Raw genomic sequence first — 57,671 nt, forward strand, 5'->3', positions numbered from 1 at the left:
GACCGCGGGCCAGTCGCCCGGTTCCGCACGGCGCGGGAGTCTGACGTCGGTCCGCCAGAAGAAGCCCTGGCAGAGCAACAGCCACAGCCAGGCGGCGAGGGAAGCGGCGGCGGTCCAGGCGAAGGCGCTCACCCGCGCAGTGTCCCCCACACCGGCGGCCGTCGACGGCTCATCGTCTATCGTGGCCGGGTGAAGATCGCGCTCATCGACTCCGGAATCGGCCTGCTCGCGGCCACCGCCGCGGTACGGCGCCTGCGCCCCGACGCCGATCTCGTGCTCTCCCTCGACCCCGACGGCATGCCCTACGGACCGCGCACGCCCGAGGACGTCACCCGGCGCTCGCTGGCCATCGCCGAGGCCGCCGCCGCGCACGACCCGGCCGCGCTGATCATCGGCTGCAACACCGCGACCGTGCACGCCCTGCCCGCCCTGCGCGCCCGCCTCGAACCCGGTCTGCCGGTCATCGGCACCGTCCCCGCGATCAAGCCCGCCGCGTCCGGCGGCGGCCCCTTCGCCATCTGGGCCACCCCCGCCACCACGGGCAGCCCCTACCAGCGCGGCCTCATCGAGGAGTTCGCCGCCGGGGTCCCCGTCACCGAGGTGCCCTGCCACGGGCTCGCCGAGGCCGTGGAGCACGCCGACGAGGCCGCGATCGACGCCGCCGTCGCCGCCGCCGCCGCGCTCACCCCCGACGACGTCACCACCGTCGTCCTGGGCTGCACCCACTACGAACTCGTCGCCGAACGCATCCGCGCCGCCGTCCAGCGCCCCGGCCGCCCGCCGCTCGCGCTGCACGGCTCCGCCGGAGCCGTCGCCGCGCAGGCGCTGCGCCGCATCGGCGAACAGCCCGCTCCGCAGGCCCCGGCCGCGGGCGGACTCACGGTCCTGCTGAGCGGACGCGAGGGCACCCTGCCCGCGACCGCCCTCGCCTACGAGGAGGGCCGGCTCCTCCCGGCCGCCACTCCCGCGCGCTGACCCCGCCCCGGGGACACCCGGCCGGTCCAGTCGCTCTTCGCCACCCGGTACCCCCGAGGCGAAACCTGAGTAATCTCATATGCATGAGGGAGCACTCCCACGGCGGGACGACGCCGCCTTCCGACGTCTGGACCGGGCGCGCCACCAACCGGGTCCAGTGGCTGCTGGCGCTCGTCGGCTTCGCCTGCCTGGCCCTCGGGATCGAACTGGCCGTGGACTCGGCGTGGACGTCCGGCATCGCGCCGCTCGCCATGGCCGTCGTCGGCTGCATCGCCGCCGGGCTGCTCGTGCTCTTCGGCACCCTCGCGTTCGTGCACGTCGCCCTGAAGGTCGACCGGGAGTCCCTGGAGGTGCGCTGCGGCCACATGGGCCTGCCGCGCCGCCGCATCCCGCTCTCCCAGGTGCTCGGCGCCGAGGTCGACCCGAACGTGACGCCGCGCCACTGGGGCGGCTGGGGCTACCGCTGGCGGCCCGAGAAGGGCACCGCCGTCGTCGTACGCCGTGGTGAGGGCGTACGGCTGAGCCTGTGGGACGGGCACACGTTCACGATCACCGTGGACGACGCCGAGGCGGCCGTCCGGATCATCCGGGACCGGCTGCGCACGGGCACGGGCACGCCGGGTTCGGCGCACTGAGCCATCCCTCCCGCGGCTGCTAGGCGGTGTCCGCCAGCGGGCGTGCCGTGGCCAGGCCGGCCAGCAGCCCGGCGCCCACCGACACCGTCGTGAAGCTGAGCGCGTTGCCCACCGCCGCGATCGCCGCCAGCGCGGTCAGGGCGGCGCCCGCGGTCAGCACGACCGGGGTCGGGCGCGGGGAGCGCCACAGGGTGTAGAGCAACCAGCCGAAGGCCGCCGCGAGCAGGACCAGTCCGACGATCCCCTGCTCGGCGGCCTGCTGGAGCGGCGCCGAGTGCGGCTTCCCGTCCGAGAGCAGGGTGCGGGCCGCCGTCGCGCTCGCCTCGCCGAACCGGCCGGGGCCCACGCCGAGCGCCGCGTCCTGGCGTGCGAGGGCCAGGGCGTCCTGCCACAGCTCGACGCGGTGCGGGGTCAGCTGGCCCGCGAGGGAGGCGGTGAGTCCCTCGGGGAGTGTGTCCGCGGCGACCGCCCAGGTGCCCGCGGTCACCGCCGTCGCCGCGAGGACCAGCCCGGCCAGCCCCGCTCCGCGACGGCGGCGCATACGGCCCGCGGCGAGCGAGCACAGCAGGACCCCGGCACAGGTGACGAACCCGGTCGTCGACCCCACGACGGCCGCGGTCGCGACGATCCCGGCCGCCAGCGCGCCCAGGACCACGCGCGGCGAGGGCGACCGCGCCGCCCAGGCGGCACAGCAGGCGGCGCCCGTGGCGAGGGTCAGCACGGCCGCCGTCGCACCGGCGTGACCGAGCGGCGTGATGATCTCGGGCCCGGAGGAGAGGTGCGGCACGGCCACCACCAGGGCGAGCCCCGTCAGCGCCGCCGCGCCGAGCGCCGCCACCGGCAGCAGGGCGCCGCAGATCCGGCCCGCCGCGTATCCGGCGGCCACCGCGAGGACCGCCAGCAGCACGCCCTCCGGCCGGCCGTCGTGCACGGCGGCCGTCACCAGCGACCAGGCCGCGCAGGCCCCGAGCACGGCCACCCCCACCGCGTCGGAGACGTTTCGTCTGCCGTCGCCGTCCTGCGCCGGACCGGCCGCAGACGTCATCCCCGTCGATCCCACCCGTCCCCCCGAACCGGTCCCCGACCTGTGCCGCACCCTCCGCCGCGACCGCCTGACCGGGCACGGCGCGAAGGCTCCGGCACACCGTAACGGCTGATGGGCGTTTTGTGGACGCGTCGCGCAGGACGGATGCGCCACAGGTGGGCGCCCGGGAAGGACGGGGCCCTGCCGCGGGTCCGTACCGCCCCGCGGACCGCGCTGTCGGCGTCCAGGTCACCCGCCGTACACTCCCGGAGTGACCGTCACCGCAACATCCGTGGACGAGCCGGACCAGGCCCAGGAGCCCGCGTCCGCCTCGCGCGGAGCACGTCTCCTGCGCCTCGTCCCGGCCCTCGCCGCCGCGCTCTCCGGAGTGCTCCTCTACGTCAGCTTCCCGCCGCGCACCCTGTGGTGGCTCGCCCTGCCGGCCTTCGCCGTTCTCGGCTGGGCGCTGCGGGGCCGGAGCTGGAAGGCGGGACTCGGTCTCGGCTACCTCTTCGGCCTCGGCTTCCTGCTGCCGCTGCTGGTGTGGACGGGCGTCGAGGTCGGTCCCGGGCCGTGGATCGCGCTGGTGGTCATCGAGGCGGTCTTCGTCGCGCTGGTCGGGGCGGGCATCGCCACCGTCTCCCGGCTGCCCGGCGCACCGGTGTGGTCCGCCGCGCTGTGGATCGCCGGTGAGGCGGCACGCGCGCGCGTGCCGTTCGAGGGCTTCCCCTGGGGCAAGATCGCCTTCGGCCAGGCCGACGGGGTCTTCCTGCCCCTCGCGGCCGTCGGCGGCACACCGGTGCTCGGTTTCGCGGTCGTCCTGTGCGGCTTCGGTCTCTTCGAAGCGGTCCGGCTCGGCGTCGAGCGGCGCCGCACCGGGCAGCTGCGGCGCCCGGCAGCCGTCGTCGCCCTGCTGAGCGTGGCCGTCCCCGTGGCGGGCGCCCTCGCCGCCCGCACCCTGGTGAGCGACGAGGCCGAGAACGGCACCGTGACCGTCGCCGTCATCCAGGGCAACGTGCCGCGCGCGGGGCTGGACTTCAACGCCCAGCGGCGGGCCGTGCTCGACTACCACGCGCGCGAGACCGAGCGGCTGGCCGCGAAGGTCAAGGCCGGCAAGGTGGCCAAGCCCGACTTCGTGCTGTGGCCCGAGAACTCCTCCGACGTCGACCCGTTCGCCGAGGCCGACGCGGCGGCCGTCATCGAGAAGGCCGCCACGGCGATCGGGGTGCCGATCTCGGTCGGCGGGGTCGTCGAACGGGACGGCAAGCTCTACAACGAGCAGATCCTCTGGGACCCGGTCAAGGGACCCGTCGACACCTACGACAAGCGCCAGATCCAGCCGTTCGGCGAGTACCTCCCGCTGCGCTCCCTCATCGGGGCGATCAACAGCGAATGGACGTCGATGGTCCACCAGGACTTCAGCCGGGGCACCGAACCGGGCGTCTTCACCATGGCCGGGGCCAAGGTCGGCCTGGTCACCTGCTACGAGGCCGCCTTCGACTGGGCCGTGCGCTCCGAGGTCACCGACGGCGCCCAGCTCATCTCCGTGCCCAGCAACAACGCCACCTTCGACCGCAGCGAGATGACCTACCAGCAGCTCGCCATGTCCCGGGTGCGGGCCGTCGAGCACAGCCGGACCGTGACCGTGCCGGTCACCAGCGGGGTCAGCGCGATCATCATGCCGGACGGCCGGATCACCCAGAAGACCGGCATGTTCGTCGCCGACTCCCTCGTCCAGAAGGTGCCGCTGCGCTCCTCCGAGACACCCGCCACCCGGCTCGGCATCCTGCCGGAGATCGCCCTGGTGCTGGTCGCCGCGGGCGGACTGGGCTGGGCGGTCGGCTCGGCGGTACGCAACAGGCGGGCGGGCTCGGCCGGTTAGGGTCGAGGTCATGGCTACTCCCGAGTTCATCAGCGCCCTCCGTGAAACCGCCGGACACCAGCGGCTGTGGCTGCCCGGCGTCACCGCCCTCGTCTTCGACGACGAGGGCAGAGTGCTGCTGAACCGGCGCACCGACACCGGCCGGTGGTCGGTGATCGGCGGCATCCCCGAGCCCGGCGAGCAGCCCGCCGCCTGCGCCGTGCGCGAGGTGTACGAGGAGACGGCCGTGCGGTGCGTGGCCGAGCGGATCGTCCTCGTGCAGGCCCTGGAGCCGGTCACCTATCCCAACGGCGACGTCTGCCAGTACATGGACACCACCGTCCGGTGCCGTGCCGTCGGCGGGGAGGCCAAAGTCAACGACGACGAGTCGCTGGACGTGGCGTGGTTCGCGGTGGACGCGCTGCCGGAGCTGAACGACTTCGGGCTGTTCCGGATCAAGCAGGCGCTGACCGAGACACCCACGTGGTTCGACCCCACGGGAAACCTCTGAAGTATGGGTTGCGACCACATGGGGTGAGGTGAGGGCGCTGCCTAGGGTCATGCCATGACAGCAGCCCGCCCCCTCCCGGCCCCCCACGCCCCCGCGCTCGACCTCGCCGGCCGCACCGCTCTCGTCACCGGTGCCGCCGGCGGCATCGGCCGCGCCTGCGCGCTGCGGCTCGCCGCCGCCGGTGCCGAGGTCAGGGCGGTCGACCGGGACGCGGCCGGCCTGGCGGAACTGGCCGCGGGCGCGACGGGCCTCGCGGGCACCGTGGAACCCCACGTCCTGGACCTCACCGACCTGGACGCCGCCGAGTCGGCCGCCGCCGGGACCGACGTCCTCGTCAACAACGCCGGACTCCAACTGGTCCGGCCCATCGAGCAGTTCCCGCCCGACGTCTTCCACACCGTGCTCACCGTGATGCTGGAGGCCCCGTTCCGCCTGATCAGGGGCGCGCTCCCGCACATGTACGGCCAGGGCTGGGGCCGGATCGTCAACGTGTCCTCGGTGCACGGGCTGCGTGCCTCCGCCTACAAGTCCGCCTACGTCGCCGCCAAGCACGGGCTGGAAGGGCTGTCCAAGACGGCCGCGCTGGAGGGCGCGCCCCACGGCGTCACCTCGAACTGCGTGAACCCCGCCTATGTGCGCACCCCCCTCGTCGAGAAGCAGCTCAGGGACCAGGCACGGGCGCACGACATCCCCGAGGAGCGGGTCCTGGCCGAGGTGCTGCTCCAGGACAGCGCGGTCAAGCGGCTCATCGAACCGGAGGAGGTCGCCGAGGCCGTCGCCTATCTGTGCGGCCCGCAGGCGTCCTTCGTCACCGGCACCTCGCTCGTCCTCGACGGCGGCTGGACCGCCCACTGAACCGCCCCGCACCGCCCTGCACGGCCCACCGCCCCGCGGTCCTGTCGCCGCTCGTCGCGGGGGCGGGCCCTGGCTCGTGGGGTCTCCGGGCCCGGGGTGTCGTCCTCGCCGGTCGCGGGGCCGGGCCCGGAGTTGTCCACAGGGCTGACGGGACCGGCGCGCGATGAGTGATCCTGTGGGCATGTCCCGCGATCACGCGCAGTCCACCGAACGCCCCACCGGCAGCGCCGAGGCCCCCTTCCTCGACCTGCTGGCCAGGGGCGCCTCGGCCGACGCCTACGAGCAGCCGGTGCTGATCGCCCGCGCCGAGGGACGGTCGGCCGAGCGGATCGCCGCGCTCGAACAGGCCAAGGCGGTCGCCCTGCGCGTCCGCTCGGAGCTGGAGGGGCGCCGCCGCCGCGAGGCCGAGCTGTCCGCGCTGTTCGAGACGGCACACGACCTGGCGGGCCTGCGCGACCTCGACGCCGTGCTGCGGGCGATCGTCCAGCGCGCACGGTCCCTCCTCGGCACGGACATCGCCTACCTCAGCCTGAACGACCCGGCCAGGGGCGACACCTACATGCGGGTCACCGAGGGCTCGGTCGCCGCCCGCTTCCAGCAGCTCCGCCTCGGCATGGGCGAGGGCCTCGGCGGCCTCGTTGCCCAGACGGCCCGCCCCTACGTCACCGACGACTACTTCCGCGACGAGCGCTTCCAGCACACCCGGACCATCGACGCGGGCGTGCGCGACGAGGGCCTCGTCGCCATCCTCGGCGTGCCCCTGACCCTGGGCGACCACGTCATCGGGGTCCTCTTCGCCGCCGACCGGCGCGCCCGCGTCTTCGAACGCGAGCAGATCGCCCTCCTCGGTTCCTTCGCCGCCCTGGCCGCCGCCGCCATCGACACCGCCAACCTGCTCACCGAGACCCGCTCGGCCCTCGCCGGACTGGAGCGGGCCAACGAGATCATCCGCGACCGCAGCGGGGTCATCGAACGGGCCTCCGAGATCCACGACCGGCTCGCCGAACTCGTCCTGCGCGGCGGTGGGGTCCACGACGTGGCGGCGGCCGTCACTGAGGTCCTCGACGGCACCGTCGAGTTCCTGGAGGCCCCCGCCGCCCCCGCCGGGGCACTGGAGGCCTCCCGAGCCGAGGGCCGCGCGGTCCGCCACGGCGACGGCTGGATCGCGGTGGTGGCCGCGGGCGGCGAACTGCTCGGCGCCCTCGTCCTGCACGGCCACCCCGGCCTCGACCCCGTCGACCAGCGCACCCTGGAACGCGCCGCGATGGTCACCTCGCTGCTCCTGCTCGCCCGACGCTCCGCCGCCGAGGCCGAACAGCGTGTGCGCGGCGAGCTGCTGGACGACCTGCTCGACGCCCGCGACCGCGACCCACGCCTGCTGCGCGAGCGCGCCGCCCGGCTGCGTGCCGATCTCGACGCCACCCACGTCGTCCTCGCCGCCCGCCTGGAGGCCACCGCGCGCGACGCCGAGCAGGAGGCGGACGCCCGCAGACGCCTGTGGTCCGCCGCGTCCCACCTCGCCGCCACCCGGCACGGCCTGGCCGCCGCCCGCGACGGCGGCACCGTCCTGCTGCTGCCCCTGGAACCCGGCGACACCGCCACCGCCCTGGCCCGGCGCACCGCGGGCCACCTCGGCACCGCCGTCCACGAGGCCGTCACCGTCGGCGCCTCCGCCCCGGTGCGGGACCTCACCGCCCGCCCGGACACCGTGGCCGCCGCCTACGAGGAGGGCCGTCGCTGCCTCGACGCGCTCCGGCTCCTCGGGCGCTCCGGGGACGGCGCCGCCGCGGAGGACTTCGGGTTCCTGGGCCTGCTCCTCGCAGGTGACCGGGACATCCGGGGCTTCGTCGACCGCACCATCGGCCAGGTCGTCACCTACGACGACCGGCGCGGTACGGATCTGCTGCGCACCCTCGACGCCTACTTCGCCTGCGGCATGAGCCCCGCCCGCACCAAGGACGCCCTGCACGTCCATGTGAACACCGTCGCCCAGCGCCTGGAACGCGTCGGCCGTCTCCTCGGCGCCGACTGGCAGAGCCCCGCCCGCACCCTGGAGATCCAACTCGCCCTGCGCCTGCACAAGTTGGCGGCACAGACCTGACCCCCGCACGCGCGAGGCGTACGGGGGCCGGAACCATGTGGCTCAGACGGTGCGGGCGTCCGCGGCCGTCGCCCTCGTCCGTTCCGCCGTGCCGGCGTCGCCGGAGCCGACGGAGGTGAGATCCCGTTCGCGCGTCTCCTTCGCGACGCCCACGGCGATCAGGGTCAGCACGACCGCGCCGATGACGTACAGCGCGATCGGGGTCGAGCTGTCGTGCTCGGCCAGCAGCGCCGTCGCGATGAGCGGCGCGGGCGCACCCGCCGCCACCGAGGCGAACTGGGCGCCGATGGACGCCCCGGAGTAGCGCATCCGGGTCGCGAACATCTCCGCGAAGAAGGCCGCCTGGGGCGCGTACATGGCCCCGTGCAGGACCAGGCCGACGGTGACGGCGAGGACCAGGTTGCCGAAGCCCGCCGTGTCGACGAGGGAGAAGAACGGGAACATCCACAGACCCACGCCCGCGGCGCCCAGCAGATAGACGGGACGCCGCCCGATCCGGTCCGACAGCGCGCCCCACAGCGGGATCACCGCGAAGTGCACGGCCGAGCCGATCAGCACCGCGTTCAGCGCCGTCTGCTGGGAGACACCGGCCGAGGTCGTGGCGTAGACGAGGATGAACGCCGTGATGACGTAGTAGCTGATGTTCTCCGCCATGCGCGCGCCCATCGCCACCAGCACATCGCGCCAGTGGTGCCGCAGGACCGCGACGACCGGGAGCTTCTCCGCGGCGTCCGCGGACGCCTTGCGGGACTCGGCGCGGGCCAACGCCTGCCGGAACACGGGGGATTCGTCGACAGAGAGACGAATCCACAAGCCGACGACCACCAGGACTCCGGAGAGCAGGAACGGTATGCGCCAGCCCCAGCTGGTGAACGCGGCGTCCGAGAGGGTCGCGGTGAGCAGCGAGAGCACACCGGTGGCGAGCAACTGCCCGGCGGGCGCCCCGGTCTGCGGCCAGGACGCCCAGAAGCCGCGCCGCCGCGCGTCCCCGTGCTCGGACACCAGCAGCACCGCCCCGCCCCACTCGCCGCCGAGCGCGAACCCCTGGACGAGGCGCAGCACGGTCAGCAGGACGGGCGCCGCACTGCCCACGGTCGCGTGGGTGGGCAGCAGTCCGATCGCGAACGTCGCCCCGCCCATCAGCAGCAGGCTCAGCACCAGCAGCTTCTTGCGGCCCAGCCGGTCGCCGTAGTGCCCGAACACCAGGGCGCCGATGGGCCGGGCGGCGAACCCGACCGCGTACGTCAGGAACGACAGCAGCGTGCCGACGAGCGGGTCGGAGTCCGGGAAGAACAGCTTGTTGAAGACGAGGGCGGCGGCGGATCCGTAGAGGAAGAAGTCGTACCACTCGATCGTCGTGCCGATGAGGCTGGCGGCGACGACGCGCTTCAGGTTGCCCGGGGTCGCGGGTGCGGGTGGGACGGATGCTGCGGAGGCCATGAGCGCCACTTCCTCGTGTGCCGTGGGGACGGAGACGTGCAGTACGTGCTGGCACACGGTAGGAACGCTCAGGTGAGGCTGATATGTGGTGGGGCTACATAGTTCTCCTAGGAGGTATGCGTGCGAACGCTATGCCTCGGCGTGGAGACCTGGAGGCCTGAAGGTCTCAGGGACCTAGAGCGGAGCCGGTGAGGAGGCGCCCGCGATCAGGAGGCGGGGGCTGCCCGAGCCGTCGGCGGGGACGCTCCACAGGTCGCTGCTGTCGACGTCGCCGTCGGTGGGCAGGGCGTAGGCGAGGGTGTCGTCGTCCAGCCAGGTGGCCTGGTCGTCGACGCTGTGGCGTTCGGCGAGCGGTGTCTCGCGCAGGGTGTCCAGGTCGAGGACGTACTCGCGCCACAGGTCGGTGCGGGACAGGACACGCTTCTTGAAGGCGATCCGGGTCCCGTCGGGGGACAGGGACGGGCACTCCACGTTCTCGGTCAGGGTGGTCACCGACTCGCCGGAGATCGAACCCCGCACCAGATAGGTCTTGTTGGCGGTGTTGAGGGTGGCGTAGAAGGTGTCGTCGTCGGCGGCGAAGGTGACGCCCCAGAAGTTGACGTCCGCCGCCTTGTAGGACTTGCCGTCCAGGGTGATGGAGAACGTCTCCAGGCTGGGGATCAGCTTCATGGTGCGGGTGTCCAGGATCGACGTCCGGGTGGAGAAGAAGGCGGACGCGTACGACTCCCCGGAGACGAAGACCGTCCAGGCGGCGAAACGGCCGCTCGGGGAGACCCGGGCCCGGCTGGGGGTGCCCGCGAGAGGGAACGTTTTCTCGGTACGGAGGTCGGCGTCCAGCAGCAGCGCCTTGTTGCTCTGCTTGAGGACACCCGGATCGGACTGGAGGCAGACGCCGGTGCCCGCCGCCGCGTAGAAGCGGGCGCACTTGAGGTCGGACGCGGTGCGCCCGCCCCCGGGGTTGGCGGAGGCCACGGAGGCGACCGCGGTGCGGTGCGGGCCCGAGGCGCCGTTGACGAAGGTCAGCCGGTTCTTCTGGTCGAGCGTCAGTTTGCCCGAGCTGACGGCCGGGCCGCCGGACTGCGGCTGGTTCGCGCGGTCCGCGCGGGCGGCGGCCTTGAGCACCAGGCCGGTGCCCAGGCCCGCGAGCAGCAGGACCGCCGCGGCGAATACGAGCAGGCGGCGGCGGAGCGAAGTCATCTGGATCCCTGTGGCTTTCGTTCTTGCGGGGGAGGGTGTTCTCGTTCCGGTCGGGGCGCTCATCGGGCCCACCGGCGGGTGCTCGGCGTGCTCCGTCCGCGGGTGTTCATCGTGTCCCGCTCGCGGGTGCCGGGCGGAGCACCCTGCTCGCGACGAGCGCGCAGCACAGCAGGCCCACCGCCGACGCGGCGAGCGCCGGTCCGTCGCCCCACAGCGTCCAGGCGGCGCCGAAGCCGAGCGAGCAGCAGAACCGGGCGAGCGCCTGGCTGGTCCCGACGATGGCGAGGCCGCTGGCCCGCAGATGCTCGGGTACGACGGAGGCCAGCGCGGCGGGGAGCACCCCGTCCGTCGCCGCGTAGAACACACCGTGCAGTGCCAGCACCGTGGGGACGAGCAGCCCGGTGTCCGGGGCCCACAACAGGAGCCCGTACGCGGTGAGCAGGCTGACGTGCCCGGCGAGGAACACCGTGCGGCGGCCGATCCGGTCGGCCAGCGCGCCCAGGGGCACGGCGAGCAGCAGGAAGACCACGGCGGTGCCGAGCGGCAGCAGCGTGAACCACTGCTCGCCGACCCCGGCCCGGCGTTGCAGCAGCAGGTACAGGAACGCGTCGCTGACGGTGGTGAGTCCGAGCAGCGCGGCACACCCGGCGAGCGCCCTCAGGCGCGGCAGCCGCAGCAGGGCGAGGGCCTCGGCCAGCCGGACGGGCGGCTTGGTGTCTCGCGGGCGGTCCCCGGCACCGCCGTCCCCGGAGGTCCCGGAGGTCCCGGAACCCTCGTCGGCCCCGGCCGCTTTCCCAGTCCCGGCCGGTTCACCGGTCCCGGCCGGTTCACCGGTCCCGGCACCACCGGCCCCGGCCCCCTCGGGTGCCGGCCGCCGCCGGGGCACGAACAGGACGAGCACGATCACGCCGAGCACGGCGACGCACGCGCTCACCCCGAACACGGCGTCGTAACCGTCGGCCGCCGCCTGGAGGATGAGGAACGCGGCGAGAGGGCCGAGCATCGCTCCGGTCGTGTCCATCGCGCGGTGCACGCCGAACGCCCGGCCCTGTTTCTCCAGGGGGGTGGACAGCGAGATCATCGCGTCGCGCGGGGCGGTGCGCAGCCCCTTGCCGGTGCGGTCGAGGGCCAGGACCGTGCCGAGCGCGGCGAAGCTGCCGGCGATCAGGAGCAGCGGCTTGCACAGCGCGGACAGGCCGTAGCCGATCCCGGCCAGCAGCTTGTGGTTGCGCACCCGGTCGGCGAGATGCCCGCCGGTGAGCTGGACCAGCGCGCTCACCCCGTTGTACACGCCGTCGAGGGCGCCGAACCCCAGCGGGCTGAAGCCGAGCGTGGTGAAGAGGTAGAGCGGCAGGACGGCGGTGACCATCTCCGAGGAGATGTCCGTGATCAGGCTGACCGTGCCCAGGACGAGCACGACAGGGGCCACCTTGCGCCCCGGGCCGCGTCTTCGGCCCGGTTCGGCGTCCTCCCTCGGTGCGGCGGATCGTTCGGTGAGGTACATGATCGGAACTCCACGTGCTACGGCAGAACTTCAGGCGGGTTACGGCGTCGGGTGCGCGGGGGATCAGCCCTGCCGGCTGCTGTCGTCCCGCAGCCAGGTGTCGAAGTCCCTTGCCCGGATGGCCCTTTCGGCCCGTCGCCGCGCCACCAGCGCCGCGGCGACGAAGACGGCGACCCCGAGGAACAGGCGCGGCTCCTTGCGGAGCATCGCCTTGAGGTCCGCCGTGCTGGTGCGCGCCGACGCCTCCTGGGGCCGCTGGTGCTGTTCGACCTGGGCGGTGGAGACGGCCGCGCGGATGCGGCGCCTGATGAGATCGCGCCAAGTACGCGGCGGATGCACCACGACCCGGGCCGCGTCCACCACGCGCCGTTCCGCCGCGGTGAAGGCGAGGGAAGCGGCCAGGTCGTCGGCCATCAGCGGCGGGAGCGCGGCGATCCGCGCGTGCCCGGACTCGGACACGGCGATGACCCCCCGCCCGAACAGGCCCTCGCGCACCGCGGGCAGGCGCTGCCACACCTGGTAGTACGCCCTCACCCGCCAGGCGCAGGCGGCCAGCGGGAGCTGCCGTTCGGGGGCGGTGGCGAGGACACCCGAACCGTCGTCGGCCAGGGGCGCGACGAGGGCCCGTACGTCCGCGCCCGTGATCACGACGTCGGCGTCCACGTAGATCCGCGGGAAGCCGACGGCGTGGTCGTCGCCGGTGCGCAGGGCGGCGTGCTTGGAGGGGACGGGGGTCTCAACCACCCTGACGCGCGGGCCGTGTTGGGCCGCGACGCGCGCCGTGTCGTCCGTGCAGCCATTGCACACGACCACGATGTCGACGTCGTCCTCCGGGGCTCCGGAGGGCTCGGCGAGCAGGGAGTCGAGGAGCCGTCCGATGACTCGCGCCTCGTTGTGCGCGGGGATCACGATGCTCGTCACCTGGGCAGTATGACGCCGGTGTCGCGATTGCGATGTGTGTTTCGTCCAACTGTTCCCGTGACTGCCGTCAATGGTCTAGATTGAGGATCACCGCGCCGGTGAGGCAGGGGATCTCACCTCTGGGGGCTTGTCAAAGCGCGGTCGTGGAAACCGGATTGGAAACGGATAGTAACCAATTTGCAAAGGGCGTCCGGTGGTTGGGGAACCGCCGATCGTCCTTCTTGATTGATTTCTAGCTTTGAATTTCGGCGCCGCCGCGTGGAGGAGACACGTCGGTGCCGATCCGGCCCTGGCTGTGGGCTGACGACCGTATCTCTCGTTCACTGACAGCCAGGGGTAACTGCGCGTGTGGTGGGGGGCCATGACCATTGAGGTCACGCACGAGCAAGTGGATGTGGAACACATACGTCCGGAAGCTCGCCGAAGACCCTGGGATCGGAAGTACCGGACTGTCCTGCTGGTCGCGGACGGTCTCGTGGCCGTTGTCGCGGCTCTGCTGATCCACGGAGCGTACGGCCGCTGGGCGGTGGCACTGGTGCTGCCCCCGGCGTGGATCGGAGCGATGTTCGTCCATCGTTCCTACGACCGCAACGCCCTGGGGCTGGGCACCGAGGAGTACCGACGGGTGCTTCGCGGAGCCGTCGTGCTGCCCGCGCTGGCCGCGGTCGCGCACGTGGTGTTCACCCATGATTCCGGCCTCCTTCATGACATGACCATGGCCGCGATACCTGCTGTCGCGCTCGCCCTGCCCGTCCGCTACGCGCTCCGCCGCCGGCTGCACCGGCGCTGGGCGCGCGGCCGGGACGGCAGTGCGACGCTCCTGGTGGGTCCCTCGCACGGGGTCCTGGAACTCGTCGCCGTGCTCCGGCGCTCCGGCGGACAGGAGCTGCGGGTCGCCGGGGTGTGTCTGAGCGACGCCCAAGCCGTCGCGGACATCCGCAAGTTGGGGATACCCGTGCTCGGCGGCGTCGACGACATGAACGACGTCGTCCGCGCCATGGGCATCGCCACCGTGGTCGTCCTGCCGGCACCCGAGCTCGACGCCTCCGTCGTACGCCGGATGTCCTGGTCGGTGGCCGCGCAGGGCGTCGACTTCCTGCTCGCCCCGATGCTGACGGACGTCTCCGCGGACCGGCTGACCGTCCGGCCCACCAACGGAGTGCCGCTGGTGCGGATCCAGGCGCCCAAGCTCTCCCGGGCCGCACGGCTGCCCAAGGAACTGCTGGATCGTTCCTTCGCCGTGCTGCTCCTGCTGTTCCTGGCGCTGCCGCTGCTGCTGATCGCCCTCGTCGTCCGGATGGACAGCTCAGGACCCGCGCTCTTCCGCCAGCAGCGGGTGGGCCGCTACGGCGACCACTTCACCATGTTCAAGTTCCGCACCATGCGCCCGGATTCGGAAGCCCTCAAGGCCGAGCTGGCGCATCTCAACGAGAACAGCGACGGACTGCTGTTCAAGGTGAAGCAGGACCCGCGCATCACCCGCGTCGGCTCCTTCCTGCGCCGCAGCTCCGTCGACGAACTGCCGCAGCTGCTCAACGTGGTCAGGGGCCACATGTCGCTCGTCGGCCCCCGCCCGCCGTTGCCCGAGGAAGTCGAGGAGTACACCTCGGACATCAAGCGCCGCATGCTCGTCAAGCCCGGTCTCACCGGACTGTGGCAGGTCAGCGGACGCTCCGACCTGCCCTGGGACGAGGCCGTCCGGCTCGACCTCGGATACGTGGACAACTGGTCGATGGGCCTGGACCTGTCGATCCTCGTGCGCACCGGGTCCGCGGTGGTGCGCGGCACGGGCGCCTACTGACGTGCCTACTGATGCGCCGATTGCTGAGCCGAACGACGAGCCGAACGATGAGCCGGGGGGCCAACTCATGGCGACGGACCGAGGAAAGAAGAGCGCAGTGACGCAGGAGCCGTTGGGGGTGGCGGTCGTCGGGGCCGGCTACTGGGGGCCCAACCTCGTACGCAACTTCCAGGCCAGCGACCGCTTCCGGCTGCGCTGGCTCTGCGACCTCGACGTGGACCGGGCCCAGCGGGTCCTCGGCGGCTACTCCACCGTCCAGGCCACCGCGGACTACGCGGCCGTCCTCGCCGACCCCGAGGTGGCCGCCATCGCCGTCGCCACCCCGGCCGGCACCCATCTCGACATCGCCCTGGCCGCCCTGCGCGCCGGGAAGCACGTCCTCGTCGAGAAGCCGCTCGCCGCGACCTACGCCGACGGGGTGCGCCTGGTCGCCGAGGCCGAGGAGCGCGGCCTGACCCTGATGTGCGACCACACCTACTGCTACACACCCGCCGTGGGCCGCATCCGGGACATGGTCCGCTCCGGCGAGCTCGGCGAGATCCACTTCGTCGACTCGGTCCGGATCAACCTCGGCCTGGTCCAGAAGGACATCGACGTGATGTGGGACCTCGCCCCGCACGACCTGTCGATCCTCGACTTCATCCTCCCCGACACCGTCGAGCCGGTCGCCGTCGCCGCCCACGGCGCCGACCCGATAGGCGCCGGACAGGCCTGCGTCGCCTATCTGACGCTCACCCTCAACACCGGTGCCATCGCGCACGTCCACGTCAACTGGCTCTCGCCGACCAAGGTGCGCACCACCATGGTCGGCGGCGCCAAACGCACCCTCGTCTGGGACGACCTCAACCCGCTCCAGCGGGTGGCCGTCTACGACCGGGGCGTGGACCTGGCCTCGCCGCAGGAGATCGGCGCCGACGAACGCCGGGACATGCTCGTGTCGTACCGCTCCGGCGACATGGTCGCGCCCGCCATCGGCGAGAAGGAGGCGCTGCGCAGCATGGTCGAGGAGTTCGCCGACTCGATCACCGAGAAGCGGGCGCCGCTCACCGACGGCCGGGCGGGCCTGCGGGTGCTGGACATCCTGGAGGCGGCGTCCCGCAGCCTCGAGTTCAAGGGCGCGGTCGTCGGCCTGCGCGCCGGGCGTTGACCGAACCAATTCGCTGAGAGGTAACCGCAGTTGAGCAGCGTACGTGGCAAGAAGATCCTGGTCACCGGGGGAGCGGGCACCATCGGCTCCAACCTCGTCGACCTGCTGGCCGAGGGCGGCGCCCGCGAGATCGTCGTCCTCGACAACTTCGTGCGCGGGCGGCGCGCCAACCTCGCCCAGGCCCTGCCCAGCGGAGTCGTCGAGGTGGTCGAGGGCGACGTCCGTGACGTCGCCACCGTCAAGAAGGTCACCGAGGGCGCCGACCTGGTGTTCCACCTCGCCGCGATCCGCATCACCCAGTGCGCGGAGGAGCCCCGCCTCGCCAACGAGGTCCTGGTCGACGGCACCTTCAATGTCCTGGAGGCCGCGGCCGAGGCAGGCGTCGCCAAGGTGATCGCGTCCTCGTCGGCGTCCGTCTACGGCATGGCCGAGACCTTCCCGACGACCGAACGCCACCACGCCTACAACAACGACACCTTCTACGGCGCCGCGAAGGCCTTCAACGAGGGCATGCTGCGCAGCTTCCACGCCATGTACGGCCTGGACTACGTGGCGCTGCGCTACTTCAACGTGTACGGACCGCGGATGGACATCCACGGTCTGTACACCGAGGTCCTCATCCGCTGGATGGAGCGCATCGAGGCGGGCGAACCGCCGCTGATCCTCGGCGACGGCACGCAGACCATGGACTTCGTCGACGTCCGCGACATCGCCAGGGCCAATGTGCTCGCCGCCGAATCGGACGTCACCGACGAGGTGTTCAACGTCGCGAGCGGTGCCGAGACCTCGCTGAAGGAACTGGCCGAGGGCCTGCTGGAGGCGATGGGCGCCGAGGGCCTGGAACCGGTGCACGGCCCGGCCCGCTCGGTGAACTCGGTGGTGCGCCGTCTCGCCGACACCTCCCAGGCCACCGAACGCCTCGGGTTCACCGCGGAGATCGACCTGCGCACCGGCCTGCGCGACCTGGTCCAGTGGTGGCGCGCGGAGCGGGAGGCCGCCCAGTGAGCACCGACCGCATCCCGGTGATGATCCCCTGGCTCGGCGAGGAGGAGGCGCGGGCCGCCTCCGACGCCGTCCTGTCCGGCTGGGTCGCCCAGGGCCCCCGCGTCGCCGCCTTCGAGAAGGCCTTCGCGGAACGGGTGGGCGCCGAGCACGGCATCGCCGTCAGCTCCTGCACCACCGCCCTGCACCTGTCGCTGGTGGCGCTGGGCATCGGCCCGGGCGACGAGGTCGTGGTGCCCTCGCTGTCGTTCATCGCCACCGCCAACGCCGTACGGTACGTCGGCGCCGAGCCGGTCTTCGCCGACGTGGAGCTCACGACCGGCAACCTGACGCCGGACACCGTCGACGCCGTGCGCACGCCGAGCACCAAGGCGGTGCTGGCCGTTCACCAGGGCGGTGTCCCGGCGGACGTGCACGCCCTGCGCGCGGCCTGCGCCGAGTGGGACCTGCCGCTGATCGAGGACGCCGCCTGCGCCATCGGCTCCACCGTCGGCGGCAAGCCCGTCGGCCACGGGGCGCTGCTGGCGGCCTGGTCCTTCCATCCGCGCAAGCTCGTCACCACGGGCGAGGGCGGCATGATCACCACCGACGACGCGGAGTGGGCGGCCCGGCTGCGCCGGCTGCGCGAGCACGGCATGAACGCCTCGGCCGCGGACCGGCACGCGAGCGACAAGCCGGTCCTGGAGGCCTACCTGGAGGTCGGCTTCAACTACCGGATGACCGACGTCCAGGCCGCGATCGGGCTCGTCCAGCTCGGGAAGCTCGACGCGATGATCGCCCGCCGCCGCGAACTGGCGGCCCGTTACGCCGAGTTGCTCGCGGACGTGCCCGGACTGACCCCGGTGCGCGACCCCGGGCACGGGCAGAGCAACTTCCAGTCCTGCTGGGTCCTGGTGGACGAGGCCTATCCGCTCGACCGGGACCAACTCCTTGCCGCGCTCGCCGCGGCCGGGGTCTCCGCCCGCCGCGGGATCATGGCCGCGCACCTCGAACCCGCCTACGCCGGGCAGCCGCACGTCCCGCTGCCCGTCACCGAGCGGATCACCCGCGACTCGCTCATCCTGCCCGTGTTCCACACCATGACCGAGGCCCAGCAGGACCGGGTCGTCGCCGTCCTGCGCGAACAGGGCCGCGGATGACCGGACTCGTCGTCGTCGGCGCGGGCGGCTTCGCCCGGGAGACCGCGCAGGCCGTGCGGGACTCGGGCGCCTTCGAACTGCTCGGACACCTCGACGACAACCCCGGCCTGCACGGCACCGACGTGGACGGCGTGCCCGTTCTCGGCGGCACCGACCTGGTCCACGAACTGCCCGGCGCCCAGGTCGTGGTGTGCGTCGGCAACCCGCGGGACTACGCGGCCCGCGCCCGCCTGGTCCGCCGCTTCGGCCTGCCCGAGGAGCGGTACGCCACCGTCGTCCACCCGACGGCCGTGGTCTCCGCCACCTCGCGGATCGGCGCCGGCTCGGTCCTGCTCGCGCACTGCGTGCTGACCGCCGCCGTCCGGGTCGGGGCCCATGTGGCGGTCATGCCGCACGTCGTCCTCACCCACGACGACGTGATCGAGGACTTCGCCACCCTCACCTCGGGGGTGCGCCTGGGCGGAGGGGTACGGCTGGAGCGCGGCGCCTACATCGGCTCCGGCGCGCTGGTCAGGGAAGGCACGACGGTCGGCGCCTGGTCGCAGATCGGCATGGGGAGCAGCGTGCTCGCCGACGTACCGCCGGGCGAGGTCTGGGTGGGGAGCCCGGCCCGACGGCTGCGGGAGGCGGGCGCACCCGCGCTCGACGCACTCGCGACCGAGACACCGAACGCACCAGTGGGGGGACCGCTGACATGAACCAGATACCGCTCGTGGACCTCAAGGCGGCCCACGCGGAGGTCGCCGACGAGGTCCGGGAGGGCTTCGAACGCGTCCTGGCCGACACCGCGTTCATCGGCGGCGAGGAGGTACGCCGATTCGAGCGCGAGTACGCCGAGTTCGGCCGCGTCGGCCATGTCGTGGGGGTCGCCAACGGCACCGACGCCGTCGAACTCGCCCTGCGCGCCTGCGGTGTGGGCCCGGGGGACGAGGTCGTCGTCCCCGCCAACACCTTCATCGCCACGGCCGGCGCGGTGGCCAGGATCGGGGCACGGCCCGTCCTCGCCGACTGCCTGCCCGGCAGCCATCTCCTGGACCCGCAGGCCGCGTTGGACAAGGTCGGCCCGGCCACCCGCGCCGTGGTCCCGGTCCACCTGTACGGCCAGATGGCCGAGGTAGGTGACCTGGTCACCCAACTCCCGGACACCGTAGCCGTGGTGGAGGACGCCGCCCAGTGCCAGGGCGCCTCCCGCGACGGCCGCACCCCGGGCAGCGGCGGCATCGCCGCGACCAGCTTCTACCCCGGCAAGAACCTCGGCGCCTACGGCGACGCGGGGGCCGTCCTCACCGACGACGCCGAGCGCGCCGACCTGGTGCGCGCCATCGCCAACCACGGTGGCGTCGCCAAGTACCGCCACGACGTGGCCGGGTTCAACAGCCGCCTCGACGGCCTCCAGGGCGTCGTCCTGCGCGCGAAGCTCAAGCGGCTCGCGGACGGCAACGCGGCCCGGCGGGCGGCGGCGGCACACTACGACGAACTGCTCGGCGGCCTCGCGGACACCGGCCGGATCGTCCTCCCGGTCACCGCACCCGGCAACACCCATGTCTGGCACCTGTACGTCATCCAGGTCACCGACGCCGACCGGGACGACATCGTCGGCAAGCTCAACGCCGAGGGGATCGGCGCCGGGGTGCACTATCCCGCGCCGGTCCACCTGACACCGGCGTACCGCGGTCTCGGGTACGGCGCGGGGGACTTCCCCCACGCCGAGAAGGCGGCGAGCCGCATCCTCTCGCTGCCCCTCTTCCCGCAGATCACCCCCGATCAGCAGCGACGCGTGGCCGACACGCTCACGGACGCGCTCGCCCGCTGATCGTCCCCATCCGCTCCACCCGGCCGCACGGGCCGGTCCTGCACAGCACCGCTGAGAGGTACACATGAACAGATGGAGCAGACGGATCCGGGGCATCCGCCTCGCCGTCGTGGCAGCGTTGGTCTGGGCGGTGCTCCCGCAGGCGGGGACCGCCCTCGCGGTGTCCGATCCGTGCGGTTCGGGCTCCAATCCGATCGTCTGCGAGAACTCGAAGGCCGGCAGCCCGAAGACGGACTGGTTCTCGCCCAACGCGTACGGCGACATCAAGGGCTTCTCCACCAAGGAGAGCGTCCAGGCCGGTGAAACGGTCCAGTTCAAGATCCAGTCGCCGGTCTCCTATCACGTGCAGATCTACCGTCTCGGCTGGTACGGCGGTGACGGCGCGCGGCTGATGTCGACCGCGGCCCAGGCCGCCGTGACGTACTCCGCCAACTACACGACCAACCCCGCCAGTTGCACCACCAAGGCCACCACCGGCCTCGTCGACTGCGGCAACTGGCCGGTGACCGCCACCTGGACGGTGCCCAGCGACGCCGTCTCCGGGCTGTACATCGCGAACCTGGCGCAGACCGACGACGAGGGCCTCATGCCCTATCCGTTCGTGGTCCGCAACGACTCCAGCACCTCCGACATCGTCGTGCAGACCAGCGACCAGACCTGGCAGGCCTACAACGACTACGGCGGCCAAGACCTCTACGGCGGCGCCGGACCCGCGCCCGACGGCCGTGCCTACGAGGTCAGTTACAACCGCCCGTTGGACATCGGCGGCGACAACGGCATCTACGGCTCCGAGTTCATGATGCTGGCGTGGCTGGAACGCAACGGCTATGACGTCAGCTATCTGTCCGGGGTGGACGTGTCCACGCACGGCGACACCCTGCTGAAGAAACACAAGGTGTACCTGTCCTCCGGGCACGACGAGTACTGGACGCAGGAGCAGTACTCCAACGTCCTCGCGGCCCGCAAGGCCGGTGTCCAGCAAGGGTTCTTCAGCGGCAACGAGGTCTTCTGGCAGACCCGGCTCACCCCGAGCATCGACGGCACCAGCACGGACAACCGCACGCTGACCTGCTACAAGATGACCAAGATGGTGCAGAACAACGGCATCGCCGATCCCAGCGGCAAATGGACCGGCACCTGGATGGACCCGACCAGCACCCAGTACGGGCAGGCCTACCAGCCGCCGAACATCCTCACCGGCTCCATGTTCACCGTGAACGGCTACCGCGCCGACGCCATCACCGTCCCCGGCTCGTACGGCAAGAACCGGCTGTGGCGCAACACCTCGATCGCGAACCTCACATCGAGCCAGACCGCCACCTTCCCCGAGGGCACCCTCGGGTACGAGTGGGACAGCGACATCGACAACAGCACCAGACCCTCCGGCGCCATCACCCTGTCGTCCACGACCGTGGACATCAACGACGGCAAGTACCGGCTGGACTGGGGCAACACCTACGGCAACGGCACCGCCACGCACAACCTCGTCGCCTTCCGCGACCAGGACTCCGGCGCGCTCGTCTTCGGCGCCGGAACCGTCCAGTGGTCGTGGGGTCTGACCAACATCCCGACGTACGACCCCGATGACGAGGTCGTCACCGAGGACGCCCGGATGCAGCAGGCGACGGCCAACCTCCTGGCCGACATGGGCGTGCAGCCGCTGACCCTGCAGAGCACCCTCGTCGCCGCCACGAAGTCCACCGACACCACCGGCCCGGCCATCACCGTCTCGACCCCGGCCTCCGGGGTCACCGTGCCGGCGCTGAAGCCGGTCACCATCAGCGGTACCGCCACCGACTCCGGCGGCGTGGTGGCCCGCGTCGAGGTGTCCACGGACGGCGGCAGCACCTGGCAGGCGGCCACCGGCCTCGGGTCCTGGACCTACAGCTGGACGCCGACGGCCCCGGGCGCGGCCTCCATCAAGATCCGCGCGGTCGACGACAGCGTCAACATCGGTACCGTCACCACCCTGCCCGTGACCGTCGGCCCGCAGGCCTGCCCCTGCACCGTCTGGCCGGCCACCGCCGTGCCCGGCACGGTCAACGCGGGCGACGGCAGCTCCCTGGAGCTGGGCGTCAAGTTCCGCACCACGGTGGCCGGTTCGATCACGGGCGTGCGCTTCTACAAGTCGCCCGCCAACACCGGCACCCACACCGGCAGCCTGTGGAGCGCCTCCGGCACCCGCCTCGCCACCGGCACCTTCACCGGCGAGACGGCCTCCGGCTGGCAGCAGCTCAACTTCTCCACCCCGGTCACCGTCAAGGCCAACACCACCTACGTGGCCTCGTACTTCGCACCCAACGGCGGCTACTCCTACGACGGCGGGTACTTCTCCGGCAGCGACGCGGGCCTCGCCCCGCTCACCGCCCTGAAGACCGGCACCGACGGCGGCAACGGCGTCTACCGCTACAGCTCCACCAGCGCCTTCCCGTCCTCGGCGTCCTCCGGCAGCAACTACTGGGTCGACGTCGTCCTGGACACCTCCACGGCCAGCACCACCCCGCCCACCGTCACCTCCACCTCCCCGACCTCCGGGGCGACCGACGCGTCCATCACCTCGTCGGTGTCGGCCGTGTTCAGCGCGGCCGTCGACTCCGACGGGCTGACGTTCACGGTGAAGGACCCGAACGGCAACACCGTCCCCGGGGCCGTCACCCTGCCCGCGTCGAACAAGGCGACGTTCACCCCGTCGACGGAACTGTCCCTGCACACCACGTACACCGCCTCCGTCCAGGGCTCCGACGTCTGGGGCAACACCATGACGGAGCCGAAGACGTGGTCGTTCACGACCAGTTCCACCCCGCCGGCCGTCACCTGCCCCTGCACGCTGTGGAGTCCGTCCACGGTCCCGTCCACCACGGACATGACCGGTGACACCAACTCCGTCGAACTGGGCACCAGGTTCACGTCCTCGGCGTCCGGCTGGATCACCGGCGTCACCTTCTACAAGGGCACCGGCAACACCGGCACGCACACCGGCAGCCTCTGGTCGGACGGCGGCACGCTGCTCGCCAGCGGCACCTTCACCAACGAGACGGCGACGGGCTGGCAGACGCTGACGTTCGCGACCCCGGTCGCGGTCACGGCGGACACCAGATACGTCGTCTCCTACCACGCGCCCAACGGGCACTACGCGGTGGACGGCGGCTATTTCGCGTCGGCGCACCAGTCGTACCCGCTGACCGGCACCGCCGACACGGCCACCAGCCACAACGGCCTGTACAAGTACGGTGCCGACGCGGCGTTCCCGACCGGCTCCTACGGGTCCGCGAACTACTGGGTCGGCCCGGTCTTCACCGCCGACGACCCCAGCGCGTCCCTGGCCACGGAGACCGCGTCCGAGGAATCGGCGTCCACGGTGAGCTACACCGCGGACGCGACGAGCCCGCTCGTCATGAAGCTCTCGGACAAGGTGTCGGTGTCGTCCGTGAAGGCGAGCGTGACCATCCTGAAGGGTGCGAAGCCCGCCAAGGGCCTGAAGGTCTCGGCGGTCGTCTCCTACGACCGGGCCACCCACAAGGTGACCGTCCACCTCACCGGCCCGATGCCCGACCACACCCGGTTCAAGGTCACGGTCACGGCCAGGGACAAGCACCGCGACAAGGTGAAGTCCCACAGCTGGACCCTGACCTCCAAGACCGTCCGCACCAAGAAGAACTGACCGACCACAACCCACCGTTGGGGGTCCCCTCCGCTGCCGGAGGGGGCCCCGACGGGGATTGGCCACCCCCACGATGAGCACCGTCAGTGTTGTCATCCCGTGCTACAAGTACGGCCATTTCCTCGCCGACTGCGTGAGCAGCGTCCTCGACGAGAACCACGACGTCGACGTCAAGGTGCTCATCATCGACGACTGCTCGCCCGACGACTCGGCCCAGGTCGCGCGGAAACTCGCCGCGGACGACCCGCGGATCGAGGTCCACGTCCACGAGACCAACAAGGGCCATATCGCCACCTACAACGAGGGCCTGCTGGAATGGGCCGACAGCGACTACGTCGCGCTGCTGTCCGCCGACGACCGGCTCGTGCCGGGCGCCCTGGACCGGGCCGCGGCCCTGCTGGACGCCCACCCCGAGGCGGGCTTCGCCTACGGCCGGCCGCTGCGCTTCCAGCACGGCGGCCCGCTCCCCAAGGCCCGCACCCGCAGCACCGGTTCGGTGGTCTACCCCGGGCACTGGTGGCTGGAGCGGCGCTTCCGCGAGGGCACCGGCTGCATCACCTCACCCGAGGTCGTCGTCCGCACGAGCCTCCAGCGCGAGGTCGGCGGCTACGACCCGGCGCTCCCGCACGCCGGGGACATCGAGATGTGGATGCGGCTCGCCTCGCACGCCGACGTCGGCTACATCCGCGGCGCCGACCAGGCGTTCTACCGGGTCCACGGCAACAACATGTCCACCGTCGACTTCGGCGGGCAACTCGACGACATCCGCCAGCGGCTGATCGCCTTCGACTCGGTGCTCGCCAAGTGCGGCGACCGCCTCCCGCACGCCGACCGGCTCGCCGAGCAGGTCCACACCCGGCTCGCCCGCTTCGCGCTGCGCCGCGCCTACCGCGCCTACGACCGGGGCCGCACCGCCGTCGTACCGGTCGAGGAGTGCGTGGCGTTCGCCGAGGAGTGCCTGCCCGGCTACCGGGCGCTGCCCGAGTACCGCGCGCTGCGGCTGCGCAGAAGGATCGGCCCCGCGGCGATGCCGTACCTCCAGCCGCTCGTCTGGTCGGCCGTGGCCGAGCGCGGGCGGGAGGCGCTGTGGTGGGAGTCCTGGAAGCGCCGCGGCATCTGATGCGCGATCCGTACAGCTCAGTGGGGCACGGCCACCGGCGCGGCGTGCCGGTGGGAGCCCGCCGGCACCGGTCGGCGACCGGCCAGGAACCGGTCGAGCCACAGCGCGCCCAGCACCCCGCCGGCCAGTCCCAGCAGGGCCACCCCGGCCAGGCCCCGGCTCCGGTTGCCCTGCACCAGCGCGGCGTTCGGCTGGGTCAGGACGGTGGAGGTGATCCGCGCCTCGGGCGAGACACCCTGCGCCGCCTGCACCTCCTCCACATGCCGCGTGTAGACGCCGATGACCCGGCGTACGGCCGTCACGGCCGCGTCCGGGCCGGACGCCTGCGACTGCACCTGGAGCGAGGGGATCAGATAGCGGGGCGTGGCACTCGTGCCGCTGTTGCGGGGCACCAGGCGATACGTCCCCCGTACACCCGCCGCCTCCAACTCCTCCACCCCGGCAGGGGATTCGAGCTGTTGGACGACCGCGTACGAGAGCGCGGCCAGCGGCGGCTGGAGGTTGGTGAGCTGGTTGGGCTGGTTCTGGGTGACCGGAGGCTTCAGCACGACCACCGCGGACGCCACATAGTGCGGCGTCGGGCGGACCACGTAGTACGCCCCGCCCGCCGTCAGCAGCAGCGCCACCACCAGGACGTACCAGCGGCGGAGCAGTGCGTCGGCAACGTTCCCAGGCGACATACGCGTTCCTTCCGTCCCTCCCGATACTGGCAGGGCACGCGGCGCGATGCCACCGAATGGAGGGGGACGGTTCATGAGTCTTGGTGAAATATGGGCAATTCTGCGCCGACGCTGGTACTTCATGGTGCCCTTCACCGTGCTCAGCCTGATCAGCGGCGGCTATCTGTGGGTGACCGTCCCCGTCGCGTACCAGTCGCAGAGCTCGGTCGCCCTGCTGGACTCCTCGGCGGTGGCCCGGCTCGCCCCGACCTTCGGCAACCCCATCTCGAACGCGGGCGGTTCGCTGATCGTCACCGCCGACGTGCTGATCAGGACCCTCGAATCGGCCGACGCCGCGAAGGAGTTGCGCAGCCGGGGCGTCGTCGACCCCTACACCGCCGGGTTCGCGCCGGGCAGCGAGAGCCCGCTGCTGCTGCTCAGCGTCACCGGCACCGACCGGGCGCAGGTCCTCAAGGAGACCGACACGCTCACGGAGTTCGCCGGTGAGCAGCTGACCGCCCTCCAGGAGGCCGCCAAGGTCCCCTCCGCCTATCTGGTGCAGACCGCGCCGGTGGTGCTGCCGCAGACCCCGGTGGCGAAGTCCAAGAGCCGCTACCAGGACGTCGCGGCCGTCGTCATCGGCGGTGTCGTCAGCGCGTTCCTGCTGTCGATCCTGATGGAGGGCGTCGCGGTCGTACGCCGCCGCCGGCATCCCGAACCGCGGGTCAAGCAGCCCTCGCGCACCCCGAAGCCGGGCCGGGTGGGCCCGCTCGCCCGCCGGGTCGACGCCACCGCGATCCTCACCGTCTATCTCGTCCTCGCCTTCTTCATCCCCTCGAACCTGGCGCTGCCCGCCCTCGGCGGCGTGGGCACCCCCGCCAACGTCTTCGCCCTGCTGGGCCTGTTGTGGTACCTCGCGACCTGGCTCGGCGGCCGGATCCTGCCCGCCCCCGGCACCAGGACGCCCCGGGTCACGATGTGTCTGCTGGGCTTCGCCGTGCTGGCCGCCTACATCGCGGACGCGCTGCGCGAGAGCTCCAAGCAGGAGATCCTCGGCGCCGACCGCGGCCTCATCGGCTTCCTGGTCTGGCTGTCCCTGGTCGTCCTCACCTCGGCCGCCGTGCAGGAACGCCCGCGCCTGGACGTCCTGATGCGGCGTGTGGTGATCCTCGGCGCGGTGGTCGCCGCCATCGGGTTCTACGACTTCTTCGCCGCCACCAACATCGCCGACTCCATCCACATCCCCGGCCTCCAGACCAGCGTCGCCCAGGTCGACGTGATGGACCGGGGCTCCTTCACCCGGCCCCGCTCCACCACCGCACAGCCCCTGGAGTTCGGCGGGATGCTCGCCATCCTGCTGCCCTTCGCGATCCAGCAGGCCTTCGACCCGGTGCGCCGCCGTCTGAAGGTCTGGCGGCGCTGGCTGCCGGTGCTGCTGATCGGCGGCTCGCTGCCGCTGACCGTGTCCCGGACCTCCATCATCGGCATGCTGATCGTCGCCCTCGTGATGGTCCCGCGCTGGAAGCCGGCCCGCCGCTGGGCCGCCATCGGCGTGATGACGGCGTCCGTGGCCGTCTTCAAGGTGCTCATCCCGGGCCTGATCGGCACGATCACCGGCCTGTTCGCGTCGTTCCTGTCCAACTCCGACAGCAGCACCCAGGCCCGCACCGTCAAGTACAGCGCGATCGTGCCCTATCTGGAGGAACACCCGCTGTTCGGCCGGGGTTTCGGCACGTTCACCCCCGACCTGTACTTCTTCACCGACAACCAGTACATGCTGACCCTCGCCGAGATGGGCGGGCTCGGACTGATCGCCCTGCTCGGCCTGTTCGTCATCGGCATCCACCAGGGCGGAGCCGTCCGGCGCCTCGCCCGCACCGACGCCGACCGCGAACTGGGCCAGGCGTTCTTCGCCTCGGCGCTCGTCGCCCTCGTCATCAGCGCCACCTTCGACTCGCTGAGCTTCCCGATGTTCGCCGGGATCTTCTTCCTGACCCTGGGCGCGGGCGGCAGCTACCTCGGCTTCATCCGCCGGGAAGCGGCCACGCCCCCGGTCCCGGAGCCCCGCAGGACCACCGAGGAAGCGCAGCTCCCCCAACTCGTGGAGTCCCGATGAGTTCCGTCGCCGTCATCGTCGTCACCTGGAACAGCGCCAAGGTGCTGCCCGGGTTCCTCGCCGCGCTCCCCGACGGCATGGCGGGCCTCGACTGGCGGCTCGTCGTCGCCGACAACGACTCCGCCGACGACACCGTCGAGGTCCTCAAGACCCTCGCCCCGGACGCCACCGTCGTCCAGACCGGCCGCAACGCCGGGTACGCCGCGGCCATCAACGCGGCCGTCGCGGACGCCGGGGAGTTCGGCACCGCCCTCGTCTGCAACCCCGACGTCCGGATGCGGCAGGGCTGCGCCGAACGCCTCGTCGACAGCCTCGGCGACGGCGTCGGGATCGCCGTACCGCTGCTGTACGAAGAGGGCCGGGACACCCCGCACCACTCCCTGCGGCGCGAGTCGAGCGTGCTGCGGGCGCTCGGGGAGGCCGTCATCGGCAACCGGCGGGCCGGACGGTTCCCGAAGCTCAGCGAGATCGTCACCGACCCCGGCGCGTACCGGCGGCCCACCCGCGCGGACTGGGCCACCGGGGCGCTCATGGCGATCTCCGCGGACTGCCGCGCCGCGTGCGGGCCCTGGGACGAGTCGTTCTTCCTGTACTCGGAGGAGACCGAGTACTGCCTGCGCGCACGGGACCTCGGACACGCCACCCAGCTGGAGCCGCAGGCGGAGGCGGTCCATCTGGGCGGCGACTCCCAGGTGTCGCCCCGGCTGTGGACCCTGCTCACCCTCAACCGGGTACGGCTGTACCGGCGCCGCCACTCGGGCGCGGCCACCGTCCTGTTCCGGGCCGCGGTGTTCCTGCGCGAGGCGTCACGGGCCGCGCTCGGCCGCGAGGCCAGCCGGGCCGCGGCGCTCGCCCTGCTGCGCCCGGGACTCGGCCCTCAGGCCGACCAAGTGGTGTAGAAACTCTCCGGGTTGACCAGGTACCGCACCGTCGGGTGCGGTACGTGGCGCACCTCGTGCCCGCGGCTGTAGCGGTACACGAGCTCCCAGTCCTCGCGCGGCATCACCTCGGGCGTACGGCGCACCCGGCTGAAGCGCAGGGCGGCGTCCCGGCGTGCGACGAACGCGTTGGTGTCCAGGAACGACTCCCGCGCGGCCCGCCTGCGGTCGAACGGCACCGACAGGACGTCCCGTTCGGTGCCGTCCGGCAGGACCCGGCGCAGCGCCGTGTACACGCCGTCCGGCCCGCCGGGGGACTCCAGGACGGCCAACGCCCGCTCCAGATGGTCGGGTTCCCACAGGTTGTCGTCGTCCAGGAACGCCACGTACCGCGAGTCGGTGAGCCCGATGCCGACATTGCGCACGACCCCGGCGACCCCGGTGTTGCGGGCCAGCGACACCGCGAACAGCCTCGGGTCGGAGGGGAGTTCGGCGAGTCCCGCGCCGTCGTCGACGACGATCACGACCTGGTCCCGGACCGTCTGCGCCAGCGCCGAGCGGACGGCCGCCCGCAGCGCCTCGGGGCGGCGGTGGGTCGCGATGACCGTGGCGACGCGGGCGGGCGGCACGGTGACGGAGGCGGCGAGGCGGCGGATCTCGGCCGACTCGAAGCGTCGCAGCCGCACCGCCGAGGGGGCGAGGAGCACCTTGTTGCGCAGCTCGAACAGGACGAGCCAGCCGAAGGCACGCTTGAGGAGCTCCCAGGGGGCGCGGGCGAGGCGTCGCATGAATCCCATCCTCAGCCGGCCTTCCGGGGCGTGATCGGGGTGCCGTCGGAGAACCGGTTGCCGCTCCAGACGTTGCCCGCGCCGCCCGCGTTCCAGGCGGTGACGGCGCCGTAGTGGCCGCTGTAGCGGTGGTAGCGGGTGGAGAAGACGTTGTCGGTGACGGTGATACCGGTGGCTCCGTCGCCGCCCCCGTACAGCGCGTAGGCGCCCCCGGCCAGCAGGTTGTCGTCGATGACCGTGTTGGAGACGTGACCGGTGTCCGCGAACAGCCCGATGGCGGCGGACGCCCCCTTGTCCACCGGCACGGAGTTGAGGAGCGTGTTGTGGCGCACGATCAGCTTCCCCGAGTTGCCGCCGCCGCTGATCACCGCGTCGGTGTGCTGCCACTCGCCGCCGGAGTTGCGGAACGGGATGAGGCCGTGGACGTAGTTGTCGTGGAGATACCCCTGGCCCATGGACAGGGCGTTGCCGAACACGGAGATGTCGCACCAGCCGACCTCGATGGAGCTCGAACCCATGTTGGACACCGCGTAGTTCACGCCGCCGTTGTCCGGTCCCTCGCCCGGGATCGCGGTGATCGTGGAGTGCAGGACCCGCAGCCCCTTGAAGCCCGGACGCAGGTTCACGCCCCACCAGTTGGTCGAGGTGATCTTCGTGTCGATGATGGTGACGTCATCGGCGTAGATGTCGAGCGAGCCGACGATGTCCTTGCCCTTGATCACCGCCCCGTCGGTCCGGATGCTCACGTTCCCGGAGGCGTCCCGCTTGAGGAAGCCCCGGGGCCCGGTGTTGCCCGCGTTCGGGTAACCGGCCTCCACGGCCGCCGAGGTCTTCGGCGGCGCGCTGGAGGGCTCCGTGGGCCTGGGGCGGGTGGTGCTGTGCGCGGTGCCGCTCGGTGACGTGCTCGCGCTGGGGGAGGGGCTGCCCGTGGACGGGGACGCGGCGGCGGTCGAGGGCTCCGGGGCTGCCGAGGAGCCCTCCCGGCTCGCCAGCCCCGATTCGACCGACGCACACGCGGCGACCGCGAACAGCAGGGTGAGGCCGCTTAACAGACCGCTGATCCTCCGTGTCGTCCTGTCGCGTCTCATGCCGCCTTCACCGTCCCCGGACCGAGCAGAAAGCGGCGGCTGGGCAGCACGCACACCACGTAACAGACCGTCGCCACCGTGCTGATGACGAACACGGCGAGGGTTCCCTCGCCGAGGAGTTCCTTCGCGCCGAGCACCACCAGTGTCATGACGGCACCCCCGAAGAAGGGCCAGGCGCAGGCCCGCGCGACATGGGCGAGACCTACCCCGGCCCGCCCGAGGGCGTACAGGAACACGGGGACGACGAGCAGGGCGCCCACCACGACATGGCCCTGCGCCACCCCGACGATCCCGTCGAGGCGGGCGCCGGCGATGAGCACCGGGACGAGCGCGATGACCCACAGCCCCTGGACGAGGATGAGGGAGCGGCGCTGACCGGCGGCGACGAGACAGTCGTAGGCCAGTTCGCAGCCGATGCGGATGAGGCCCAGGGCCATCAGCCACGGCAGCGCCTTGGCGGCCGGAACCCATGTGTCGCCGTACACGAGTCGGACCACCGGGGCGGCCAGACCGCCCAGCAGGACGCACAGCGGCACGGTGCCCGTGACCAGGACCCCGAGGGCGCGGCTGAAGCCCTGCGCGAGTGCCTGCGGGGAGTCCGCGAGACGGGAGAAGCCGGCGAAGGAGACCCGGCGGGCCGCCTCCGAGATGATCCGCACCGGCCAGCCCGACATGTTGAACGCCAGGACGTAGAAGCCGAGCGAGACCCCGCCGAGGGTGGAGCCGACGACCATCGTGTCCACGTTGACGACGGCGAGCGCCAGCAGGCTCGCCCCCGCCAATGGAAGCCCGAACCGCAGCAGCGCGCGGGCCTGTTCGGGGTCCCAGCCGAACCGCATCGTCCCCGGAGCCGCGATCGCGCAGCCCACGAGCGCGGCGATGTTGCCCGCGACGGCGCCCACCGCGAAGCTCATCGCACCCCACCCGGCGAACGCCAGCAACAGGGTCACCGCGGTGCTGAGGACGAAGTTGAGCGCGTCGATCACCATCCGCTTGCCCTGCGCGAACTCCCGGGTCAGGAAGGACGCCGGGACCTGCGCCACACCGTCGATGATCAGGCACAGGCACATCACCCGGAGCACGCCGGTGGCGTCCGGCGAGTCCAGCAGCACCGCCACCGTCGGCGCCGACAGGAACAGGGCCGCGTACAGCACCCCGCTCGTCGCGGTGGCCAGGGTCAGCACGGTCGGCGCGAAACGGCGCGGGTCGCCGTCCCAGCGGACGATGGCGAGGCTCACGCCCAGCTCGTTCGCGGAGAGCAGCACCAGCAGCACCGTCTGCGCGATGCCGTACACGCCCCACTCCGCGGGGCCCAGGGCGAAGCGGGCCAGGATGATGCCGGTGGCGAAGTTGCCGAGGCGCATCACCACCGTGTTGATCAGGCTCCAGCGGGCCGCCGAACGAACTTTGCGGCCGAGTGAGCCCGGTGCCGGGCTGTCGCTCGGCTCAGCGGTCTCGCTGTCCGGTGTGCGAACGCTGTCCATGAGTCGATTCCTCGTCGAGCTGCTTGGCGGCGGGGGCCACGGCCACGCGCCCCGCCTTCGGCTCCCCGGACCGCCGGTCGGACGCCGAACGCGACCAACTGGGCGGGGTACGAAGGGCCATCGTCTGTTCCACGACCGTCTCCGCGGCCTCCACCTCCGAGGGGGAGGCCGGCTCCTCGGTCCGCGGCGCGGGCTCCGGCTCCGGCTCCGGCGAACGCGGCCGGCGGCGCGCCTCCACCCAGAAGACGACGACCAGGCTCAGCACCAGACCCAGCACCCCGGCCATGACCAGGTACTGCAACCGGGCCTTGGTCTGCGCGACCGGATCCTGCGGCGGCACGACCGTCGACATACGGATCATGGCCTTGTCGTCGACCGACTGCTCCTCCTGGAACTCGTCCAGGCGTTCCTTGGCGTAGTCGGTGAGGATCTTGTCCGAGGCCAGCACCGACTCCTTGTCGGTGCCCGTGACCGTGAGCCACATCAGCGGTCCCTGGGCGTTGTCGGCGAGCTTCGCCTCGAACGTGCCTTTCGCGCCACGGGACTTGAGCTCCCGGATCGAGCCGTCCGAGTTGAGATTGCGGGCCAGGCCGTCCGCCATGCCGGTGAGCGAGGTCTGGGTGCTGAGGAACGGGTTGCCGTCGTAGGCCTCGGTGGCCTTCTCGGAGTTGAGTAAAACGACCGTGCTCTGGGACTGGTAGGTGACCGGGACCAGGAACAGCACGGCGGCCATCAGGCCGCCGGTCAGCACGAGTCCGGGCAGCAGGACGTACCAGCGCCTGCGCATGACACGGAAGATCTCCGCGAGATCCATGACGGTCCCCCCTGGCGACCAGACGTTCGACGAGCATGTGGTGCAAGCGGATCATATGGGGAACGTCTGATCGTTGGGTCCAGCCTGACGGGTGCTGTTCGGCGGATCGGTCGGACGTGGCCGGTCGTTCGCGGTGCCGCCGGTCAGCAGCACCTCGGCGATCCGGTCGCTGGCGTGCCCGTCCCACAGGGCGGGGCGGCGCGGCGCGGGGGGCTCGTCCAGGGCGCGGTTCACGGTGGCGACGATCCGCGCGGGATCACGCCCCGCGAGGACGTTGGTGCCCTCCTCGACGGTGATGGGCCGCTCGGTGTTGTCCCGCAGGGTCACACACGGCACGCCTAGCGCGGTCGTCTCCTCCTGCACCCCGCCGGAGTCCGTGAGGACGACCCGGGCGGCGTCCTGGAGCGCGATGAAGTCCAGGTAACCGGCGGGCGGCACCAGCCGGATGCCCCCGGGCACGCCGATCTCGGCCAGCCGGGCCGCCGCGCGCGGATGCACGGGCAGCAGCAGCGGGCAGCGCCCCGCGATCTCCCCCAGGGCCTTGAGCAGCCCGGTGAGGACCTCGGGGTCGTCGACGTTCGCCGGACGGTGCAGAGTGACCAGCCCGAACTCCCCCCGCTCCAGGCCGTGTCGGTCCAGGACGTCCGAGGCGCGGGCCCGGTCCAGGTTGGCCAGCAGCGTGTCGATCATGACGTTGCCGACCAGATGGATCTGGTCCTCCCGGTACCCCTCGGCCCGCAGGTTCGCCACGGCGTCGGGGGAGGGGGCCAGCAGATAGTCGCTCAGCCGGTCGGTGGCGACCCGGTTGACCTCCTCCGGCATGCTCCAGTCCCGGCTGCGCAGACCCGACTCGACATGGGCCAGCAGCGGCCCCGCCTTCGCGGTGACCAGGGCGCAGGCCAGCGTGGAGTTGATGTCGCCGACCACGACCACGATGTCCGGGGACACCTCGGCGAGGAGCGGCTCGAACGCGGTCATCACCCGACCGGTCTGCTCGGCGTGACTTCCGGAGCCGACTCCCAGGAAGCGGTCCGGCGGGCGGATGCCGAGGTCGGCGAAGAACACGTCGTTCATCGCCGGGTCGTAGTGCTGCCCGGTGTGCACCAGGAGCACCTCGGCGCCCCGGCCCTCCAGGGCGTCCATGACCGGCTTGATCTTCATGTAGTTGGGGCGCGCCCCGGCCACACAGACGATACGAGGCATGGGTCAGAGCACCTCGACCGTCGGTCCGGGCGCCATCCGGCGGCGGCAGTCGAGCACGAACGGCGCGTGCTCGGCGATCAGTTCGTAGTCGAAGCTGTCGTGGTCGGTGAGCAGTACCACCACGTCGGCCGCCGCGAGTTCGGCGGGCTCCGGCTCGACCCGCACCAGCCGCGCGTCCACCGGAAGTCCCTCGACGACATGCGGGTCGGCCGCCCGGACCTGGGCACCCATGTCGAGCAGGAGCTGCGAGATCCGCAGGGCGGGCGACTCCCGCGCGTCACCGGTGTTCTTCTTGTACGCGAGACCCAGCAGCAGGATGCGCGAGCCGTTGACGGACCGGCATCTCTGGTTGAACAGATCGCTGACGCGGCGCGTCACGTACTCCGGCATGTGGTTGTTGATGTCGTTGGCCAGCTCCACGAACCGGAAGCTCTGACCCAGTTCACGCTGCACCCGCCAGGACAGGTACGACGGGTCGATCGGCAGGCAGTGACCGCCGACCCCCGGACCGGGCGTGAACTTCATGAACCCGAACGGCTTGCTGGACGCCGCCTCGATGGCCTGCCAGACGTCGATGTCCAGATGGTGCGCGAACATCGCGATCTCGTTGACCAGCGCGATGTTGACGTGCCGGAAGGTGTTCTCCAGCAGCTTGGCGAGCTCGGCCTCCTTCGGCGAGCCCACCGGCACGGTCGTGTCGACGAGTTGGCCGTAGAAGTCCTGAACCGCCTTGAGGGAGGCCTCGTTGACACCGGAGACGACCTTCGGGGTCTCCTTGAAGCCCCACACCGCGTTGCCCGGGTCGATCCGCTCCGGGCTGTACCCCAGGTGGAAGTCGCGGCCCGCGGTGAGCCCGGAGCCCTCCTCCAGGATCGGCGCGAACAGCTCCTGGGTGGTGCCCGGGTAGGTGGTCGACTCCAGCACCACCGTCGCCCCGGGGCGCAGATAGCGGGCGAGTGTGACCGCCGACTCCTTGATGTACCGCAGGTCGGGCGTGCCCTCGTGCAGCGGCGTGGGCACGGTCACGACGGCGATGTCGAAACCGCCGCAGTCCCGCGCCGACTCGCTCGGCCGGTAGGTGCCGTTGTCCAGCGTCGCGCGGATGCGCTCCGGGGTGACGTCCTCGACGAAGGACTCACCGGCGGCGAGCGTCTTGATCCGCCGGGCGTCGACGTCGTACCCGATGACCTCGTGGCCCACCTCCGCGGCCCGGACGGCCAGCGGCAGACCCACGTATCCCTGTCCCACCACGACGACACGCATCAGTGACTCCTGTTCGCGGAAGCGGCCTGGGGGGTGAGCCGGATGAACTCACGCGCCGTCATGAGAAGGAACGCGGCATTGGTCGTGACATAGCGCCGGCCGAGCCTGCGCGGCTCCTGGAGCGCGCGGTAGAGCCACTCCATGCCCAGCCGCTGCCAGGCCTCGGGGGCCCGCTTGGTGATCCCGGCCAGGATGTCGAAGGAGCCGCCCACGCCGTGGACGACACGGGCGCCCGTGCGGTCGCCGTAGGCGGCGGTGAAGATCTCCTTCTTCGGCGAGGTCATGCCGAGAAAGAGCATCTGGGCACCGCTGCGGGCGATCGCGTCGGCGATGCCCTCCTGCTCGGAGTCGTCGAAGTAGCCGTTGCGGTGACCGGCCACCTTCAGGCCGGGGAAGCGGTCCGCGACCCGGCGCATCATCTCGGCGAGCACCTCCTCCTTGGCCCCGAGGAAGTACACCGACATGCCCGCCGACTCGGCCTCCGCCAGCAGCCGCAGGAACAGGTCGATCCCGGCCACCCGCTCCGGCAGCGGGGCACGCAGCACCCGCCCCGCCCACACGACGGCCTGTCCGTCGGCGACCACGAGATCGCAGCCCGACACCGCCTGCGCGAGCCGCGGATCGCGCCGCATGTTCACCAGCTTCGCCGCGTTGACCACACCGATCTCCAACCGCCGCTCCTCGCGCACCGCTTCGAGGCAGCGTGCGACGGTCTCGTCCATGGTCAACGGGTCGAGTTCGACGCCGAACAGCGTTCTTCGCCCGCTCATATCCGGCCCCCCCGCCAGGCGTGGAGCATCCAGCCGAACTCGTACGGCCGGCACTCGCGGTCCACCGACAGCGGCCGGTACGCCCGGTCCAGCGGCTTGATCCGCAGGCCCGGAACAGCCCGCGATCCGGCCCCGCGCACGGCCCGGACGACCTTCTTCGGGTCGCCCCGGTAGACCTTGCGCCAGGTCACGCCGAGCTCGTCGAGGATCATCGGCTCCCGGTGCCCCGGGCTCCGGTCGAACTCGGCCACGTCCGTCATCCAGCGCAGCCCCTTGCGGATCGCCGCGCCGAAGTCGGAGCCGCCGGCGTCCGTGAGGTCGAACAGGGCCGTCGGGGCCATCGCGTGCTGGTGGACGCTGTAGACCGGGTAGCCCTCCACGACGGCGCCGGTGCGCGCGTCGTAGTGCCACCACCACTGGCCGCCGTCGCCCTGGAGCGCGCAGATACGGGCCGCGCACGCCTCGGACGCGGCCAGCGCCTCCGGGTCGCCGCCCGCCGTCGCCGCATGGGCGAGGGCCAGGGCCTGGAGCGGATACGTCTGGTCGGCGAAGCAGCTGACATGCGCCCGGTACCAGGGGAGCAGACCGGGGCCGGTCGCGTGCGGGAAGAGCGGGCTGTCGCCCAGACGGGCCCGCAGCAGCCGGTCCCGCGCCGAGGTGAAACGTCTCTCCACGTCGACCGTGTCGCGGGCCGCCGCGTACGCGGACAGCACCCACGCGGCCTCGACGGTGTACTGCGGGCGGTCGTACGCGTCCAGGGCCTCGACCCTGGCGACGGCGTCCGACAGTTTGGGATGCCCCGTGTCGGCGGCGGCCCACGCGATCAGCGCCGCGTCGCCCAGGTTGGTGACCGAGGGCAGCGACTCCACGAGCAGCCCCGTGAACTCCTGCGCGGTACGCCCGCCGAGCACCGCGCGCTGGCGGTCCTCCGGGAGGTACCTGACCCCGAGCGCGGTGATGGCCGCGTACCGCGTGCTGGTCCCGCGCCGCTCCAAGGTCCAGGAGCCGTCGGGTGACTTCACCCCGGCCATCGTGAAGGCGAAGGCCTCCTTGCCGGGCAGCAGCATCGACGGCAGCCCCGATTCGGCCACGGTGAGCAGCCGTTGGGCGAGCGAGAGCAGCGACGGTTCCTCACGACCGAGCGCAGCCAGACGTGACATGGTCATCTTTTGGACACACCAACCCCCCTGTGGGCCTGTGCTGAACGTTCTGGTGGTCGGCTGACCGCGGCCGACCGCGCGACGGAATGCAGATCTCAGGCGCAGAAGCGGGTCGTGCTCCCGGCTCCAGACACAGGTGTCCCCACCACCCCGTAACCCCCCCTGGGCACTTCAGGCTTGTGCGCTCATTGTGCTAGGTCTGCACACTTCGCACACATGTTATGCCTGTAGATGTTCGAGGAAACGCACTTTGCGGGAAAGAGCTGGAAACTGCTGATACAGGTGTCATAGGCGGTCGGCCTGCGGCTCCTGTCACGCCGTGCCACGTCCGCCTGTTCGAGGTATCACACACGCTAGACCTCGATTTGTTCGAGGAGTTGACGCGCGTCGCGGCACGCCGTGCGCGGCTCGGGAAGGTTCGGGGCGGGCCGGATCCTGCCATCCGTCGTGTTCGAACCCGGCCGGTTCCGTGGCCGGGAAGTGTTCGAAGTCGGCCGGATCCGTGCGGGAGTTGCGTCATGGAGCGGCCGGGTTCCCGCGTCCCGCGCGATCGGAACCGACCTGATGCGGAAGGAGCGGGGGCCCGGAAGGTGCCGGACTCGGAACGAGCCGGGTTCGGAGCGGGCCGGGTTCGGGGCGGTCCGGGTTCATGGCGTGCCGGGTTCTGAACGGGCCGGGTCTTGAACGGGCCGGGTTGTGAACGGACCCGCTCCGGACGCCGGGGCGCGCTCGCTCGACGGCCGGAGCGGTCCGGCCCGCTCCGGCCGTTCAGGGTCTTCAGGGTCCCGCGCGCCCCGCGGACGCTGTCACGCGCGGGCGACGAGCAGACCGTCCTTCTCGTCGTACAGCTCGCCCGTCTCGGGGCACTCCCAGGTGCCCGGCGCGTCCTCGTGCTCGGTGAGGCGGACGCCCGCCCGGCCGACCCAGCCGATACGGCGGGCCGGGACACCGGCGACGAGCGCGTGGTCGGGCACGTCACGGGTGACGACGGCGCCGGCGGCGACGAGGGCCCAGCGGCCGATGTGTACCGGCGCCACACACACGGAACGCGCCCCGATCGAGGCCCCCTCGGCGACGACCACGGCGACCGCCTCCCAGTCGCCGCCCCGCTTCAGCTTGCCCTCGGGGTCCACGGACCGGGGGAAGTAGTCGTTGGTGAAGACGGCCGCCGGGCCGACGAACACCCCGTCGCCGAGGACCGCGGGCTCGTAGACCAGGGCGTAGTTCTGGAGCTTCACGTTGTCGCCGATGCGTACCCCGGGGCCCACGTACGCGCCGCGGCCCACGATGCAGCCGCCGCCCAGCCGGGCGTCCTCGCGGATCTGGGCGAGGTCCCAGACCGTCGTCCCGTCGCCGATGACGGCCGACTCGTCCACCTGCGCGGTGGGCTGGACCTTGAAGCTCATAGGGCTGAACCTTTCCTCTGCTCTCGCCGGTTCACGGTGCGATCTGCACCTTGCTGTGGTCCCCGAGCACGAAACGGTGCGCCGCCGGTTTGCGGGGCGCGGGGGTCACCTCGACGTTGCGGCCGATCAGGGACGCCTCGACCCGGCGCACCCCGCTCACCGAGGAGCCGCGCAGCACGATCGAGTACTCGATCTCGCTGTCGTCGATCCGGCAGTCCCCGGCGATCGAGGTGAACGGGCCGACGTACGAGTCGCTGATGACGGTGTCCGCGCCGATGATCGCGGGACCGACGATCCGGCTGCCCGTGACCCGCGCGCCCGCCTCGATCCGCACCCGGCCGATGATCTCGCAGTCCTCCGCCTCGCCGTCGATCCGCCGCTCCAGGGTCTCCAGGACCGAGCGGTTGACCTCCAGCATGTCGGCGACGTTCCCGGTGTCCTTCCAGTACCCGGAGATCGTTGTGGACCGCACGTCACGGCGGGCGTCGATCAGCCACTGGATGGCGTGCGTGATCTCCAGCTCGCCGCGTCCGGACGGCTCGATGGAGCGCACCGCCTCGTGGATCGCGGGGGTGAACAGGTAGACGCCGACCAGCGCCAGATCGGACTTGGGGTGCTCCGGCTTCTCCTCCAGGGCGATCACCTGCCCGGCCGCGTCGAGTTCGGCCACACCGAAGGCGGCCGGGTCCGCCACCCGGGTCAGCATGATCTGCGCGTCCGGCCGTTCGGCCCGGAACGCGTCGACGAGGCCGGTGATGCCGCCGACGACGAAGTTGTCCCCGAGGTACATGACGAAGTCGTCGTCGCCGAGGAACTCGCGGGCGATCAGCACCGCGTGGGCCAGTCCGAGCGGCGCGGACTGCGGGATGTAGGTGATGTCGAGGCCGAACGCGGAGCCGTCGCCGACGGCCTCCCGGATCTCCTCGGCGGTGTCCCCGACGACGATCCCGACCTCGGTGACGCCCGCGTCGGCGATCGCCTCCAGGCCGTAGAACAGCACCGGTTTGTTCGCGACCGGGACGAGCTGCTTGGCCGAGGTGTGGGTGATGGGGCGGAGCCGGGTGCCGGATCCACCGGACAGCAACAATGCCTTCACGGAGATCACCCTACTCACGCGCGCCCCACCCGCAGGGGGGATTCGGCTGGCTACGGGATGAACGCCGCCTCCGCGTCATGGCCGTAGATCCAGCCACTGCCGACCAGCGGATCGGCCGCCGCCAACGCCGTGTCCCGGGCCCGCTGTTCGGGACCGTCGGGCAGATGGTTCACGTCCCGCCGGTCGTGACTGGCGCGCTGGACACGGGTGGTGCGGGGCAGCCGCGCCGACTCGTAGCGCAGGAGGGCCCGTTCGGGGTCGTCCGGCTCCAGGGCCAGACAGCGGGCGAGGACGGCGGCGTCCTCGACGGACTGGGCGGCGCCCTGGGCGAAGAACGGGAACATCGGGTGGGCCGCGTCGCCGAGCAGGGTGACCCGGCCCCGGCTCCACCGCGGCAGCGGCGCCCGGTCCAGCAGCGCCCACCGTCCGGGGGCCCCGCCCGCGGCGACGAGGCCGGTGACCCGGGGGTCCCAGTCGGCGAACTCGGCGTGGAACTCACCGACTTCGGCGGTCGTGCTCCACGACTCGTCGGTGAAGTCCCCGGCGGGAGCGAACGCGACCACGTTGACCGCGCTGCCGCCCGCGATCGGATAGTGCACGAAGTGCCGCCCCGGCCCCAGCCACAGGGTCTGCGCGGCCCGCAGCGCGAACGCGGGGGCGGCCCGTGCCGGCACGACGGCGCGGAAGGCGCAGATCCCCGAGTACTCCGGCGGCTCGGCCTCCGCGACCGTCCCGCGCACCACGGAGTGCACCCCGTCCGCGCCGACGACGACGTCCGCCTCGGCCCGCCCGCCGTCGGCGAACCGCAGCACCGCCCCGTCGGAGCCGGGCTCGACGGCCGTGCACCGCGCGCCGAACCTGACCCAGCCCTCGGGCACCGCCCGCCGGATCGTGTCCAGCAGATCGGCCCGGTGCACGGTGTACGTCCGCTCCCCGTACAGCCGCTCGCACACCCCGCCCAGCCGCTCCACGGACAGCACCTCGCCGTCCGCCCACCGACGGAACTCCCACCCCCACTCCAGTGCCACGGCCCGCCGCAGGAACGGCTCCAGGACACCGAGGCGCCGCAGCAACCGTACGGCGTTGGGGGCGACGACCAGACCGGCGCCGACCTCGGCCGGTGCCGACGCCTGCTCGTACACGGTCGCCGTCAGTCCGGCGCGCCGCAGGAACGCGGCGGCGGCCATGCCGCCGATACCACCGCCGACGACGGCGATCCGCAGGTCACCGGAGCCGGCGGGACCGGGCACGGGCTGCTCCTTCGGTGGTCGGCGCGGGTCAGTCCAGGGTGCCGCGGAGGACGTCCGCGAGCGGGGTCGCGGGGTGGCCGGTCAGCCGGGGGACCGCGTCGTCGACGCCGTCGAGTTCGCCCGCCGCGATGGCCGTGTACGTCGACACCCAGGCGTCGAGCTGCCACCGCGGGGCGCCGTAGGAGGCGCGGGAGGCGTAGGCCTCGTCGACCGTCTCGGGCTGGTAGGTGACGCCACGGCCCTGGACCTTCCCGAGGACGGCCGCCGCCTCGTCGAGCGTCAGCGCCTCCGGTCCCGTGAGGTCGTAGGTGGCGCCCGCGTGCGCCCCGGGCCGGGTCAGCACCGCCACGGCGGCCTCCGCGATGTCGTCCTGCGCGACGAACGCCGCCCGCCCCTGCCCGGCCGGACCCCGCACCACCCCGTCCTCGCCCACGAGATGCGGCACGAAGTCGGCGTACAGGTTGTCCCGCAGGAACGTGTACGCCATGCCGGACGCCCGGATGTGCTCCTCGGTGTGGAAGTGGTCGCGGGCCAGCGTGAACGTCGCGTCGGGCGCCGCGCCGAAGAAGGAGACGTACACCAGGTGCCGCACCTCCGCCTCCGCGGCGGCGTCCACGAACGTCCGGTGCTCGGCGAGCCGGTCCGGTGTCTCGGACGCGGAGACCATGAGCACGGTGTCCGCGCCGCGCAGGGCCCGCACGACCGCGCCCTGATCGCCGTACCCCGCCTGGACGACCGCGGCACCCGGCAGGTCCGGTGCCCGCCCGGGGGTGCGCACCAGGAGCCGCTGGGGGACGCCCTGCCCGGCGAGAAGACGGGCGACACGACCGCCCAGGCGACCGGTCGCACCGGTGACGACCAAAGATGACATGACTGCTCCAGATGCCGACGGGCTGTGCCCGGAGTATCACCCGGCAGCGGCCACCGACACGAGCAGGCGGCGGGCCCGGGGTCCGGACATGTCGGCGCGCCCGTATCAGGTCAAGCGTCCCGGACCCTTGACTCACTACCCCCCAGTAGTCATCCTCGACCCACAGATTGCGCCGGTCATGACAACCCCCCGCATGGCCGCCGACCGAGGGACGTGGGTCATGACCAAACCTCGACGCCCGTACGGCAGACGCAAGGACGTCACCGTCGTGTCGCTCCTCCTCCTCGTCCTGGCGATAGCCCTCGGCCCCGCGCCGAGTTCCGTGGCCGCGACCAACTGGTGGGAACCGTCGGCCCGTTCGGCACCCGACTCGCAGATCAACGTGACCGGAGAGCCGTTCACCGGCACCAACGCGGCAGGCGAGGTGCAGGGGTTCGTCGACGCGCACAACCACCTGTTCTCCAACGAGGCCTTCGGCGGCAGGCTCATCTGCGGCAAGGTGTTCTCCACCGCCGGTGTCGCGGACGCGCTGAAGGACTGTCCGGAGCACTACCCCGACGGCACCCTCGCCCTCTTCGACTACATCACCCACGGCGGTGACGGACGGCACGACCCCGTCGGCTGGCCGACGTTCAAGGACTGGCCCGCCTACGACTCGATGACGCACCAGGCCAACTACTACGCCTGGATCGAGCGGGCCTGGCGCGGCGGACAGCGCGTCCTCGTCAACGACCTCGTCACCAACGGGGTGATCTGCTCGGTCTACCCCTTCAAGGATCGCAGCTGTGACGAGATGACCTCGATCCGGCTCCAGGCGAAACTCACCTACCAGCTCCAGGACTACATCGACGCGCAGTACGGCGGCACCGGCAAGGGCTGGTTCCGGATCGTCACCGACAGCGCGCAGGCCCGCCAGGTCATCCAGCAGGGCAAGCTCGCCGTCATCCTCGGCGTCGAGACCTCCGAGCCCTTCGGCTGCAAGCAGATCCTCGACATCGCGCAGTGCAGCAAGGAGGACATCGACAAGGGCCTCGACGAGCTCTACGACCTCGGTGTGCGCAGCATGTTCCTGTGCCACAAGTTCGACAACGCCCTGTGCGGTGTCCGCTTCGACTCCGGAACCCTCGGAACGGCCATCAACGTCGGCCAGTTCCTGTCCACCGGCACCTTCTGGAAGACCGAGAAGTGCACCGGCGCCCAGCACGACAACCCCATCGGCAGCGCCACCTCCGAGGCCGAGGACGACCTGCCTGCGGGCACCGAGGTACCGGCCTACGACTCCGACGCGCAGTGCAACGTCCGCGGGCTCACCTCGCTCGGCGAGTACGCCGTCAAGGGCATGATGCAGCGCAAGATGATGCTGGAGATCGACCACATGAGCGTCAAGGGCGTCGGTCAGGTGCTCGACCTCTTCGAGGCCGCCGACTACCCGGGCGTCCTGTCCTCGCACAGCTGGATGGACCTCAACTGGACCGAGCGGGTCTACTCTCTCGGCGGTTTCGTCGCCCAGTACATGCACGGCTCCGAGGCCTTCGTCGGCGAGGCCGCCCGCACGGACGCGCTGCGCGAGAAGTACGACGTCGGCTACGGCTTCGGCACCGACTTCAACGGCGTCGGCGACCACCCCGCCCCCCGTGGCGCGGACACCTCGAACCCGGTGACGTACCCCTTCAAGAGCGTCGACGGCGGCTCGACCATCGACAAGCAGGTCACCGGATCACGCACCTGGGACTACAACACCGACGGCGCCGCGCACTCCGGCCTCATCCCCGACTGGATCGAGGACATCCGCAAGGTGGGCGGCCAGGACGTGGTCGCCGACCTCTTCCGGGGCGCCGAGTCCTACCTGGACACCTGGGGGTCCACCGAACAGCACCAGGCGTCGGTGAACCTCGCCAAGGGGCGCACCGCGTCGGCCAGTTCGTCCGAGTCCAACCCGTTCACCAGCTACCAGCCGGGCCGCGCGGTCGACGGCGACGACACCACCCGCTGGGCGAGCGACTGGAGCGACGACCAGTACTGGCAGGTCGACCTGGGTGCGACGAACCTCGTCTCCCGCGTGACGCTCGACTGGGAACGGGCGTACGGCAAGTCCTACCGGATCGAACTCTCCACGGACGGCACCGACTGGGAGACCGCCTGGTCCACCACCTCTGGTGACGGCGGCCTCGACACGGCCAAGTTCACCGGCACACCGGCCCGTTACGTCCGCGTCCACGGCCTCGACCGCGGCACGGACTGGGGATACTCGCTCTACGAGGTCGGCGTGCACAGCGCCTGACGAGCACGGGGGAGTCGCACATGGCACGGATGCCGTCGGCCGAACGGCGCCGGCAGCTGACGGAGGCGGCCATCAGGGCGATGGCCCGGGACGGCGTGGCCAGGACCACGACCCGGTCCATCGCCGCCGAGGCGGCCGTCTCCCTGAGCGTCTTCCACTACTGCTTCGACTCCAAGCAGGAGTTGATCGAGTCCGTCATCACCACCATCACCGACCACTACGTGACCATCGTGCGGGAGGCCCTCAAACCCAGGGAGACACTGGAGGAGACCGTCCGGGCCGGCTTCCAGGCGTACTGGGACCATGTGCGCGCCCACCCCGACGAGCACATGCTGACCTACGAACTCACCCAGTACGCCCTGCGCGAGCCGGGCTTCGAGCACCTGGCGCGCCGGCAGTACGAGCTGTACGGCGAGCTCTACACCGAACTCATCGAGCGGCTGCGCCAGGACATCGACCTCCGGCTCGGGGTGCCCGTCCCGGCCCTGGCCCGCTATCTGGCGGCCATGACGGACGGGCTCACGCTCAACTACCTGGTCCTCGGCGACGAGGAGGCCTGGACCGACATCCTCGACACCGTCACCGCCCACATCGCGGGCCTCGTGACGGCGCAGCCCGCGGACACCCCCTAGACCGCGAGCGGGTTGGAGCGGGCGGCGGCCAGGAGGTACCAGGCCGTCGCTCCGGTGTGCCGGTACGGGTAGTAGCCGAACCCGAAACCGGTGTCGAGGGGGCTGCTCGCCGACACGATCCCGGACCGGGCCGCCACGGCTCGCCCGCCGAAGGTCTGACCGGCGCCCAGCAGGTCCTGGGCCCGCTCCATGGACGCGATCAGCCGACGGGCGCGCTTCTCGTCGCCGGGGGCGTGCCGGTGGCGCAGGGCGAGCGCGAGATGCGCCGTCCCCTCGAACCACACGCCGTTGCGGTCCGGCTTGGGCTGCCCGGCGGCGATCGGCGCGCTCTCGTCCGCCAGCAGGCTCGCGGAGCTGAAGGTGACTCCCTCGTACGACTGCCCCGCGGGAACCGTGCTGTTGGGGCGGCCGGCCGTGTCCAGGACCGCGAGTTCGGTGGCCGCCCAGTCCAACGACCGCGCATAGGCAGAGGAGTTGAGGGCGAGGTGGGTCCAGGTCTGCGTGTCCTCGGGGATCGGTGACCTGTTGACCGTCACCCCGTCGTTGGTGCCGGTGTAGAAGAAGCCTCCGTCCGGCTCCCACATCCTCCTGACGAACGCCCCGGCCACCGCACGCCGTTCCTGCCACACCCGGTCCCCGGTGAGCCGGGCGAGCTGACCGAACAGTCCGATCAGGTCGGTGTTGTGCTCGGTCGAGGTGAACGGCAGTCTCTGGTTCGCCCCGTCGACACCGAACTTGAAGCCGCCGAGCGGTTCGTCGGTGCGCCCGGTGCGGTCGATCCACTCGCCGATCCGCACGGCACCGGCGAGGAAGCGGCGCTGCCCGGTCCGGCGGGCGAGGGCCGCGAGGGCGACGCCGGCCCAGGCCATGTCGCCCACCGCGGTGCCGGTGAAGCCGAACTGCGCCCCCACGTTGGCCTTTCCGTCCGCCCGGACGAACCCGTCGGGCTGGCGGACGCCGTCGTAGAAGGTGTACGGCCCCACGTTGTAGGCCTGCCGCAGCCGCCCGTCGGTGTGATCGGGGTCGTTGGCCTGCGCGTACAGGAGCGCGTCGCCCAGCGCGGTCGCGCGGGCCGTGCCGGCCCGGGTGCCGCGGGCCAGGTGGGCGAGGACCGCGAGGGCGTTGTCGTAGGTGAACGCCGTGCTGAACAGGCCCGCCTGGTCGGTGTAGCTCTGGGCGAGGCGGATCGGGCCGTGCTCCGGGTAGGCGTCCATGGCGGCGCCGAGGAAGTCCTGCGCGCGCTCGGGTGCCGAGGAGGCGGACGAGGCGGAGGCCCTGTCCGCGGCGCGGGCTGTGCCCGGACCGGCGGCGAGGAGAACCGCGGCACCGAGCCCGGTACCGATGAGTGCGCGGCGGTCGAACGCGGGGCGGCCTTGGCTGCCGGTCATGGGTCTCCTCGGATCGCGGGACAGGGGGACGTGCAGAGGACGTGCAGGGGGCATGCAGGGGGACGAGTGCGCTTGAGAGCGCTCTCAAAACTGCGCGCTCATTCTGCTGTCGCCACATGCCCGGGTCAACGGCCGGGAAAGAAGCTCTGGTTGAGGGGCGGCCCCGTTCGCCGGGTCAGTTCCGTGGGGCGTCGCCGTTCTGTGGGCGGGAGGCCCCGGGGGCCAGCGGGTCGGGCGGCTGCACGGGCGGCGGACCCGCCGCACCGGAGCGCAGCCGCTCGAAGACGAGGTCGAAGGTGAAGCCCGCGGTGAAGCCGAGCGGAATGGTGAAGAACAGCAGCCGGCGGACGTCCAGGTCGTCGAGGAGAGCGGGGACGGTCAGCAGTTGCGAGGCGAAGTAGAGAAGCACCGAGACCAGCCCGGCGCCCAGTCCGCGCACCGCGGCCCGGCCCCACCGCACGTCGCTCTCGAAGGAGTTGCGCAGAATGGCCCCCGCGGCGGCGGCCACCAGCGGGGCACCCACCAGGACCAGCAGATCGAGCGCCCCCGCCTCCCGCGCCTGCTGGGCCGTCACCAGCGCCGCGAGCGAGGCCAGCATGCACACGGCCGCCACCGTGAGGCCCCGGGCGGACCGGCGAGCCGCCGTGCGCTCGCCCCGCGCGCGTTCCGCGAGGGTGCGGAGCCGGCGCTCCCGCTGCCGCAGGAGGCAGGTGATCAGACGGGCGGCGGACACCGAGGACCAGTTGTCGCCCATCAGTCGGATGTCCGAGTCGTCCGCGTCGTTGCGGACCTTGTCGAAGTTGATCCACACCTGCCCGGCGCCCCCGCCGAAGGCGGCCACCGTCACCAGCGGCAGCCGCTGGGCCAGGGCGATGATGCCGGCCACCCGGGTCGACTGGCCTCCGCCCATCAGGAGCACTCCGTCGCAGCTCAGGAGGGTGTGGTAGAAGGCCACCTCCCACTCTCCGCTGCTGTCGCGGAGGATCTCCACGGCGGTGTGGGCGTCCGGCGCGAGCGCGAAGTCGACGTCGCTGTGGCGGGGCGGGAAGGCCGCCACCCGGCCCGGCGCCGCCTCGGTGCAGGCGTCCGCGTACCCGGCCACGACATCGGTCTCGATGTACTCGGGGCTGCTGGAGAAGACGGCGAGGTCGCAGCCCGCCCGGGCGAGCTCTCTGCCCAGGTGCCGGCAGGCCTCGGGGGCGAGATCGGCGGCCTTGAGGGGATGGGTGAAGTCGCGATGGGGATCCGTGCTGCCGACGACGGCTATCAGAGGGCGCGCGGAGTGCGGCGAAGTCATGTACCAGTCTAGGCAGTTGGCCGGGATTTTCCTCGACCGGATCTGCTCGGTTTCGCCGTATTTCTTGGAGTTCGGGGTGTAGCCGGGGGCGTGCGGGGGGATGGGTGAGCCGACGGTGGGGAGAAGTGATGGCGGGCGTCAGCCGAATTCCGGCCTACTTCAGTCACAGCTACTGGGCCGAGGACCGGGAGCTGAACGAGCACTTCTGGAAACTCTTCTGGGACCAGGGTTTCACCTTCGCGGTCGACCCGAAGACGAACCCCCTGTCTCCCACCCACCTCGAACTGATGATGGATCAGAGCGCCTGCTTCGTCGGCGTGGTGACGCATCGTCAGGAGGAGCGCCGCTACCGTGCCTCGCCCTTCATGGTGCACGAGCACGACCTGGCCCTCCAGGCGAAGAAGTCCAGGCTCGTGTTCATGGAGACCGGGGTGTCGGCGGGCTTCTTCCCGGTCGCGGACGAGGAACGCGTGGTGTTCAACCGGCGCCAGCTGCCGGACGCCGACGCGGTGCGGCTCGCCATCGAGCGGCTCAAGGGCCGCAGCGGCCCGTCCGGCGGCGCCACCCGGGGACTGCTCGGCCGGGTCGGACTGATCCTGCCCGACGACGCCGCCTATCGCGCCGCCGAGCCGCACATACGCCGGGCGGTCGAGGACGTCGGATACCGGGCCCGCACGATCAGCCTCGACTTCCGGGACTCCTTCGAGTTCAATCTCGCCGTCGACGAGTGCGACTTCATCGTCGTCGACGTCGCCTCCCCGTTCGCCGAGCCGTGGGTCTTCCCCCAGCTCAGTGGTCGCTTCCGGCCGACGCTCAAGCTCTTCCACGAACCTCCGGACGCGCGGTACGTCCCCCGGGAGTCGAAGCTGCTGAGCGGAGAGGCGCTGCGGGCGGCCGAACCGGCGGACCGGATCGCCGTCCACTGGAGCGACCCGGAGGAACTCGGCGACCGGCTCCAGGACCTGGTGGCCCGGTTCTACCAGCCGCGGCTGGAGTTCGAGTCCTACGACGAGGGCGTCGGATACTTCCACAGCCTCGGACGCGCCCAGGGCAGCATCTTCCTGAGCAACGCCCGCGGGGACGACGCGCTGGCCCAGCGACTCGGCCGCAGCCTCGAACTGCACAACCTCTCGTACTTCCACTACCTGCGCCGCAACACCATCGAACTCGGCGCGGACTGGCGCAGCCAGCTGTACGCGAACGTCGCCGCGTGCCGGCTGTTCCTGCCGCTCATCAGCCGCCACTACTGGGAGAGCGAGTACTGCCGGGAGGAGTACAACATCGCCGAACGCCTGCGGGCCGACGGCCGGTTGGTGATCCTGCCCTACTTCCTGGGGCCGGGGGTGGCACGGCAGGTCACCTTCCAGGGACGCGCCATCGGCCATCTCTCCCAGGACGAACAGGTCACCGTCATCAGCCAGGACGTCGACCACGAGTTCGTCGACCGCCGACGGCTGGAGGAGCGCGCGCCCGCTCCCGAGCGCCGCTGCGACATCGCGATCGTCACCCTCCTGCCGGAGGCCCACGACGCCCTGCGCCGCCACCTGGAGACCCATGGCGCGCTCACCGAGACCGTCCGGCACGGCACGGGGTGCGAGTGGATCCGCGCCGGCGTCAAGGCCGTCGGCCGCAGCAGCGCCTACGAGGTGGTCGTCGCCCAGCCCTGCGAGGGAACGGACGGCGTCAGCAACGCCGTCGCCGCCACGATCGAGGAGTACCAGCCCGAGACGGTGGTCTTCGTCGGCGCCTGCTGCGGCATCGCGCCCGACCTCGTGCCGGGTGACGTGGTGATCTCCAACCGGCTGCACGGCTACATGTACGACGAACTGGAGCAGACCTGCCTGCCCCGCCCCGACCGCACTCACCTGGCCCACGAGGGAGTGGCCGCGCTCGGCGACAGCATGCGCCTCAACTACGCCTACTGGGCCGAGAAGATCTACGAACGGCCGCCCAACGGACCGCGGTCCGACGCCCCGCAGGTCGTGGTGGGCCCCGTCGCCTCCGGCGACACACCCGTGGACGGCAGCGGAGATCCCGCCCTGCGTCCGGTGCTCGTGGCCTGGCCCGGGCTCGCCGCGGTGGAGATCGGCGGCTCGAACGCGGCACGTGCCGTCACCCATGCCCGCAGGGCGGGCCGGACCCAGGTGTCGTTCTCGATGGTGTGCGCGGTGGCCGGCACCGCGACCGACGGGATCTCCGTCAACTCCGCCCGGCCGGAACAGGACAAGCCCTGGAAGCAGTACGCCGCCGACGTCGCCGCCACCCTGGTCGTGGAGGCGATCCGGCTGGCCTGGCCCAGTCCGCCGAGGAGAGCAGGATGATCCGACGTGCCGGGCGGCGGACCTGGACGCCCCCGCCCTCCACCACCGTGGACGTGAAGCTCCCCGACAGCCTCCACGCCCTGGTCGAGCTGCTCGCCGAGGAGGCCCACGACAACTGGGCCCGCCAGCGGCTGTCCGAGGGCTGGCGCCACGGCCGACGGCTGAGCCGGCTGCGCAAGAGGCACCCGCTGCTGGTGCCGTACCGCGAACTCACCCATGCGCAGCAGGAGGCGGACCGGGTCGTCGCGCTGGGTACGGTGCGGGCGATCCTCCGCCAGGGCTATACGCTCCAGGAGCCCGCCGGCCGGTGAAAGGGGCGCTCCATGACGACCATCGCGGTGACCGGGCACATCGACCTCACGGAGGAGACGTCCGTCCTGGTGCGCGCGGCGCTGGACGAACTCCTCGGGCGCCGGGCCCACGACGGTGAACTGGTCGGAGTCTCCTGCCTCGCCAGGGGCGCCGACTGTCTCTTCGCGGAGGCCGTGCTCGCCGCGGGCGGACGGCTGGCCGTGGTGATCCCCTCCCGGGACTACCGCCGCGCCAGGGTGAGGGCCGATCACGCCCCGCTCTTCGACCACCTGGTCGAGGCCGCTCACGACGTCGTCGTGCTGCCGATCGAGACCGCGGGGCGGGAGGCGTACGAGGCGGCGAACAGCGTGCTGGTCGAACGCGCCGACCGCCTGGTGGCCGTATGGGACGGCACCCCGCCCACCGGCAGGGGGGGCGGCACCGCCGACACCGTGCTGGAGGCCCGGGCGGCGGGCGTCCCCGTCGACGTGGTGTGGCCGGACGGGGCCGCCCGTACCCGCCGGGAGCACCGCGAGGGTGCCGCCGACGGGCGTGCCGGGATCAGACCGCCGTCGACGGGAACGTCGGGTACTCCACCCCGGAGACGTGCTGGACGACCCGGATGACCTGGCAGGAGTAGCCGAACTCGTTGTCGTACCAGAGGTAGAGGATCGCATTGTCGCCGTCGACCCGGGTCGGGCCCGCGTCGACGATCGAGGCGTGACGGGAGCCGATGAAGTCGCTGGAGACGGCGTCCGGCGCGGTGGTGAAGTCGATCTGGCGCCTGAGCGGGGAGGTCAGGGACACGTCCCGCAGGTGGTCGAGGACCTCCTCGCGGGTGGTCTCGCGGCCCAGGCGCAGGCTCAGGATGGCGATCGACACATCCGGCACCGGCACCCGGATCGAGCTGCCGGTGATCGGCGCCTTGAGGTCGGGCAGCGCCTTGGCGACGGCGGAGGCGGCACCCGTCTCCGTGATCACCATGTTCAGCGGCGCGGAACGGCCGCGGCGGTCGGCCTTGTGGTAATTGTCCAGCAGGTTCTGGTCGTTGGTGAACGAGTGGACCGTCTCGACGTGTCCGCGCAGCACCCCGTACTCGTCGGCCATCGCCTTCAGCGGCGGCACGATCGCGTTGGTGGTGCAGGACGCGCAGGACAGGATCTGCTCGTCCGGCTTGAGGGTGTCGTGGTTGACGCCGTGCACGATGTTGGGGACGTCGCCCTTGCCGGGCGCGGTGAGCACGACCTTGTCGACACCGGGGCGCAGATGCTGCGAGAGGCCCTCGCGGTCGCGCCACTTGCCGGTGTTGTCGATGAGGATCGCGTTCTTGATGCCGTACGCGGTGTAGTCGATCTCCGACGGGTCGTTGGCGTGGATCACCCGGATCGCGTTGCCGTTGGCGATGATCGTGTCGTTCGCCTCGTCGACGGTGATCGTGCCCTGGAACTGGCCGTGGATCGAGTCGCGGCGCAGCAGCGAGGCGCGCTTGACGATGTCCTGCTCGCCCCCGCCGCGGACGACGATCGCCCGCAGCCGCAGCCCGTTGCCGGAGCCGGACTTCTCGATCAGCAGCCGGGCGACGAGGCGGCCGATGCGGCCGAAGCCGTACAGGACGACGTCGCGGCCCTCGCCGCGCTCGATCTTGTTGGCGCCGGTCGCGCCGGCGACGGCCTCGGCGGTGAACGCCTCGACGCTCAGACCGCGGTCGTCGGCGCGGTAGGTCGCGGCGAGCAGGCCGAGGTCGATCTGGGACGGGCCGAGGTCGAGGGTGGTCAGGGCCTGGAGGAAGGGCAGCGTCTCGGTGACCGACAGCTCCGCGCCGGCGATCTGGCGGGCGAAACGGTGGGTCTTGAGGATGCTGACGACCGACTTGTTCACCAGGGAGCGGCTGTGCAGCAGGACCGTGACGTCCCGCTCGCGGTGCAGCTTCCCGATGATCGGGATCATCGACTCCGCGATCTCCTCGCGGGTGTTCCAGTTGGTGAACGAGTCCTCGTTGACAGTCACAGATCCATCTTTCGAGCTAGGCGGCGCTCATATGTTAACCCCACGTTCGTTTGACCCCTCGAACAGGGGGGTCTGACCCCGGGAAACGCGGCGCGAACGGTTCCCGGGCCCGTCCGCGCCGCCCCGTTCCCGGCCGCACCGTTTCCTTCTCCCGCCTCGTCGGGTCCGTTTCCCGGCCTTGTCGAGACATTCGGGCCTCCCGCGCGTACCTGGGGTCACATCACCTCACCTCCGACCCAAGGACTTCTCATGAACGCAAGCGCATCCATCGGCGTCACCGGACTGGGCGTGATGGGCCGCAACCTGGCGCGGAACCTCGCCCGCACCGGAACCGCCGTCGCCGTGCACAACCGTTCGGCCGGCCGCACCCGTGCGCTCGTGGAGGAGTTCGGTCACGAGGGGACCTTCGTCGCCGCCGAGAGCGCCGAGGAGTTCGTCGCCGCCCTCGAACGGCCCCGCCGGCTGATCGTCATGGTGCAGGCGGGCCCCGCCACCGACGCCGTGATCAGGGAGTTCGCCCCGCTCCTGGAGCCCGGCGACATGATCGTCGACGGCGGCAACGCCCACTTCGCCGACACCCGCCGCCGCGAGGCCGACCTGCGCGAACGCGGCCTGCACTTCGTCGGCGCCGGCATCTCCGGCGGCGAGGAGGGTGCCCTCAACGGCCCGTCGATCATGGTGGGCGGCTCCGAGGAGTCCTATGCCCTGCTCGGCTCCCTGTTCGAGCGGATCAGCGCCAAGGTCGACGGCGAGCCGTGCGCCGCCCACATCGGCAACGACGGCGCCGGGCACTTCGTGAAGATGGTCCACAACGGCATCGAGTACGCCGACATGCAGCTCATCGCCGAGGCCTACGACCTGCTGCGCCAGGTTGCCGGCTACTCCCCGGCCGAGATCGCCGACGTCTTCCGGCAGTGGAACGAGGGCCGCCTCGGCTCCTACCTCGTGGAGATCACCGCCGAGGTCCTCGCCCACACCGACCCCGCCACCGGAAAGGCCTTCGTCGACGTCGTCGCCGACGCCGCGGGCCAGAAGGGCACCGGCCGCTGGACCGTCCAGACCGCCCTCGACCTCGCCTCCCCGGTCACCGCCGTCGCCCAGGCCACCTTCGCCCGCGCCGCCTCCGGCCAGAGCGAGCTGCGCGCCGCCTACCTGGGCCTGCCCGGCGGCACCACGCCCCCGCTCAGCCGCACCGAGGCCCAGCGCTTCGCCTCCCAGGTGGAACACGCCCTGTACGCGTCCAAGGTCATCGCCTACGACCAGGGCTGGACCATGATCCGCGACGCCGCCGCCGAGTACGGCTGGAAGATCGACCTCGGCACGGTCGCCCGGATCTGGCGCGGCGGCTGCATCATCCGCGCCTCCTTCCTCGACCGCATCCGCGCCGCCTACGCCGCCGACCCCGAACTCGTCAGCCTGCTCGGCGAGATGGAGTTCGCCATGGAGATCACCGACGCCCAGGTCCCCTGGCGCGAGACGGTCTCCTCCGCCGCCCGCCGCGGCATCCCCGTCCCCGCCTTCTCCGCCGCCCTCGCCCACTACGACACCCTGCGCGCGGCCCGTCTGCCCGCCGCGCTCCTCCAGGGACAGCGCGACTTCTTCGGCGCCCACACCTACCGGCGCACCGACCGCCCCGGCAGCTTCCACACCCACTGGGCCGCGCCCGGCCGCCCCGAGACGACCGCCTGAGCACCCGGCCGCGCGCCGCGCCTCCTCCTGATCCGGGGCGCGGCCCCGGGACTTCCGAGCGTCCTCGTTGACGGCCGGGTGCCACCCACCTAGCCTCCTCGCGATGACGGACTCACTCGACGGCGGACCCGGTCACCTCCAGGTGGAGACGCACGGCCTCGACGTGATCGGCGACGCCGAACGCAAGGGCACCCCGCGTACCTTGTTCTGGCCCTGGTTCGGGGCGAATGTCTCGATTCTCGGGCTCAGCTACGGCGCCTTCGCGCTCGGCTTCGGCATCTCCTTCGGGCAGGCCCTCGCCGCCGGCGTGATCGGCATCGTCTTCTCCTTCCTGCTCTGCGGGTTCGTCGCCGTCGCGGGCAAACGGGGATCGGCGCCGACGATGGTGCTCGGCCGCGCCGCTTACGGCGTGCGCGGCAACCGCCTCCCGTCGGCGATCTCGTGGATGCTCACCGTCGGCTGGGAGACCGTCCTGGTCGCCCTGGCCACGCTCGCCACGGCGACCGTCTTCGACCGGCTCGGCTGGGGCGGGGGCACCGGGACACAGGTGGTGGCGCTGACGGTGGTCGCCGGACTGACGGTCGTGGGCGGCGTCATGGGCTTCGACCTGATCATGCGGCTCCAGACGGCCATCACCGTCATCACCGGCGTCCTCACGGTCGTCTACGTCGCGCTCGTCGCCGACCACATCCACTGGAGCACCGTGAACGCCGTACCGGCGGGCTCCGCCCAGGAGTTCATCGGCGCGCTGGTCTTCATGATGACCGGCTTCGGCCTCGGCTGGGTCAACGCCGCCGCGGACTACTCCCGTTACCTGCCGCGCACCTCCTCGGGCCGGGGCGTCATCGGCTGGACGACCTTCGGCGCGTCCCTCGCCCCGCTGGTGCTGCTGGTGTTCGGCCTGCTCCTCGCGGGTTCCTCCAGCGGCCTCGCCACGGCGGTCGCCGCCGACCCCATCGGCGCGCTCGCCGCCCTCCTGCCGACCTGGTTCCTCGTCCCCTTCGCGGTCGTCGCCGTCCTCGGCCTCGTCGGCGGCGCCGTCCTGGACATCTACTCCTCGGGCCTGGCGATGCTGTCCGCGGGGGTGAGAATCCCGCGCTACGCTGCGGCGCTGATCGACGGCGTGCTGATGATCGCGGGCGCCGTCTACATCGTGTTCGTCGCCGACGACTTCCTCGGCCCGTTCATGGGCTTCCTCACCACCCTCGGCGTCCCCATCGCCGCCTGGTGCGGCATCATGCTCGCCGACCTGCTCCTGCGCCGCCGCGACTACGACGAGGACGACCTCTACCGCCCCGACGGCCGCTACGGCGACGTCCCGCTCACCCCGCTGCTCCTCACCCTCGCCGCCACGGCCGTCGGCTGGGGCCTGGTCACCAACGCGTCGGCGAGCCGGCTCGACTGGCAGGGCTACCTGCTCTCGCCCCTCGGCCTGGGCGGCAGGTCCGGCGCCTGGGCCTACGCGAACCTCGGCGTCCTCGCGGCCCTCGCCCTCGGCTTCCTCGGCACCCTCGCCCTGCGGCGCGGACGGATCCGCGACCAGGAGACCCGGGACGCCCGTCCGGCGGGGGAGCGGTTGGTATGACGGCATTCGGCCACCTCGTCGTCATCGACATGCAGAACGTCTTCGCCGACCCGGACAGCCCCTGGGTCACCCCCCGGTTCGCCCAGGCGGCGGAGGGCGTACGACGACTGCTGCCCGCGTTCGGTGACGAGGTGACGTTCACCCGGTTCGTCGCACCCGCGCACCCCACCGGCGCGTGGCGCGCGTACTACGAGCAGTGGCCGTTCGCGCTGCGACCGCCGGACGCGCCGCTGTGGCGGCTCGTGGACGAGTTCGCCGACACCGCCCCCTGGGTCGTCGACGCCCCCACGTTCGGCAAGTGGACGCCCGAACTGGTCTCGTGCGTAGCCCCGTTGGGCCGTGTGGTCCTCGCCGGGGTGAGCACCGACTGCTGCGTACTGTCCACCGCCCTCCCTGCCGCCGACGCGGGCTTCGAGGTCCTGATCGCCGCCGACGCCTGTGCGGGCGCGAACGACACCTCCCACGCCAGGGCACTGGAACTGCTGGACCTCTACGGGCCGTTGATCCGAGTGGCCACGGTCGCCGAGATCCTGGCGGAGCAGGTCCGGGCCTGACGGGCCCCGCGCGGTCCTCCTCGGCGGCGGATCCGCTTTTCAGCAGCGACTCTGCGGTCGGGGCATGCAGGGGCGGCCCGGCGCCTGGCGCGAGGTGTTCATGGAGCCTCTCCGGGAGCGCGGCGCGATCGGGGTCAGGGGTGTGTTCCGTGAGCTGATCCGGGGGAGCGAGCCGCCCGGATTCACTTCCGTGTACGTCGAGTTCGCCCACCGGAGGGGCTGGCTCGCGCCGGATCGGGTGCTCGACACCGCCACGCACGACGCCCTGCTGGGCCGGGTGCGGGAATGGGCCGCCGAGGACCGGACGTGGCCGGACGTCGTCGCCGAGTTCGGCGAGCCGTGCGTGCTCCTCGGTGAACAACCCGTGCTGTGGGCGGTGCAGTTGGGCGATCTGCCCTTCGGCGAGGCATTCACCGTCACTCCGGCGGGCCGCCGCCTCCGCCCCGCCTCCTGATCTTCCGGCCGATCTCCTGTGCGAAGCCTTTACGGCGCTGTCATGTCCCTGTAGCTTCCGCGCTGCAAGAAGTTACAGGAACTTTCCGGCTGTTCTTGCAGGGACGCTCGAACTCCCCGGTACCCCCGCCGCATTGGAGTCGCCATGAGACACGCATTCCTACGCCGCCGCCGCCGACGCCCCCTCGCGGCGTTCGTGGCGGCCACCGGACTGCTGGGGTTGTTGTCCACGACCCAGCCCGCGGAGACGGAGGTCCGGTACCAGCCGGTCGCCGACACCGCCAACACCGCGACCGTCTTCTACTACACGAAGACGAAGAACTGGTCGTCGACCTATCTGCACTACGCCCCCGACGGCGGCTCCTGGACGACCGTCCCCGGCGTCCAGATGGAGAGCGCCTGCACGGACTGGGTCAAGAAGACCGTCGATCTCGGCTCGGCGACCGGGCTCCAGGCCACGTTCAACAACGGCAGCGGCACCTGGGACAACAACGGCGGCAGCAACTACGCGCTGGGCACCGGCACGATCACCGTCAAGGACGGCGTCATCGCCCACAGCGACCCGTGCGCCGACACCGGTACCGGCAGCGGCAACGAGGCGACCGTCTACTACTCGACCGCCACCTCGGGCTGGACCACGGCGAACATCCACTACGCGCCGACCGGCGGCTCCTGGACGACCGTCCCCGGCGTCGGCATGGAGTCCGTCTGCACGGGCTGGTGGAAGAAGACCCTCGACATCGGCACCGCCACCTCCCTGAAGGCGGCGTTCAACAACGGCAACGGCGTCTGGGACAACAACAACAGCTCCGACTACACGATCCCCACCGGCACGACGACCGTGAAGGACCGGGTCGTCACCACCGGCGCCACCGACCCGTGCGCCGCCGAGGAACCCGACACCGAGGCCCCCACCGCGCCGACCAAGGTCACCGCGAACGCCACCAACACCTCGGTCGTGGTGACCTGGGAGGCCGCCACCGACGACACCGCCGTCACCAAGTACCAGGTCACCCGGGTCGGCGGCACCACCGGAACCGTCGTCACGGACGTCTCCTCGACCGTCTACTCCGACACCGGCCTGGAGGAGAAGACCGCCTACACCTACACCGTGAAGGCCGTCGACGCCGCCGGGAACGTCTCCGCCGCCTCCGCCGCGGCCACCGTCACCACGGGCGAGAAGGCACCCGCCCCGGCCGCCGGCACCCCGCTCGGCACCGACCCCCGCAAGGACCCCATCTACTTCGTCCTCACCGCCCGCTTCTACGACGGTGACACCGGCAACGACCGCGGCGGCAGCCAGCACACCAAGTCCGGCAACGCCGCCAACAACGACCCCATGTTCCGCGGCGACTTCAAGGGCCTGGTCAACAAGCTCGACTACATCAAGGCGCTCGGCTTCTCCGCCGTCTGGATCACCCCGGTCGTCCTCAACCGCTCGGACTACGACTACCACGGCTACCACGGCTACGACTTCTACAAGGTCGACCCCCGCCTGGAGTCCGAGGGCGCCACCTACCAGGACCTCATCAACGCGGCTCACGCCAAGGGCATGAAGATCTACCAGGACGTCGTCTACAACCACAGCTCCCGCTGGGGCGCCAAGGGCCTGTACACACC

47 protein-coding genes and 1 pseudogene (2 of these 48 only partly in view) are annotated in these 57,671 nt (G+C 71.7%); 26 read left to right on the plus strand and 22 right to left on the minus strand.

Translation table 11 applies throughout. The annotated features are described in order from the left end of the window. On the minus strand, positions 1 to 150 hold the 5' portion of the coding sequence (locus ACIPSE_RS30225) for a glycosyltransferase (RefSeq protein ID WP_401668549.1). 1,041 nt of this gene lie to the left of the window's left edge; the window shows 150 of its 1,191 coding nt (coding positions 1–150); the start codon lies at positions 148 to 150; the stop codon falls past the left edge of the window. A 39-nt stretch (positions 151 to 189) separates the two neighbouring features. Between ACIPSE_RS30225 and ACIPSE_RS30230 the strand changes: the two genes are divergently transcribed. After that, complete coding sequence (locus ACIPSE_RS30230; RefSeq protein WP_401668551.1) at positions 190 to 975, plus strand: glutamate racemase; 786 nt, start codon at positions 190 to 192, stop codon at positions 973 to 975. An 83-nt stretch (positions 976 to 1,058) separates the two neighbouring features. After that, complete coding sequence (locus ACIPSE_RS30235) at positions 1,059 to 1,610, plus strand: hypothetical protein (protein ID WP_401668554.1); 552 nt, start codon at positions 1,059 to 1,061, stop codon at positions 1,608 to 1,610. Positions 1,611 to 1,629: 19 nt separating this feature from the next. Here the strand turns inward: ACIPSE_RS30235 and ACIPSE_RS30240 are convergent, their stop codons facing one another. Then, positions 1,630 to 2,655 carry an O-antigen ligase family protein gene (locus tag ACIPSE_RS30240; protein ID WP_401668557.1) on the minus strand — a complete coding sequence of 342 codons (1,026 nt, stop codon included), beginning with the start codon at positions 2,653 to 2,655 and terminating at the stop codon, positions 1,630 to 1,632. A gap of 250 nt (positions 2,656 to 2,905) precedes the next feature. On the opposite strand from ACIPSE_RS30240, the gene lnt reads away from it, so the two are divergent. The 4 genes from lnt (at position 2,906) to ACIPSE_RS30260 (ending at position 7,962) form a co-directional block, all read left to right on the plus strand. Continuing rightward, a complete protein-coding gene (lnt, locus tag ACIPSE_RS30245; protein WP_401668560.1) occupies positions 2,906 to 4,516 on the plus strand; it encodes an apolipoprotein N-acyltransferase in 1,611 nt (536 codons plus the stop codon). A gap of 10 nt (positions 4,517 to 4,526) precedes the next feature. Further along, a complete protein-coding gene (locus ACIPSE_RS30250) occupies positions 4,527 to 5,006 on the plus strand; it encodes an NUDIX hydrolase (RefSeq protein ID WP_401668562.1) in 480 nt (159 codons plus the stop codon). A 54-nt stretch (positions 5,007 to 5,060) separates the two neighbouring features. Then, positions 5,061 to 5,861, plus strand: coding sequence for a 3-hydroxybutyrate dehydrogenase (locus tag ACIPSE_RS30255; protein WP_401668564.1), 801 nt, complete (start codon positions 5,061 to 5,063; stop codon positions 5,859 to 5,861). Between the two features lie 181 nt (positions 5,862 to 6,042). Beyond that, entirely contained in the window at positions 6,043 to 7,962 is a 1,920-nt protein-coding gene (locus ACIPSE_RS30260; protein WP_401668566.1) for a helix-turn-helix domain-containing protein, read from the plus strand. Positions 7,963 to 8,004: 42 nt separating this feature from the next. Here the strand turns inward: ACIPSE_RS30260 and ACIPSE_RS30265 are convergent, their stop codons facing one another. The 4 genes from ACIPSE_RS30265 to ACIPSE_RS30280 form a co-directional block, all read right to left on the minus strand. Further along, the gene (locus ACIPSE_RS30265; protein ID WP_401668569.1) at positions 8,005 to 9,402 is read right to left on the minus strand and encodes an MFS transporter; all 1,398 of its coding nucleotides are present in this window, start codon (positions 9,400 to 9,402) and stop codon (positions 8,005 to 8,007) included. A 174-nt stretch (positions 9,403 to 9,576) separates the two neighbouring features. Beyond that, entirely contained in the window at positions 9,577 to 10,599 is a 1,023-nt protein-coding gene (locus ACIPSE_RS30270) for a TolB-like translocation protein (protein WP_401668571.1), read from the minus strand. A 106-nt stretch (positions 10,600 to 10,705) separates the two neighbouring features. Then, positions 10,706 to 12,103: an MFS transporter gene (locus ACIPSE_RS30275; protein ID WP_401668573.1), complete on the minus strand. Its 1,398-nt coding sequence runs from the start codon at positions 12,101 to 12,103 to the stop codon at positions 10,706 to 10,708. A 63-nt stretch (positions 12,104 to 12,166) separates the two neighbouring features. Further along, complete coding sequence (locus ACIPSE_RS30280) at positions 12,167 to 13,024, minus strand: glycosyltransferase (RefSeq protein WP_401668576.1); 858 nt, start codon at positions 13,022 to 13,024, stop codon at positions 12,167 to 12,169. Positions 13,025 to 13,499: 475 nt separating this feature from the next. On the opposite strand from ACIPSE_RS30280, the gene ACIPSE_RS30285 reads away from it, so the two are divergent. The 8 genes from ACIPSE_RS30285 (at position 13,500) to ACIPSE_RS30320 (ending at position 24,707) form a co-directional block, all read left to right on the plus strand. Next, a complete protein-coding gene (locus tag ACIPSE_RS30285; protein ID WP_401668579.1) occupies positions 13,500 to 14,825 on the plus strand; it encodes a sugar transferase in 1,326 nt (441 codons plus the stop codon). 97 nt (positions 14,826 to 14,922) lie between these two features. Then, the gene (locus ACIPSE_RS30290) at positions 14,923 to 15,972 is read left to right on the plus strand and encodes a Gfo/Idh/MocA family protein (RefSeq protein ID WP_401668581.1); all 1,050 of its coding nucleotides are present in this window, start codon (positions 14,923 to 14,925) and stop codon (positions 15,970 to 15,972) included. Between the two features lie 30 nt (positions 15,973 to 16,002). After that, on the plus strand, positions 16,003 to 16,977 hold the full coding sequence (locus tag ACIPSE_RS30295) for an NAD-dependent epimerase/dehydratase family protein (protein WP_401668584.1): 975 nt from the start codon (positions 16,003 to 16,005) through the stop codon (positions 16,975 to 16,977). Further along, positions 16,974 to 18,113 (plus strand): DegT/DnrJ/EryC1/StrS family aminotransferase, encoded by a 1,140-nt coding sequence (locus ACIPSE_RS30300; protein WP_401668587.1) that lies wholly within the window; start codon positions 16,974 to 16,976, stop codon positions 18,111 to 18,113. Before ACIPSE_RS30295 ends, ACIPSE_RS30300 begins: the two co-directional genes overlap by 4 nt. Continuing rightward, a complete protein-coding gene (locus ACIPSE_RS30305; RefSeq protein WP_401668590.1) occupies positions 18,110 to 18,811 on the plus strand; it encodes an acetyltransferase in 702 nt (233 codons plus the stop codon). The genes ACIPSE_RS30300 and ACIPSE_RS30305 overlap by 4 nt, the downstream gene beginning before the upstream one ends. After that, complete coding sequence (locus ACIPSE_RS30310; protein WP_401668592.1) at positions 18,808 to 19,926, plus strand: DegT/DnrJ/EryC1/StrS family aminotransferase; 1,119 nt, start codon at positions 18,808 to 18,810, stop codon at positions 19,924 to 19,926. The genes ACIPSE_RS30305 and ACIPSE_RS30310 overlap by 4 nt, the downstream gene beginning before the upstream one ends. Positions 19,927 to 19,990: 64 nt before the next feature. After that, complete coding sequence (locus tag ACIPSE_RS30315; protein ID WP_401668595.1) at positions 19,991 to 23,587, plus strand: DUF4082 domain-containing protein; 3,597 nt, start codon at positions 19,991 to 19,993, stop codon at positions 23,585 to 23,587. 73 nt (positions 23,588 to 23,660) lie between these two features. Continuing rightward, complete coding sequence (locus tag ACIPSE_RS30320; RefSeq protein ID WP_401668597.1) at positions 23,661 to 24,707, plus strand: glycosyltransferase family 2 protein; 1,047 nt, start codon at positions 23,661 to 23,663, stop codon at positions 24,705 to 24,707. Between the two features lie 17 nt (positions 24,708 to 24,724). Here the strand turns inward: ACIPSE_RS30320 and ACIPSE_RS30325 are convergent, their stop codons facing one another. Beyond that, a complete protein-coding gene (locus ACIPSE_RS30325) occupies positions 24,725 to 25,387 on the minus strand; it encodes a hypothetical protein (protein ID WP_401668599.1) in 663 nt (220 codons plus the stop codon). Between the two features lie 73 nt (positions 25,388 to 25,460). On the opposite strand from ACIPSE_RS30325, the gene ACIPSE_RS30330 reads away from it, so the two are divergent. Then, the gene (locus tag ACIPSE_RS30330; protein WP_401668603.1) at positions 25,461 to 27,482 is read left to right on the plus strand and encodes an O-antigen ligase family protein; all 2,022 of its coding nucleotides are present in this window, start codon (positions 25,461 to 25,463) and stop codon (positions 27,480 to 27,482) included. Continuing rightward, positions 27,479 to 28,381, plus strand: coding sequence for a glycosyltransferase family 2 protein (locus ACIPSE_RS30335; protein WP_401668605.1), 903 nt, complete (start codon positions 27,479 to 27,481; stop codon positions 28,379 to 28,381). The genes ACIPSE_RS30330 and ACIPSE_RS30335 overlap by 4 nt, the downstream gene beginning before the upstream one ends. Here the strand turns inward: ACIPSE_RS30335 and ACIPSE_RS30340 are convergent. The 12 genes from ACIPSE_RS30340 to ACIPSE_RS30395 form a co-directional block, all read right to left on the minus strand. Then, complete coding sequence (locus ACIPSE_RS30340) at positions 28,360 to 29,148, minus strand: glycosyltransferase family 2 protein (protein WP_401668608.1); 789 nt, start codon at positions 29,146 to 29,148, stop codon at positions 28,360 to 28,362. The genes ACIPSE_RS30335 and ACIPSE_RS30340 overlap by 22 nt on opposite strands. An 11-nt stretch (positions 29,149 to 29,159) precedes the next feature. Continuing rightward, positions 29,160 to 30,236, minus strand: a complete 1,077-nt coding sequence (locus ACIPSE_RS30345) for a hypothetical protein (RefSeq protein ID WP_401668611.1) — start codon at positions 30,234 to 30,236, stop codon at positions 29,160 to 29,162. Further along, positions 30,233 to 31,720 carry an oligosaccharide flippase family protein gene (locus tag ACIPSE_RS30350; RefSeq protein ID WP_401668613.1) on the minus strand — a complete coding sequence of 496 codons (1,488 nt, stop codon included), beginning with the start codon at positions 31,718 to 31,720 and terminating at the stop codon, positions 30,233 to 30,235. The genes ACIPSE_RS30345 and ACIPSE_RS30350 overlap by 4 nt, the downstream gene beginning before the upstream one ends. After that, positions 31,683 to 32,534 carry a Wzz/FepE/Etk N-terminal domain-containing protein gene (locus tag ACIPSE_RS30355; RefSeq protein WP_401668615.1) on the minus strand — a complete coding sequence of 284 codons (852 nt, stop codon included), beginning with the start codon at positions 32,532 to 32,534 and terminating at the stop codon, positions 31,683 to 31,685. The genes ACIPSE_RS30350 and ACIPSE_RS30355 overlap by 38 nt, the downstream gene beginning before the upstream one ends. A 51-nt stretch (positions 32,535 to 32,585) precedes the next feature. Next, complete coding sequence (gene wecB, locus ACIPSE_RS30360) at positions 32,586 to 33,737, minus strand: non-hydrolyzing UDP-N-acetylglucosamine 2-epimerase (RefSeq protein ID WP_401668618.1); 1,152 nt, start codon at positions 33,735 to 33,737, stop codon at positions 32,586 to 32,588. 3 nt (positions 33,738 to 33,740) lie between these two features. Next, a complete protein-coding gene (locus ACIPSE_RS30365) occupies positions 33,741 to 35,000 on the minus strand; it encodes a nucleotide sugar dehydrogenase (RefSeq protein WP_401668620.1) in 1,260 nt (419 codons plus the stop codon). Next, positions 35,000 to 35,770 carry a WecB/TagA/CpsF family glycosyltransferase gene (locus ACIPSE_RS30370; protein WP_401668622.1) on the minus strand — a complete coding sequence of 257 codons (771 nt, stop codon included), beginning with the start codon at positions 35,768 to 35,770 and terminating at the stop codon, positions 35,000 to 35,002. Before ACIPSE_RS30370 ends, ACIPSE_RS30365 begins: the two co-directional genes overlap by 1 nt. Beyond that, positions 35,767 to 36,930 carry a hypothetical protein gene (locus ACIPSE_RS30375; protein ID WP_401668624.1) on the minus strand — a complete coding sequence of 388 codons (1,164 nt, stop codon included), beginning with the start codon at positions 36,928 to 36,930 and terminating at the stop codon, positions 35,767 to 35,769. Before ACIPSE_RS30375 ends, ACIPSE_RS30370 begins: the two co-directional genes overlap by 4 nt. Before the next feature lie 806 nt (positions 36,931 to 37,736). After that, positions 37,737 to 38,336, minus strand: coding sequence for an acyltransferase (locus ACIPSE_RS30380; protein WP_401668626.1), 600 nt, complete (start codon positions 38,334 to 38,336; stop codon positions 37,737 to 37,739). 31 nt (positions 38,337 to 38,367) lie between these two features. Continuing rightward, complete coding sequence (locus ACIPSE_RS30385) at positions 38,368 to 39,432, minus strand: glucose-1-phosphate thymidylyltransferase (protein WP_401668627.1); 1,065 nt, start codon at positions 39,430 to 39,432, stop codon at positions 38,368 to 38,370. A gap of 50 nt (positions 39,433 to 39,482) precedes the next feature. Further along, positions 39,483 to 40,682 carry an FAD-dependent monooxygenase gene (locus ACIPSE_RS30390; protein ID WP_401668629.1) on the minus strand — a complete coding sequence of 400 codons (1,200 nt, stop codon included), beginning with the start codon at positions 40,680 to 40,682 and terminating at the stop codon, positions 39,483 to 39,485. A gap of 28 nt (positions 40,683 to 40,710) precedes the next feature. Then, positions 40,711 to 41,553 (minus strand): SDR family oxidoreductase, encoded by an 843-nt coding sequence (locus tag ACIPSE_RS30395; protein WP_401668631.1) that lies wholly within the window; start codon positions 41,551 to 41,553, stop codon positions 40,711 to 40,713. A 220-nt stretch (positions 41,554 to 41,773) separates the two neighbouring features. Here ACIPSE_RS30395 and ACIPSE_RS30400 point away from each other — a divergent pair, with 220 nt between their 5' ends. Further along, on the plus strand, positions 41,774 to 43,834 hold the full coding sequence (locus tag ACIPSE_RS30400) for a discoidin domain-containing protein (RefSeq protein WP_401668634.1): 2,061 nt from the start codon (positions 41,774 to 41,776) through the stop codon (positions 43,832 to 43,834). Positions 43,835 to 43,854: 20 nt separating this feature from the next. Beyond that, positions 43,855 to 44,466, plus strand: a complete 612-nt coding sequence (locus ACIPSE_RS30405; protein WP_401668637.1) for a TetR/AcrR family transcriptional regulator — start codon at positions 43,855 to 43,857, stop codon at positions 44,464 to 44,466. On the opposite strand, the gene ACIPSE_RS30410 is transcribed toward ACIPSE_RS30405, so the two are convergent. Beyond that, on the minus strand, positions 44,463 to 45,854 hold the full coding sequence (locus ACIPSE_RS30410; protein WP_401668639.1) for a Tat pathway signal sequence domain protein: 1,392 nt from the start codon (positions 45,852 to 45,854) through the stop codon (positions 44,463 to 44,465). The genes ACIPSE_RS30405 and ACIPSE_RS30410 overlap by 4 nt on opposite strands. Before the next feature lie 175 nt (positions 45,855 to 46,029). Further along, positions 46,030 to 47,151, minus strand: coding sequence for a hypothetical protein (locus tag ACIPSE_RS30415; RefSeq protein WP_401668641.1), 1,122 nt, complete (start codon positions 47,149 to 47,151; stop codon positions 46,030 to 46,032). 128 nt (positions 47,152 to 47,279) lie between these two features. Here ACIPSE_RS30415 and ACIPSE_RS30420 point away from each other — a divergent pair, with 128 nt between their 5' ends. The 3 genes and pseudogenes from ACIPSE_RS30420 to ACIPSE_RS30430 all read left to right on the plus strand — a co-directional run. Further along, the gene (locus ACIPSE_RS30420) at positions 47,280 to 49,472 is read left to right on the plus strand and encodes a TIR domain-containing protein (RefSeq protein WP_401668643.1); all 2,193 of its coding nucleotides are present in this window, start codon (positions 47,280 to 47,282) and stop codon (positions 49,470 to 49,472) included. Continuing rightward, a complete protein-coding gene (locus ACIPSE_RS30425) occupies positions 49,469 to 49,783 on the plus strand; it encodes a RyR domain-containing protein (protein ID WP_401668646.1) in 315 nt (104 codons plus the stop codon). The genes ACIPSE_RS30420 and ACIPSE_RS30425 overlap by 4 nt, the downstream gene beginning before the upstream one ends. Positions 49,784 to 49,795: 12 nt before the next feature. Continuing rightward, positions 49,796 to 50,278: pseudogene (locus ACIPSE_RS30430) on the plus strand (hypothetical protein); the annotation flags it as partial. A gap of 46 nt (positions 50,279 to 50,324) precedes the next feature. On the opposite strand, the gene ACIPSE_RS30435 reads toward ACIPSE_RS30430, so the two are convergent. Beyond that, positions 50,325 to 51,770 (minus strand): glyceraldehyde-3-phosphate dehydrogenase, encoded by a 1,446-nt coding sequence (locus ACIPSE_RS30435; RefSeq protein ID WP_401668648.1) that lies wholly within the window; start codon positions 51,768 to 51,770, stop codon positions 50,325 to 50,327. Positions 51,771 to 52,019: 249 nt separating this feature from the next. On the opposite strand from ACIPSE_RS30435, the gene gndA reads away from it, so the two are divergent. The 5 genes from gndA to ACIPSE_RS30460 all read left to right on the plus strand — a co-directional run. Continuing rightward, on the plus strand, positions 52,020 to 53,459 hold the full coding sequence (gene gndA, locus ACIPSE_RS30440; protein WP_401668650.1) for an NADP-dependent phosphogluconate dehydrogenase: 1,440 nt from the start codon (positions 52,020 to 52,022) through the stop codon (positions 53,457 to 53,459). Between the two features lie 103 nt (positions 53,460 to 53,562). After that, a complete protein-coding gene (locus ACIPSE_RS30445; protein WP_401668652.1) occupies positions 53,563 to 55,044 on the plus strand; it encodes a purine-cytosine permease family protein in 1,482 nt (493 codons plus the stop codon). Further along, complete coding sequence (locus ACIPSE_RS30450; protein ID WP_401668654.1) at positions 55,041 to 55,598, plus strand: cysteine hydrolase family protein; 558 nt, start codon at positions 55,041 to 55,043, stop codon at positions 55,596 to 55,598. Before ACIPSE_RS30445 ends, ACIPSE_RS30450 begins: the two co-directional genes overlap by 4 nt. 64 nt (positions 55,599 to 55,662) lie before the next feature. Next, positions 55,663 to 56,052, plus strand: coding sequence for a hypothetical protein (locus ACIPSE_RS30455; RefSeq protein WP_401668657.1), 390 nt, complete (start codon positions 55,663 to 55,665; stop codon positions 56,050 to 56,052). Positions 56,053 to 56,196: 144 nt separating this feature from the next. Next, on the plus strand, positions 56,197 to 57,671 hold the beginning of the coding sequence (locus ACIPSE_RS30460) for a carbohydrate binding domain-containing protein (RefSeq protein WP_401668659.1). 1,507 nt of this gene lie beyond the right edge of the window; the window shows 1,475 of its 2,982 coding nt (coding positions 1–1,475); its start codon is at positions 56,197 to 56,199; its stop codon lies beyond the right edge, outside the window.

The sequence above is a fragment of the Streptomyces sp. NPDC090106 genome (genome assembly GCF_044747265.1).
In the GTDB taxonomy this organism is placed as follows: domain Bacteria; phylum Actinomycetota; class Actinomycetes; order Streptomycetales; family Streptomycetaceae; genus Streptomyces.

Coding starts and splice junctions, on each gene's coding strand:
- ACIPSE_RS30235 (WP_401668554.1), top strand. CDS start 1,059: ATGAGGGAGCACTCCCACGGCGGGACGACGCCGCCTTCCGACGTCTGG.
- ACIPSE_RS30240 (WP_401668557.1), bottom strand. CDS start 2,655: ATGACGTCTGCGGCCGGTCCGGCGCAGGACGGCGACGGCAGACGAAAC.
- ACIPSE_RS30250 (WP_401668562.1), top strand. CDS start 4,527: ATGGCTACTCCCGAGTTCATCAGCGCCCTCCGTGAAACCGCCGGACAC.
- ACIPSE_RS30255 (WP_401668564.1), top strand. CDS start 5,061: ATGACAGCAGCCCGCCCCCTCCCGGCCCCCCACGCCCCCGCGCTCGAC.
- ACIPSE_RS30260 (WP_401668566.1), top strand. CDS start 6,043: ATGTCCCGCGATCACGCGCAGTCCACCGAACGCCCCACCGGCAGCGCC.
- ACIPSE_RS30265 (WP_401668569.1), bottom strand. CDS start 9,402: ATGGCCTCCGCAGCATCCGTCCCACCCGCACCCGCGACCCCGGGCAAC.
- ACIPSE_RS30270 (WP_401668571.1), bottom strand. CDS start 10,599: ATGACTTCGCTCCGCCGCCGCCTGCTCGTATTCGCCGCGGCGGTCCTG.
- ACIPSE_RS30275 (WP_401668573.1), bottom strand. CDS start 12,103: ATGTACCTCACCGAACGATCCGCCGCACCGAGGGAGGACGCCGAACCG.
- ACIPSE_RS30305 (WP_401668590.1), top strand. CDS start 18,110: ATGACCGGACTCGTCGTCGTCGGCGCGGGCGGCTTCGCCCGGGAGACC.
- ACIPSE_RS30310 (WP_401668592.1), top strand. CDS start 18,808: ATGAACCAGATACCGCTCGTGGACCTCAAGGCGGCCCACGCGGAGGTC.
- ACIPSE_RS30315 (WP_401668595.1), top strand. CDS start 19,991: ATGAACAGATGGAGCAGACGGATCCGGGGCATCCGCCTCGCCGTCGTG.
- ACIPSE_RS30320 (WP_401668597.1), top strand. CDS start 23,661: ATGAGCACCGTCAGTGTTGTCATCCCGTGCTACAAGTACGGCCATTTC.
- ACIPSE_RS30325 (WP_401668599.1), bottom strand. CDS start 25,387: ATGTCGCCTGGGAACGTTGCCGACGCACTGCTCCGCCGCTGGTACGTC.
- ACIPSE_RS30330 (WP_401668603.1), top strand. CDS start 25,461: ATGAGTCTTGGTGAAATATGGGCAATTCTGCGCCGACGCTGGTACTTC.
- ACIPSE_RS30335 (WP_401668605.1), top strand. CDS start 27,479: ATGAGTTCCGTCGCCGTCATCGTCGTCACCTGGAACAGCGCCAAGGTG.
- ACIPSE_RS30340 (WP_401668608.1), bottom strand. CDS start 29,148: ATGCGACGCCTCGCCCGCGCCCCCTGGGAGCTCCTCAAGCGTGCCTTC.
- ACIPSE_RS30345 (WP_401668611.1), bottom strand. CDS start 30,236: ATGAGACGCGACAGGACGACACGGAGGATCAGCGGTCTGTTAAGCGGC.
- ACIPSE_RS30350 (WP_401668613.1), bottom strand. CDS start 31,720: ATGGACAGCGTTCGCACACCGGACAGCGAGACCGCTGAGCCGAGCGAC.
- ACIPSE_RS30355 (WP_401668615.1), bottom strand. CDS start 32,534: ATGGATCTCGCGGAGATCTTCCGTGTCATGCGCAGGCGCTGGTACGTC.
- wecB (WP_401668618.1), bottom strand. CDS start 33,737: ATGCCTCGTATCGTCTGTGTGGCCGGGGCGCGCCCCAACTACATGAAG.
- ACIPSE_RS30365 (WP_401668620.1), bottom strand. CDS start 35,000: ATGCGTGTCGTCGTGGTGGGACAGGGATACGTGGGTCTGCCGCTGGCC.
- ACIPSE_RS30370 (WP_401668622.1), bottom strand. CDS start 35,770: ATGAGCGGGCGAAGAACGCTGTTCGGCGTCGAACTCGACCCGTTGACC.
- ACIPSE_RS30375 (WP_401668624.1), bottom strand. CDS start 36,930: ATGTCACGTCTGGCTGCGCTCGGTCGTGAGGAACCGTCGCTGCTCTCG.
- ACIPSE_RS30380 (WP_401668626.1), bottom strand. CDS start 38,336: ATGAGCTTCAAGGTCCAGCCCACCGCGCAGGTGGACGAGTCGGCCGTC.
- ACIPSE_RS30395 (WP_401668631.1), bottom strand. CDS start 41,553: ATGTCATCTTTGGTCGTCACCGGTGCGACCGGTCGCCTGGGCGGTCGT.
- ACIPSE_RS30400 (WP_401668634.1), top strand. CDS start 41,774: ATGACCAAACCTCGACGCCCGTACGGCAGACGCAAGGACGTCACCGTC.
- ACIPSE_RS30405 (WP_401668637.1), top strand. CDS start 43,855: ATGGCACGGATGCCGTCGGCCGAACGGCGCCGGCAGCTGACGGAGGCG.
- ACIPSE_RS30410 (WP_401668639.1), bottom strand. CDS start 45,854: ATGACCGGCAGCCAAGGCCGCCCCGCGTTCGACCGCCGCGCACTCATC.
- ACIPSE_RS30415 (WP_401668641.1), bottom strand. CDS start 47,151: ATGACTTCGCCGCACTCCGCGCGCCCTCTGATAGCCGTCGTCGGCAGC.
- ACIPSE_RS30420 (WP_401668643.1), top strand. CDS start 47,280: ATGGCGGGCGTCAGCCGAATTCCGGCCTACTTCAGTCACAGCTACTGG.
- ACIPSE_RS30425 (WP_401668646.1), top strand. CDS start 49,469: ATGATCCGACGTGCCGGGCGGCGGACCTGGACGCCCCCGCCCTCCACC.
- gndA (WP_401668650.1), top strand. CDS start 52,020: ATGAACGCAAGCGCATCCATCGGCGTCACCGGACTGGGCGTGATGGGC.
- ACIPSE_RS30445 (WP_401668652.1), top strand. CDS start 53,563: ATGACGGACTCACTCGACGGCGGACCCGGTCACCTCCAGGTGGAGACG.
- ACIPSE_RS30450 (WP_401668654.1), top strand. CDS start 55,041: ATGACGGCATTCGGCCACCTCGTCGTCATCGACATGCAGAACGTCTTC.
- ACIPSE_RS30455 (WP_401668657.1), top strand. CDS start 55,663: ATGCAGGGGCGGCCCGGCGCCTGGCGCGAGGTGTTCATGGAGCCTCTC.